General features: G+C 62.4%; 48 protein-coding genes and 3 pseudogenes (1 of these 51 running past the window's edge). 30 read left to right on the top strand and 21 right to left on the bottom strand.

Annotated features, from left to right (window positions below):
- The 7 genes from M3I54_RS29720 to M3I54_RS29690 form a co-directional block, all read right to left on the bottom strand.
- On the bottom strand, window positions 1–335 hold the 5' portion of the coding sequence (locus tag M3I54_RS29720) for an aromatic ring-hydroxylating dioxygenase subunit alpha (protein WP_254342273.1). It extends 841 nt beyond the left edge of the window; the window shows 335 of its 1176 coding nt (coding positions 1–335); the start codon lies at window positions 333–335; its stop codon lies off the left edge, out of view.
- A 9-nt stretch (window positions 336–344) separates the two neighbouring features.
- Complete coding sequence (locus M3I54_RS29715) at window positions 345–1118, bottom strand: siderophore ferric iron reductase (RefSeq protein ID WP_254342271.1); 774 nt, start codon at window positions 1116–1118, stop codon at window positions 345–347.
- Between the two features lie 2 nt (window positions 1119–1120).
- Window positions 1121–3013 (bottom strand): IucA/IucC family protein, encoded by a 1893-nt coding sequence (locus tag M3I54_RS29710; RefSeq protein WP_375542231.1) that lies wholly within the window; start codon window positions 3011–3013, stop codon window positions 1121–1123.
- A 21-nt stretch (window positions 3014–3034) separates the two neighbouring features.
- Window positions 3035–3634, bottom strand: coding sequence for a GNAT family N-acetyltransferase (locus M3I54_RS29705; protein WP_254342269.1), 600 nt, complete (start codon window positions 3632–3634; stop codon window positions 3035–3037).
- Window positions 3624–4847, bottom strand: a complete 1224-nt coding sequence (locus M3I54_RS29700) for an MFS transporter (protein ID WP_254342267.1) — start codon at window positions 4845–4847, stop codon at window positions 3624–3626. Before M3I54_RS29700 ends, M3I54_RS29705 begins: the two co-directional genes overlap by 11 nt.
- A complete protein-coding gene (locus M3I54_RS29695) occupies window positions 4844–6199 on the bottom strand; it encodes a lysine N(6)-hydroxylase/L-ornithine N(5)-oxygenase family protein (RefSeq protein WP_254342265.1) in 1356 nt (451 codons plus the stop codon). Before M3I54_RS29695 ends, M3I54_RS29700 begins: the two co-directional genes overlap by 4 nt.
- Before the next feature lie 499 nt (window positions 6200–6698).
- Window positions 6699–7166: a YaiI/YqxD family protein gene (locus M3I54_RS29690; protein WP_254342289.1), complete on the bottom strand. Its 468-nt coding sequence runs from the start codon at window positions 7164–7166 to the stop codon at window positions 6699–6701.
- Window positions 7167–7353: 187 nt separating this feature from the next.
- Here M3I54_RS29690 and arcD point away from each other — a divergent pair, with 187 nt between their 5' ends.
- On the top strand, window positions 7354–8817 hold the full coding sequence (gene arcD, locus M3I54_RS29685) for an arginine-ornithine antiporter (protein ID WP_254342256.1): 1464 nt from the start codon (window positions 7354–7356) through the stop codon (window positions 8815–8817).
- Between the two features lie 28 nt (window positions 8818–8845).
- Here the strand turns inward: arcD and M3I54_RS29680 are convergent, their stop codons facing one another.
- Both M3I54_RS29680 and M3I54_RS29675 read right to left on the bottom strand, forming a co-directional pair.
- Entirely contained in the window at window positions 8846–9436 is a 591-nt protein-coding gene (locus M3I54_RS29680) for a dimethylsulfonioproprionate lyase family protein (RefSeq protein ID WP_254342254.1), read from the bottom strand.
- Window positions 9437–9473: 37 nt separating this feature from the next.
- Window positions 9474–9941, bottom strand: a pseudogene (locus M3I54_RS29675) (LysR substrate-binding domain-containing protein); the annotation flags it as partial.
- Window positions 9942–9944: 3 nt separating this feature from the next.
- On the opposite strand from M3I54_RS29675, the pseudogene M3I54_RS29670 reads away from it, so the two are divergent.
- The 11 genes and pseudogenes from M3I54_RS29670 to M3I54_RS29615 form a co-directional block, all read left to right on the top strand.
- Window positions 9945–10385: pseudogene (locus tag M3I54_RS29670) on the top strand (SRPBCC family protein); the annotation flags it as partial.
- Between the two features lie 52 nt (window positions 10386–10437).
- Complete coding sequence (locus M3I54_RS29665) at window positions 10438–11538, top strand: 2Fe-2S iron-sulfur cluster-binding protein (RefSeq protein ID WP_375542232.1); 1101 nt, start codon at window positions 10438–10440, stop codon at window positions 11536–11538.
- 567 nt (window positions 11539–12105) lie between these two features.
- Complete coding sequence (locus M3I54_RS29660) at window positions 12106–13395, top strand: glycine betaine/L-proline ABC transporter ATP-binding protein (RefSeq protein WP_254342250.1); 1290 nt, start codon at window positions 12106–12108, stop codon at window positions 13393–13395.
- Entirely contained in the window at window positions 13392–14273 is an 882-nt protein-coding gene (locus M3I54_RS29655) for a proline/glycine betaine ABC transporter permease (protein WP_254342243.1), read from the top strand. The genes M3I54_RS29660 and M3I54_RS29655 overlap by 4 nt, the downstream gene beginning before the upstream one ends.
- 81 nt (window positions 14274–14354) lie before the next feature.
- Window positions 14355–15236: a glycine betaine ABC transporter substrate-binding protein gene (locus tag M3I54_RS29650; RefSeq protein WP_254342242.1), complete on the top strand. Its 882-nt coding sequence runs from the start codon at window positions 14355–14357 to the stop codon at window positions 15234–15236.
- A 101-nt stretch (window positions 15237–15337) separates the two neighbouring features.
- Window positions 15338–16633 (top strand): serine hydroxymethyltransferase, encoded by a 1296-nt coding sequence (gene glyA / locus M3I54_RS29645; RefSeq protein WP_309249650.1) that lies wholly within the window; start codon window positions 15338–15340, stop codon window positions 16631–16633.
- A 73-nt stretch (window positions 16634–16706) separates the two neighbouring features.
- Window positions 16707–17594 carry a dihydrodipicolinate synthase family protein gene (locus M3I54_RS29640; RefSeq protein ID WP_254342240.1) on the top strand — a complete coding sequence of 296 codons (888 nt, stop codon included), beginning with the start codon at window positions 16707–16709 and terminating at the stop codon, window positions 17592–17594.
- Window positions 17595–17603: 9 nt separating this feature from the next.
- Window positions 17604–18935 carry an FAD-binding oxidoreductase gene (locus M3I54_RS29635; protein ID WP_254342238.1) on the top strand — a complete coding sequence of 444 codons (1332 nt, stop codon included), beginning with the start codon at window positions 17604–17606 and terminating at the stop codon, window positions 18933–18935.
- A 17-nt stretch (window positions 18936–18952) separates the two neighbouring features.
- Window positions 18953–20446: an aldehyde dehydrogenase gene (locus M3I54_RS29630; RefSeq protein WP_254342286.1), complete on the top strand. Its 1494-nt coding sequence runs from the start codon at window positions 18953–18955 to the stop codon at window positions 20444–20446.
- A gap of 522 nt (window positions 20447–20968) precedes the next feature.
- Window positions 20969–21970, top strand: a complete 1002-nt coding sequence (locus tag M3I54_RS29620) for a LysR substrate-binding domain-containing protein (protein ID WP_254342236.1) — start codon at window positions 20969–20971, stop codon at window positions 21968–21970.
- A gap of 112 nt (window positions 21971–22082) precedes the next feature.
- Window positions 22083–23156 (top strand): GlxA family transcriptional regulator, encoded by a 1074-nt coding sequence (locus tag M3I54_RS29615; RefSeq protein WP_254342234.1) that lies wholly within the window; start codon window positions 22083–22085, stop codon window positions 23154–23156.
- 17 nt (window positions 23157–23173) lie between these two features.
- Here M3I54_RS29615 and M3I54_RS29610 read toward each other — a convergent pair whose 3' ends face one another.
- The 5 genes from M3I54_RS29610 to frmR all read right to left on the bottom strand — a co-directional run bounded on the left by M3I54_RS29610 (window position 23174) and on the right by frmR (window position 26916).
- Window positions 23174–23617 carry a Xaa-Pro peptidase family protein gene (locus M3I54_RS29610; RefSeq protein ID WP_254342232.1) on the bottom strand — a complete coding sequence of 148 codons (444 nt, stop codon included), beginning with the start codon at window positions 23615–23617 and terminating at the stop codon, window positions 23174–23176.
- A 423-nt stretch (window positions 23618–24040) separates the two neighbouring features.
- A complete protein-coding gene (fghA, locus tag M3I54_RS29605; protein WP_254342230.1) occupies window positions 24041–24871 on the bottom strand; it encodes an S-formylglutathione hydrolase in 831 nt (276 codons plus the stop codon).
- Between the two features lie 7 nt (window positions 24872–24878).
- Window positions 24879–25454, bottom strand: coding sequence for an S-(hydroxymethyl)glutathione synthase (gene gfa, locus M3I54_RS29600; RefSeq protein ID WP_254342227.1), 576 nt, complete (start codon window positions 25452–25454; stop codon window positions 24879–24881).
- 22 nt (window positions 25455–25476) lie between these two features.
- Window positions 25477–26586 carry an S-(hydroxymethyl)glutathione dehydrogenase/class III alcohol dehydrogenase gene (locus tag M3I54_RS29595; protein ID WP_254342225.1) on the bottom strand — a complete coding sequence of 370 codons (1110 nt, stop codon included), beginning with the start codon at window positions 26584–26586 and terminating at the stop codon, window positions 25477–25479.
- Window positions 26587–26643: 57 nt separating this feature from the next.
- Window positions 26644–26916, bottom strand: a complete 273-nt coding sequence (gene frmR, locus M3I54_RS29590) for a formaldehyde-responsive transcriptional repressor FrmR (RefSeq protein ID WP_028203886.1) — start codon at window positions 26914–26916, stop codon at window positions 26644–26646.
- 167 nt (window positions 26917–27083) lie between these two features.
- On the opposite strand from frmR, the gene M3I54_RS29585 reads away from it, so the two are divergent.
- From M3I54_RS29585 to M3I54_RS29570, 4 genes are all read left to right on the top strand, one after another.
- Entirely contained in the window at window positions 27084–30491 is a 3408-nt protein-coding gene (locus M3I54_RS29585) for an adenylate/guanylate cyclase domain-containing protein (protein ID WP_254342222.1), read from the top strand.
- Window positions 30492–30539: 48 nt separating this feature from the next.
- Complete coding sequence (locus M3I54_RS29580) at window positions 30540–31601, top strand: patatin-like phospholipase family protein (protein ID WP_254342220.1); 1062 nt, start codon at window positions 30540–30542, stop codon at window positions 31599–31601.
- Between the two features lie 28 nt (window positions 31602–31629).
- Window positions 31630–32253, top strand: coding sequence for a hypothetical protein (locus M3I54_RS29575; protein WP_254342218.1), 624 nt, complete (start codon window positions 31630–31632; stop codon window positions 32251–32253).
- A 173-nt stretch (window positions 32254–32426) separates the two neighbouring features.
- Window positions 32427–32723 (top strand): hypothetical protein, encoded by a 297-nt coding sequence (locus M3I54_RS29570; RefSeq protein ID WP_254342216.1) that lies wholly within the window; start codon window positions 32427–32429, stop codon window positions 32721–32723.
- On the opposite strand, the gene M3I54_RS29565 is transcribed toward M3I54_RS29570, so the two are convergent.
- Together M3I54_RS29565 and M3I54_RS29560 are read right to left on the bottom strand one after the other, a co-directional pair.
- Window positions 32724–34586, bottom strand: coding sequence for a PAS domain S-box protein (locus tag M3I54_RS29565; RefSeq protein WP_254342214.1), 1863 nt, complete (start codon window positions 34584–34586; stop codon window positions 32724–32726). It lies immediately after the preceding gene.
- Window positions 34586–35578: an ABC transporter substrate-binding protein gene (locus tag M3I54_RS29560; RefSeq protein WP_254342212.1), complete on the bottom strand. Its 993-nt coding sequence runs from the start codon at window positions 35576–35578 to the stop codon at window positions 34586–34588. Before M3I54_RS29560 ends, M3I54_RS29565 begins: the two co-directional genes overlap by 1 nt.
- A 417-nt stretch (window positions 35579–35995) precedes the next feature.
- Between M3I54_RS29560 and M3I54_RS29555 the strand changes: the two genes are divergently transcribed.
- From M3I54_RS29555 to M3I54_RS29540, 4 genes are all read left to right on the top strand, one after another.
- Window positions 35996–36304, top strand: coding sequence for a hypothetical protein (locus M3I54_RS29555; protein WP_254342210.1), 309 nt, complete (start codon window positions 35996–35998; stop codon window positions 36302–36304).
- Window positions 36305–36428: 124 nt separating this feature from the next.
- Window positions 36429–37928, top strand: a complete 1500-nt coding sequence (locus M3I54_RS29550) for an ATP-binding protein (protein WP_309249649.1) — start codon at window positions 36429–36431, stop codon at window positions 37926–37928.
- Window positions 37925–38557: a response regulator transcription factor gene (locus tag M3I54_RS29545; RefSeq protein ID WP_254342208.1), complete on the top strand. Its 633-nt coding sequence runs from the start codon at window positions 37925–37927 to the stop codon at window positions 38555–38557. Before M3I54_RS29550 ends, M3I54_RS29545 begins: the two co-directional genes overlap by 4 nt.
- A gap of 417 nt (window positions 38558–38974) precedes the next feature.
- Window positions 38975–39187, top strand: coding sequence for a hypothetical protein (locus M3I54_RS29540; RefSeq protein WP_254342206.1), 213 nt, complete (start codon window positions 38975–38977; stop codon window positions 39185–39187).
- Window positions 39188–39213: 26 nt separating this feature from the next.
- Here the strand turns inward: M3I54_RS29540 and M3I54_RS29535 are convergent, their stop codons facing one another.
- The 3 genes from M3I54_RS29535 to M3I54_RS29525 all read right to left on the bottom strand — a co-directional run bounded on the left by M3I54_RS29535 (window position 39214) and on the right by M3I54_RS29525 (window position 43276).
- Window positions 39214–39450: a hypothetical protein gene (locus tag M3I54_RS29535; RefSeq protein ID WP_254342204.1), complete on the bottom strand. Its 237-nt coding sequence runs from the start codon at window positions 39448–39450 to the stop codon at window positions 39214–39216.
- A 340-nt stretch (window positions 39451–39790) separates the two neighbouring features.
- Window positions 39791–42103, bottom strand: a complete 2313-nt coding sequence (locus M3I54_RS29530; protein WP_254342202.1) for a sigma 54-interacting transcriptional regulator — start codon at window positions 42101–42103, stop codon at window positions 39791–39793.
- 141 nt (window positions 42104–42244) lie between these two features.
- A complete protein-coding gene (locus M3I54_RS29525) occupies window positions 42245–43276 on the bottom strand; it encodes an AraC family transcriptional regulator (RefSeq protein ID WP_254342200.1) in 1032 nt (343 codons plus the stop codon).
- A 375-nt stretch (window positions 43277–43651) separates the two neighbouring features.
- Between M3I54_RS29525 and M3I54_RS29520 the strand changes: the two genes are divergently transcribed.
- The 4 genes from M3I54_RS29520 (at window position 43652) to M3I54_RS29505 (ending at window position 49441) form a co-directional block, all read left to right on the top strand.
- Window positions 43652–45976, top strand: coding sequence for a glycoside hydrolase family 3 C-terminal domain-containing protein (locus M3I54_RS29520; RefSeq protein WP_254342198.1), 2325 nt, complete (start codon window positions 43652–43654; stop codon window positions 45974–45976).
- 277 nt (window positions 45977–46253) lie between these two features.
- Complete coding sequence (locus M3I54_RS29515; RefSeq protein ID WP_254342193.1) at window positions 46254–47372, top strand: acyl-CoA dehydrogenase family protein; 1119 nt, start codon at window positions 46254–46256, stop codon at window positions 47370–47372.
- A gap of 16 nt (window positions 47373–47388) precedes the next feature.
- Window positions 47389–48264 (top strand): phosphate/phosphite/phosphonate ABC transporter substrate-binding protein, encoded by an 876-nt coding sequence (locus M3I54_RS29510; RefSeq protein ID WP_254342192.1) that lies wholly within the window; start codon window positions 47389–47391, stop codon window positions 48262–48264.
- Window positions 48221–49441: a ferritin-like domain-containing protein gene (locus M3I54_RS29505; protein ID WP_254342191.1), complete on the top strand. Its 1221-nt coding sequence runs from the start codon at window positions 48221–48223 to the stop codon at window positions 49439–49441. The genes M3I54_RS29510 and M3I54_RS29505 overlap by 44 nt, the downstream gene beginning before the upstream one ends.
- A 7-nt stretch (window positions 49442–49448) precedes the next feature.
- Here M3I54_RS29505 and M3I54_RS29500 read toward each other — a convergent pair whose 3' ends face one another.
- Window positions 49449–49886: an N-acetyltransferase gene (locus M3I54_RS29500; RefSeq protein ID WP_254342190.1), complete on the bottom strand. Its 438-nt coding sequence runs from the start codon at window positions 49884–49886 to the stop codon at window positions 49449–49451.
- A gap of 277 nt (window positions 49887–50163) precedes the next feature.
- On the opposite strand from M3I54_RS29500, the gene M3I54_RS29495 reads away from it, so the two are divergent.
- The 6 genes from M3I54_RS29495 (at window position 50164) to M3I54_RS29470 (ending at window position 56963) form a co-directional block, all read left to right on the top strand.
- Complete coding sequence (locus tag M3I54_RS29495) at window positions 50164–50964, top strand: ATP-binding cassette domain-containing protein (protein ID WP_254342189.1); 801 nt, start codon at window positions 50164–50166, stop codon at window positions 50962–50964.
- The gene (locus tag M3I54_RS29490) at window positions 50961–52001 is read left to right on the top strand and encodes an ABC transporter permease (protein WP_254342188.1); all 1041 of its coding nucleotides are present in this window, start codon (window positions 50961–50963) and stop codon (window positions 51999–52001) included. Before M3I54_RS29495 ends, M3I54_RS29490 begins: the two co-directional genes overlap by 4 nt.
- A 29-nt stretch (window positions 52002–52030) precedes the next feature.
- Window positions 52031–53035 carry a substrate-binding domain-containing protein gene (locus M3I54_RS29485; RefSeq protein WP_254342187.1) on the top strand — a complete coding sequence of 335 codons (1005 nt, stop codon included), beginning with the start codon at window positions 52031–52033 and terminating at the stop codon, window positions 53033–53035.
- A 363-nt stretch (window positions 53036–53398) separates the two neighbouring features.
- Complete coding sequence (locus M3I54_RS29480; RefSeq protein WP_254342186.1) at window positions 53399–54037, top strand: 2Fe-2S iron-sulfur cluster-binding protein; 639 nt, start codon at window positions 53399–53401, stop codon at window positions 54035–54037.
- 15 nt (window positions 54038–54052) lie between these two features.
- Entirely contained in the window at window positions 54053–55702 is a 1650-nt protein-coding gene (locus M3I54_RS29475; RefSeq protein ID WP_254342185.1) for an FAD-binding protein, read from the top strand.
- A 19-nt stretch (window positions 55703–55721) separates the two neighbouring features.
- On the top strand, window positions 55722–56963 hold the full coding sequence (locus M3I54_RS29470) for an NADH-quinone oxidoreductase subunit F (RefSeq protein ID WP_254342184.1): 1242 nt from the start codon (window positions 55722–55724) through the stop codon (window positions 56961–56963).
- Window positions 56964–57493: 530 nt separating this feature from the next.
- On the opposite strand, the pseudogene M3I54_RS29465 reads toward M3I54_RS29470, so the two are convergent.
- Window positions 57494–57671, bottom strand: a pseudogene (locus M3I54_RS29465) (IS256 family transposase); the annotation flags it as partial.

Genomic DNA, 57671 nt, shown 5'->3' with positions numbered 1-57671 from the left:
CCTTGCGCGGGGGCACCGCCGGTCGCAGCGACGTTGCCAGCCATGCCGCCCAGCATGAGCGCCTGGCGATGGCGGCAGACGTTCGAGAGCAATTGCACGCCGCTCTCGCCGCGCACCAGCACGCGGCCGCCTTCATCCTGCGGCAGGTGCCGCCAGTCGCCGCGCTCGGGCACCGACTGTTCGTGGCCCACGTATAGCGCCGAGTGCGCGAAGATACGCGCCATCTCGCGCTCGAACAGCGCCTCGTCGAAATAGGCGCTCGCGGGCAATTGCCCGTGCGCTTCCTCCGTATCGGGCGGCAGCGCGAGATGCGCGAGGTCACTGATATCGTTCATCGGTCGGGTTCATCCTGTTTCGTGTTGCGCGTTCAGGCGCACGATGCGTTCATGCTTTGCGAGCCGCGGGCAGGTGCTGCAGAGTCCGCCGTCGCGGCGGCGATAGTGGTAGCAGCAGGTGCGACGCTCCAGCGCGAGCGCGCTTGCGCCGTTCGTGCGCGAGAACGGGAAATAGCCTGAGTAGCCTTGCAGGCCGAGCGCCGCGAGCCATTGCCGGCCGTGCGCCTCGACCTGTGCGTCACTCCATGCGGGCTGCGCCTTGCGCGCCGCAAGCAGTGCGGCGAGCACCACGTCGGCTTGCGTGCCGCGCGCCGATGCTGGATTCAGACGGATCACCGGCATCAACTCGTCGTCCATCTGCTCGCAACACGAGAGGATTTCGCGTGCGGCGTGCGTGATCAGCGCGTGCGTGTCGCCCTGCGCCGGTTCGTGATCGCGTATGCGGACCTCGCGGGTCCAGCCCTCGGCAATGGGCTGCGCGATGTCCGCCAGCGACAGGGACACGCCAGCCGCATGCACCCCGATCACGCTCAAGTAGAGCGGTTGCCAGATCAGGATGCCCCAGCAGCGCGACGACCAGTAGGGGCGGCCCGCTTCGGGGTAGGTGCGCGACCAGAAGGTAAAGAGCGCATCGAGCGCAGCGCGATTGGTTTCGCTGTTGGGCGGTGCAGGGCGCGTATGCACGATGCCTTGTGCGGGTCGCGCGGCTACCACGCCCTGCAACCCCGGTACGAGCCGCGCGGCGAGATGCAGCATGTCGTCGAGCGCGCGGTTTGCGGCCATGCTTATGCCGCGACCGCTTCGGCGCTCATGCCATTCGCCTGCGCGGCATCTCGCGGCGCGCCGCGCCTGCCCGCCAGCGGATTGCGCAGATTGCCCGCCATCTTCAGATTGCCCGCGGGATCGGCGAGATTGACCATCTGCAGGTTGTTTCCCAGCTGCAGACGGTTCAGGCACGAGTGCAGGAACACGGGCGCGAAGAGGTCGTAATCGGCGTATTTGCGCGCGAGTTGCGGGTGCTCGTCCTGATAGCGCGCGACGCAGCGCGCCACCGAGTCCCAGAACTGGTCTTCCGTGCAGCAACCGTGCTCGACGAGTACCTGATTCATGTAGCGGAAAAAGCCGTCGAACACGTCGATGAAGATCGCGAGCAGCTTGACGCGCTCGGGCACGTCCACGGCGAGGCGCTTGACGTTTTCCGGAAGCTGCGCGTCCTTGTTAAGGATTGCAGATTCTTCCGCGATGTCCTTCATGATCGCGCGCACAGGCACATGATTTTCGAGCACCAGGATGAGATTCTCGCCGTGCGGCATGAACACGAGATCGTGCGCGTAAAAGCAATGGACGAGGGGAGCCAGGTACGCCTCCATGTAGCGCTCGAGCCAGGCTTGCGCCGTGAGCCCCGAAGCCTCGATCAGCGCGGGCAGCAGCGCCTCGCCATGGCGGTCCGTATGCAGCAGCGCGGCCATGGTCATGAGCCGCTGGCCTTGTGCCGCGAGCCTGAGCGGATTCTCGCGCCAGAGTGCCGAAAACATCTTCTTGTAGGGGCTATCCACCTGGACGGCCGCTTCGTAATAGCGATTGCGAAAACCGATGGACGCGACTTCGCGCAGCATGGTGAACCCTTTGTCCTGCAGATAAGGATCGCTCGCCACGAGGCCTTTGATGAAGTCGTTGATGGCGGGCGTGCCCGACATGTAGTACGGCGAGAGCCCCCGCATGAAGCCCATGTTGAGAATCGAGAGTGACGTCTTCACATAGCGTTTCGAACGGTCAGAGAGATTGAAGAACGTGCGGATCGACTGCTGGGCCAGATAGCGGTCCTCGCCGAAGCCGAGGCAAATGATGCGGTTGGTCGCGACATAGCTCGCAAACGCGATCGAAAGCTTGTTGAACCACTGCCACGGGTGCGCCGGCATCAGCCGATAGTCCGCAAAGTCCACGCCACGTGCTTCGACCATCGAGCGAAAGCGCGCGATGGTCTGCACGCCCAGTTCTTCTTCCATGAGCTGTTCGTAGTCGAGGTCGGCGGCGCTGTGGAACGCTGCATTCTCCTTGTGCACGGCGAGCCAGACGATCTGGACCGGCGAGCCCGCCTCGGGCGCGAACGCGTGATAGTCGCCCGCGTCGAAGCCGAGCCTGCCGTTGTTGGCGACGAAGCCCGGATGGCCCTCGCTCATCGCGGATTCGATCGCCTGAAAATCGGCATCGAGGAGTTCGGACGTGTTCGGACCATCTTTCACAGCTTTGTAGGCCGCGCCATACAGCGTGCTGCTGATTTCATCGAGGTAAATGGGCAGCATTTCCTCCTTGATGCCAAGCCGCGCTTTCACGTCGAGAATGAAGGCGAGCGCGTCCAGCGGTTGCGGCGCGCCATCCTGCGAACACACGATGGTTTCGGCGCGAATGCTCCAGTGGCGCAGCGCGAGCAGGCGCGCATCGAAGGTGTAGACGCGTGTGCCGTCGTCGGATTCCAGCGCATAGCGCGCGTAGTGCTCGCCGGGCGCATCGCCTGCACGCTGTGGCTCGACGATCAGCTCGTGTGCGTACTCGGCAATGGCCTTGCGCACCAGCATGCGGTTCGCGCGCTGCCACACCTCGGGAGTAAGGTGGGCGGTAGCCTCGTGGGGCGTGAGGAGAACATGTTGCATGGAAGCCTGGGTTGCGACGTGATTCATGATGCGATGTCCTTATTGAATTTAGTGATCCTGCGTAATGCAAGCGTAAAAAGCGGTTCGTGTGCAGAACGCGAGCGACGCGGTCTTCTCGCGAAACGCGACGTCCTTCGTATATACGAAGCCCACCGCGCGATTCAGAGCATGTATACGTGTGTTACGCGCATCCGGCTCGACGACGACACGTTGTGCGCCAAGGCGCTCGAACAGGAACGCCATGAGCGTTTCGAACACGTGGCGCGTATAGCCCGATGTACGCCTGGCAGCAGGTCCGACGAACAGATGCATGCCGAGGTCGCCTGCGCACACGTCGTAGTGCTCGCCGATCTCTTCGTGAACCGGGTCGTAGCTTTCGAACAGGAAGGCGGGTGTGTCATCCTGCAACCCGAGCCAGGCTCGCGCGTGCCCCGCGTCCTCGATAGCCTGATAAAACGCGGCCACGTCCGCCACGCTCTTGTCGCGCATGTTCCAGAACGCGGCGCGTTCTTCGATGAACCAGCGGTGCAGCGTGGGCGCGTCGCGTTGCGCGTCGAGCGGGCGGATGTGAAAGGCCTCGAGCCTGGCCATGCGTGCAGCCGGGACATGACGCAGCGCAATTTCGTCAGCGGCGATTTCAGTTCGCACGGGCGGTGACTCCTGTTTCGGCAATCGGGTTGGAAAGGGCGGCCTCCTTGGCGCGCGGCTGGGCGAGCAGCCAGACGCTCGCGAGCGCCGTGAAAACGAGGCCCACGGACGCAACGAAGAACGGCGCACGCATGCCCGCATCGTCGACAATGGCGCCGGCCGCGAACGAGGCCAGCAGCACGCCAAGGTTCTGGAAGAAGTTGATGACGCTGTAATCGGCGGCATACGAGGCGGGCGTGCTCAATGCGAACATCGTCACGTCGAGCTTCACGACGATCTGGAACAGCGCCCAGCCGAACATCACGCGACCCGCGACGATCCACAGCGGCGCCTCCACGCCTTGCAGCAGCATGCCGGCGGTACACAGCAACAGGTTCGCGAGCATGTGGTCGGGCACGCGCTTGCCCTGCGAGGCGAGGCGCTTGTTCAGGCGCAGCGCGACGAGCGCGACCATGCCCGGAATGGCGAACACGAGCCCCGAAACCAGCTCGCCGGGCGCGTGGGTGACCGCTTGCCAATACGACGCCATGAACGGCCGGATGAGATACACGCAGAATTCGAACGCGAGCATGAGCAGAGCGAGGCGCAGGATCGGCATGCGCGCACGCAGACCCGGCTTGACCTGCGTTTCATCGGCCACGCCCGCAAACCGGCAGCGCCGCGCGATGCCATGGGTGCGGATCAGCGCAAGGCAGATCGCCATCTGCACGAAGTCGCCGGCGGCCATGGCGAAGATGCAGTGATGCGCGTCCCAGACCTGCATGACGAAGCCGCCTGCCACCGCGCCCGCAATCGCGCCGAAGTGCACCACCACCGAAAGCACGCCGATGGTATGCGCATGCGATTCCTTCGCTTCGAGCCGCATCATGTACGGGTACATCAGCAGATAGCTGCTTTTGCACGCGAACATCGCGAGCGAGAGCATCCAGAAGAGCGGCACCGTCGCCGCGAAGTAGCTCGCTACCGAAAGCACGCCCGCGGCACACTGCGTGTAGACGAGCAGATGCATGGCGTCGAGGCGCTTCGCAATGCGCGCCCACAGCGGTAGCGTGAGCATGACGACAATGGAGATGAACGCCACGTAAGCGCCCGCATGCACAGGGCTCGTCACGCCATAGCGCGCGGCGAAGAATTGCGGGTAGAACGGAATCAGGATCGCGTCGCTGACGACGGCGAAGATCGTCATCAGGATAATCGTGCTGCGCAGCTTCATTGCGCCTCCAGCGGCGTCTTCACAAACGCTTCGGTGTCGGGCACCGAGAAGTCCTGGAGTGCGATACGCCGTTCAATCTTGTAGTGCTCCACGCCGGTCAGCTCGCGCAGAATGCAGGAGTTGCGATAGCAGCTCATGCCAAGATCGGGGTTGGTCAGGCCGTGGCTGTAGAGCCCCGCGTTTTGCACGAAGATCTCGCGCCCGCTCACGTCGATCGCATAGTTGCGCGAGAGACGGTAGCGCCCCTTGTCGTCCCAGCGGATGCGAGCGCGAATGCCGTCGATGAAGCCGGGCACGTTCTGCCCATAGCCGGTCGCGAAGATCGCGCCGTCCGTGACATGGGTATATTGCACGCCCTCGTCGCGCTGCACGAAGCGCAGGTGAAAGCGGTCGTCGATGCGGTCGTGATGGCAGGCGCTCAGCTCGGAATTGGTGATGAGGCGCGCGCTGTTGCTGCCGCGGCTGCGGCGGTCGTCGAGCAGGTCGTAAATCTGGTTGATGAGCGAGGCGTTCACGCCTTTGTAGAGACTGTCCTGCTTGGCGATGATGTTTTCGCGCACGCCGTCCGGCAGGTTGTAGAAGTAGTCGATATAGTCGGGCGAGATCATTTCCAGCGTGAGCTTTGTGTTTTCCATCTGGAAAAAACGCGGCGAACGCGTGATCCATGTGAGCGTGTAGTCGTGCTCGTCGCTTTCCTTGAGCAGGTCGTAGAATATCTCGGCTGCGCTCTGACCGCTGCCAATCACGGCGATCGAGCGCTTTTGCTGCAGCTCGGCTTTGCGCGCCACGTAATGCGCGCTATGGATGCAGCGCGCGCGCAGCTCGCCGCAGCACGGCGGCAACTGCGGGACGGAACCCACGCCGATCACGAGGCGCGCGGCGCGATGCGTGAACGGCTGGCCGGTGCGCACGTGCCGACCGCGCACCACGTAATGGCCTTGCTGGGCGTCGTATTCAACGTGCTCCACACTCGAGCCGAACGCGATGCTCGAAAGCTGCCTGATAGCCCATTTGCAGTAGCGGTTATATTCGGCGCGGCTCAGATAAAAGCGCTCGCGAATGTAATACGCATAGAGTTTGCCTTCCTGCTTGCAGTAGTTGAGGAAGCTGAACTTGCTTTTGGGATCCGCGAGGCTCACGAGGTCGGCGAGAAACGGGTTTTGCAGCGTGGTGTCGTCGATCAGCATGCCCGGGTGCCAGTCGAAGTCCTCGTTGCGTTCGAGGAATAGGCCGCGCAGATCGCGGATCGGATCGGCCAGGCAGGCGAGACTCAGATTGAACGGCCCGAGGCCGATTGCCACGAAGTCGAGCACGGCCAAGGGCGGACCTGGATTGACATTAGTTCTACTCATAATTGAACTTTCACCTGGATCGGAAAGGACCATGTGGAGTTACCATCATCGATGGACGAAGACGGCGAGAAGGCTCACGAGGCGCAACCGCGTAACCGGTTGCGCTGGCGTGTGGCGTTTAGATGCGAATGAGAGTGATTCTCGTCTGATGATAATAGGAAACTCGCCGCCCAATGACAAGGGCAAAACGCACAGCGGTGAGGATGCCGAACTATCGTGCCTGCCCAATACGCATCATGGCCGGCATGCTCGATCGGGGGCAAAGTCCGGCTGCGCCGGGGTGAACGGGCGATTGGCTACGGTAGGGCGACAGTGCGGTTCGTAGCCGCGGCACCGCATTTTGGGCGTCAAATCATCTGACAAAAGACCCTGTGGACTGCAGGGGTTAGATGCGCGCAGGGAACATTTGGGCTCTAATCGCGCGCGATTCGCGTGCGCGGGGCCACGGCTTCTTGGCAATCATGACGCGATGATCACAAACGTGGCTCGCTTTCCGCCATTACTCGGTCTTGCGCGGCGGCGGACTATGCCGTGCGAGAAATCGGTCGAGCTGGCTGGCAAACGCCTTGCTGTCACGCGCGCTGAACGGAGCCGGACCGCCCGTTTCGATGCCTGCATTGCGCAGTTGATCCATCACGTCGCGCATCGTCAGCCGTTCCTGAATATTCTCGCGCGTGAACCAGTTGCCGCGCGGATCGAGCGCCTGCGCGTTCTTTTCGAGTACCGCAGCGGCAAGCGGTATATCGGCGGTGATCACGAGATCGCCCGGCTCGACCAGTTCGACAATACGGGCGTCGGCCGCGTCGAATCCCGCCGGCACCTGAATCGACTTGATGAAGGGCGACGGCGGTGTGCGCAGATATTGGTTTGCCACCAGCGTCACCTGGACTTCGGCACGCCGCGCGGCCCGAAACAACATGTCCTTGATGACGGTGGGGCAGGCGTCAGCGTCGACCAGCACGTGCATGTAGATATTCCCGGCACAGTAAAGCGCGATCATATCGCAATGCCGGCGATGCTCCGCGCATTGCCCGACGTTTCCTGTCGTTGCCGGTTGCACTGCGTTTTCCTTGCATTTGCCTGCATTCCTGCCAACATTGATCTGGCGATGGAGCCGGATGCCCCCGACCTGACACTGCGAAGACGGAGCAGATATGAGCGACGCTACCCACGGGTTTGATGCCGCCGGGGAACACAGGGACACAAACGGGCTGCGGCTGGGCGCGCTCGTTGCCCTCGTCGTCGGCTCGATGATCGGCGGCGGCATCTTTTCATTGCCGCAGAATATGGCCGCTTCCGCCGGCGTAGGCGCCGTTCTGATTGGCTGGGTCATTACGGCCTTCGGCATGCTGGCCCTCGCGCTGGTATTTCAGACGCTCGCCAACCGCAAGCCGAATCTCGATGGCGGCGTCTACGCATACGCCAAGGCCGGATTCGGCAATTACATGGGCTTCGCCTCGGCCTGGGGCTACTGGATCAGCGCGTGGCTTGGCAACGTCGGATACTACGTGCTGCTATTCAGCACGCTCGGGTATTTTTTCCCAGTCTTCGGTGAAGGCAATACGTTACCCGCAATCGCCTGCTCCTCGGTGCTGCTGTGGAGCGTGCATTTTCTGGTGCTGCGCGGCATAAAAGAAGCGAGTTTCATCAATCAGATCACGACGATTGCGAAGATCGTTCCGCTCGTCCTTTTCATCCTCATCTGCCTCCTCGCGTTTCGGCTGGATGTCTTCTCGACCGATGTCTGGGCGCGCTCGAATCCGGCGCTGGGCGGTGTGCTGGATCAGGTCCGGAACATGATGCTCGTCACGGTCTGGGTGTTCGTCGGCATAGAGGGGGCCACCGTCTTCTCGGCGCGCGCCGCTGACCGCAAGAGCGTCGGCAAGGCCACGGTGATCGGATTTTTCATCGTGCTTCTCGTGCTGGTGCTCGTCAACGTGCTGGCGCTCGGCATCATGACGCAGCATCAACTCGCCGGGCTAAAGAACCCCTCGATGGCGGGCGTGCTCGAACACGTTATCGGACATTGGGGCGTGGTGCTGGTGAGCGTGGGGCTCGCCATTTCGCTGGCTGGCGCGCTGCTTTCGTGGGTCATGCTGTGTGCGGAGATTCTGTTCTCGGCCGCGCGCGACTGCACGATGCCCGCGTTCCTGCGCAAGGAAAACGCAAGACAGGTGCCGGCCAACGCGTTATGGCTGACCAACGGCATGGTGCAGGTGTTTCTGCTCATCACGCTGGTGTCGAAAGGCACGTACCTCTCGCTCATCTATCTCGCCACCTCGATGATTCTCGTGCCTTACTTCTGGTCGGCGACCTATGCGTTACTGCTCGCCATTCGCGGCGAGACTTACGAACTGTCAAAAAAGGAGCGCCGTAGGGATTTGATCATTGCTGCGGTTTCCGTGGTCTACGCGGCCTGGCTACTTTATGCCGGTGGCGTGAAATACCTTCTCCTTTCATCACTGCTTTATGCGCCGAGCGTCGTCTTGTTCGCCAAGGCGAGGCTCGAGGCCGGGCAGAACATCTTTACGCATCTGGAGAAAATCGTATTCGCGGCCGTGCTCGTTGCCGCAGTCGTGGCAGGCTACAGTTTGTATCGCGGGTTGCTGAGCCTTTGATTGGGCGGCCGATAGTCGCTATGCGCGCTTATACCAGGAGGCACCATAGCGCGAAGAGCGGGGTGGTTCCCGAGCGCATGGCGTGCATGCTGTTGGGCGTATTGTGCAGGCCGCCGCCGATGCCCGGATCGAACCAGCCTCCGTCGCGCTGGCGGAATTCCCCTGCGCTGAGCAGCACATAGGCTTCTTCAGGGGGATGTTGATGATCGGGGTACCGTGTGTGAGGCGCGAGCAGCGAAAACCCTAGCTGCACGTCGTATCGGCTTTCCATGCCACCGGGGCCGCAAATCATGCCGTTCACGTGCTGCTCGACATAGTCTTTGCTTCCGATCGATCCGGAAGTTCGCCGCTGCCAACCGATAGCGGGTTCAAGCATTTTGATAGCGCGGACCGCGTCGCCGAGACTGGTTGTGTCATCAAGCAGTGGTGCGAGCGATGAATCGAGGAGATCGCAGGCGGGGTAGCGTTCGCGGTTGCGCTTGCCGTCGTCGGACGGTTGTTCGAGACGCTCGAATACCTTCACCGCCAGGTGGCGGCCTGCCTCCGGCAGCGCTGGGGCCTGAAACAGCGCTCGGGCAACGCGAATGAAATGCTCGAGGTTCTCATGTCGTTGATACATGGGGGCTCCGGTAGTTGCGTAGATCGTACTCACGAAGTCAGCGCCGCGTCGGCTCGCCTCGCAGCCACTCAATGAGCTGCGTGATGACTGGAGTGATGGTCCGGCCGTGAGGCACCACGACGAACCAGGCGTCGCTGGGCCGTAACGTCGCGAGGTCGATGCGGACCAGATCTCCAGAACGAAGCAAGTCGTCGACTAGTCTGTTCCAGCCCAAGGCTATCCCCTGTCCGTATCTCACGGCTTGAATGGCGTCGGTGTAGAGGCTGCACCGCAGCACTTTGTTCAGGCGCGCGGGCCGGTACCCGACGGCGCGAAACCATTCGTTCCAGCCCATCCATCCTTCGGACGTGGCATCCGACTCCACGAGCGCCATCTTCGCCAGGTCATCGAGCGAGCGAGGCGTGCCGTATTCCTCCAGGAACGCCGGCGAGCATACGGGAAAGACTTCAACATCGAACAGCAAGGTCGAAGTCCCGTCCGGCCAGTTGCCGTCCACATAGCGCACTACTTCCGGACTCAGCGGCTAGTCATCTCGGGCGCAAACGAATCGCAGACGCTCGACACGAAAGTGGCCTGCACGAAGCTGCTGGGCGGAGTCGAGCGCCGCGATCTCGGCGACGTCCACATGTGGGGCCATCATTCGTGGACTCACGTGATGAGCGACCATGCCGTGGTCGCCTACAGCTTGCCCCTCGCGCCGGACAAGACGCTCGTGCGCACGCTCTGGCTGGTCCATGCAAACGCGATTGAAGGCGTGGACTACGACCTGAAGAGGCTCACTGAAGTGTGGGTCGCGACGACGACCCAGGACGCGGAGCTCGTTGGGAACACGCATGCGGGAACGCAAGATCCGGCCTATATTCCCGGGCCTTTCTCGAACTTCACCGAGGCAGCGTTGGACCAGTGTTCGCGCTGGTACGACGCGAAGCTGAAGGCGCACGGAGTGTGAGGTCGCCATGAACGTAGCCGCAGATTCATGTTTCATCGGGCAGGGCCAGGACATGCTTGATCGCTTTTGCAGTGCGAGCACGTGGGAATGCGCTGACGCGCAGTGGCCGAGTCACGAACAGCGCACGCTGACGTGCATACGCGTGTGCGCCGAGACGCACGACGCGCGGACATTCGTGTTCAGCACGCGGGACGGTCATTTCAGTTTCGAGCCGGGGCAGTTCATTACCGTGTCCGCTGAAATCGACGGTAAAGCGGTCAGCCGTTGCTACACGATCTCTTCGCCGCCCACACGTCCCTATACGCTTTCCATTACGGTCAAGCGCACGCCGGGCGGCGTCATGTCGAACTGGCTGCACGAGAACATGAGGGAGGGCGTCGACTTGAATGCCTTCGGGCCGTCCGGCGTGTTCACGCCGTCTTCGGGACCCGCTGTAAAGAGTCTCTATCTTTCGGCGGGATCGGGCGTGACGCCGTTGATGTCCATGACGCGCGCGGCGCTCGACCTGGGGCTGAATCGCGACATCGTGTTCATTCATAGCGCGCGGACGCCGGAAGACATTGTCTTTCGCAACGAGCTTTCCGGCTTGTGCGCGCTCTCGGACAAATTGCGCGTGGTTCACGTCTGCGAAGCGCTCGGGAGCGAGCCGGACTGGTCGGGGCCCGTGGGGCGCCTCAGCCTGGATCTGTTGATGGAGCATGTGCCGGACTACCGCGACCGCGAAGTGTTCATCTGCGGACCGGGCGGTTATATGGACGCTGCCAGAATGATGCTGGCGCAAGGTGGGCATGACACCTCCCGCTATCATCAAGAGAGCTTCAACTTCGCGGAGACCGTGGAGCGCGCCGAAGCACCAGTTACTGAGTCCAGCGCCGAGCCGGCCGCGCAGGTCGCCTTTACGGTGCAACTGGCGCGCTCGGGCCGCTCGTTCACGATGGACGCCTCGCAGACCGTGCTCGTCGCGGCGCGTAAGGCCGGTGTGCCCTTGCCATCGTCATGCAGCCAGGGCATATGCGGGACCTGCAAGACGAAGGTGCTCGAAGGCTCCGTGGACATGAAGCACAACGGCGGCATTCGTCCGCGCGAAATCGAGAAGGGTATGCGGTTAATGTGCTGCAGCCGCCCAACTTCAAACCTCGTTCTCGATATGTAGCAGCGGGACTGCAGTCTGAATGGCTTCGACCGTTGTTCAGCTTGAATTGAAATGCTCCAATGCCCTGTCGTGTCCCGCAATGCGCTGCGTGGCGCGCCGGGGCAATTCCTTTTTGTTGTCTGAGCTTTCGCAAAATCGCTCGCATTTTCCTGGTAGTTTCCCTGACTAAATCCCCCCCAGGACTTTCCCTTGTTCTGCGCGGCGTGCGCTGCTTCTCGATCATTGGCCAAACGCGGCCATTCCCAACACTCAATTGCCCGCAAAGCCCCTACCTATATAGGGTCTTCGCGTCATTCGCCGATTCGCTAAACGTTTCATCGCTCACTTGGCGCCTCGCACGCATTACCAAAGGTATGGGAAAGGGCCGAAAAAATGTAGCGGGAGGGCGCGATTTGGATTGCTACGCTGCACTCACTGCATCAACGGTCGCACCAGAAGCGAATCCATCGAAGTAACGGATTCGAAGCCGGGCAAGCGCTGATGCTAGCTGAATCGCCACGCTAGAACGCCGGGTCGTACCGGAGTTCGCCAGCGTCAATTTTTTGAACCAGCCAGTTGGGATGACAAATGGCCCCTCATCTGACGTTCGCACCGGGCGACGCATTGCCGCCAGGCGCAATCAACACAGCGGGTACGCCTTCAGTGGCCCGGCCCATCGCCATATCGGGAACCGACATTCTGACGGTCAAGAACCTGTCGAAGATTTTCGGCCCGAAGCCCGAGGTTGCCGCGCAACTGGTCAAGCAAGGCCTGGGCCGCGATGAAGTCTTCAAGCGCACCGGCAACATGGTGGCGGTCAACGACGTCAGCCTCAACGTGAAGGCCGGTGAAATCTTCGTCATCATGGGCCTCTCGGGTTCCGGCAAATCGACGCTCGTGCGGCTGCTCAATCGCCTGATCGAGCCGACGTCTGGTCAAGTCGTTCTTGAAGGCCGCGACATTGCGCCGATGTCCACGCCCGAACTGCGTGAAGTGCGCCGCAAGAAGATGGCGATGGTGTTCCAGTCGTTTGCGTTGCTGCCTAACCGCACGGTGCTCGACAACATCTCGTATGGCCTGGAAGTCGCGGGCATGAAGAAGGCTGAGCGCTATGAAATCGCCCGGGCTGCGCTCAAGCGCGTGGGACTCGGGTCATACGAAAAGCTTCTGCCCGGCGAACTTTCGGGTGGCATGCAGCAGCGAGTCGGTCTGGCTCGCGCCCTGGCGGTCAATCCTGCGGTGCTGCTGATGGATGAAGCCTTCTCCGCGCTCGATCCGCTGATCCGCTTCGAAATGCAAAGCGAATTGCTGCGGCTCCAGAAGGAGGAGCAGCGAACCATCGTTTTCATTTCGCACGATATCGACGAGGCCATCAAGATCGGCGGCCGTATCGGCATCATGAAGGACGGCTGCCTGATTCAGGTCGGCACGCCGGCCGAACTCATCCAGTCTCCGGCGGACGACTACGTGCGGGACTTCTTCCGTCACGTCGACGTGTCGCGTTTCCTCAAGGCTGACAGCCTGCTGACCCGCGTCGATCGCGGTCTGATTTCCGGCGATGTTGGCGCGCCCGCTGAGCGTTACCTCAATCAACTGATCGATAGCGGCGCGGAGTGTGGCTATGTGTGCGATCAAGCTGGCCGCTATCAGGGCTGCGTCACGCCCGCTTCGCTGCACAAGGCGGGTGCCCAACCCCTGCGAGAAGCGTTGCTCAAGGACTTGAGCACGGTGTCGCTGGACACCGACCTGCACGAACTCTCCGCGATCGCACTGAGCCAGCAACACGACGTGCCGGTGACGGACGCGGCAGGCAAGCTCGCGGGCGTCGTGTCGTGCCGAACGATACTCAAACAGGTTATGGAGCGGAGGGCAGCATGAATTCGTCAGTCATCGGCAAGTTTGCAGAGAACGCCGTCAATTTTCTTTTCAATCACTTCCAGGGCGGATTCAACGCCTTTTCCGCGGCGCTGGGCGCAGTCGTCAAACTGCTCGAAGACGGCCTTGGGGCGATTCCCTTCGTCGCGATGCTCGTCTTTCTCGTGGCGTTCGCATTGTGGCGCCGCGGTATCGCCTTCGCGGTGTTCGTCGGTATCGCGCTGCTGCTTATTCACTACATGGGGCTGTGGCCGCAAACGGTCGCTACGTTGGCCCTTGTCGTTGCCGCGACGGTTTTCAGCCTCATCGTCGGCGTGCCGCTCGGCATCTGGGGGGCGCGAAACAAGCGGGTCGAAATGATTCTGCGCTCGCTGCTCGATTTCATGCAGACCATGCCGGCATTCGTTTATCTGATTCCCGCCGTGATCCTGTTTGGCCTCGGCCGTGTGCCAGCCGTAATCGCAACCGTCGTGTTCGCCATGCCGCCTGTGGTGCGGCTCACGACGCTCGGCATCCGCCAGGTCCGCGAGGAATTGCTGGAAGCGGGCCGCTCGTTCGGCAGCACCGACGCGCAACTGCTCTGGAAGATCCAGCTGCCGAATGCATTGCCGTCCATCATGGCCGGCGTGAACCAGACCATCATGATGTCGCTTTCGATGGTCGTGATTGCCTCGATGATCGGCGCAGGCGGCCTCGGCGAGTATGTGTTGAGCGGCATCCAGCGCCTCGACATCGGCATCGGCTTCGAAGGTGGTCTCGGCGTCGTGCTGCTGGCCATCGTGCTGGACCGCCTGACGGAGACGTTTGGTGTGAAGTCGAAGAAGAGGAGACCCGTCACGAAAGTGGGCAAAGCTGGCACCACCGAAGCGGCGCATAGCTGACCAGCCGGATGCCTGCCTGAAATCATGGGCAGGTCATCCATGACGGAATGAGTAGTTTCAATATAAATACGGAGTACTAAGATGATTAGCGATATGTTCAAGTCAGTCATGACGAAGGTCGCGCTATCGACGGTCGTCGCCATGAGTGTCGGCGTCGGGTCTGCCGTGGCGGCGGAACCGATCAAGCTGGCGATCACCGACTGGGCCGACGTTCTCGCCACGGCCAACGTCGCCAAATACGTGCTCGAAACGAAACTGAATCAGCCGGTCAAGTTCGTCAATGCGGACATCGGCATTCAGTTCCAGGGCGTGGCGCGCGGCGACCTCGACATCATGGTGGGCGGCTGGCTGCCGGTGACGCACGCCGTGTACTACGCGAAGTACAAGAACGATCTGGATGATGTCGGCGTTATCTACACGGGCGGCCGAAACGGCTGGGCCGTGCCCGCCTACGTGCCGGAGTCCCAGGTTTCATCGATTTCGGACCTGAACAAGCCGGACGTCAAGAGCAAGCTCGACGGCACGATTCAGGGCATTGGTCCGGGTTCCGGCCTGATGCAGGCGTCCGAGAAGTCGGTTCAGGCTTACAGCCTGAACGGCTACAACCTGCAGTCGTCGAGTGAAGCCGGAATGCTTGCTGCCGTGTCGAGGGCGTACCAAACGAAGCAGTGGGTCGTTGCCACGGTCTGGAGCCCGCACTGGCTCTGGCAGAAATGGCAGATGCGCTATTTGAAGGACCCCAAGGGCACGCTGGGCGGGGAAGAACAGGTCCACGCGTTCGCGTCCAGGCAGTTCGCCACCAAGTTTCCCCGCGCCGATGTGTTTTTCAAGCACTTCAAGCTGACGCTGGCTGATGTCGAAGCCATCGAACTCGAAGGCAACAGCACGAACGACTATGCAACCGCCGCGAAGAAGTTCGTCGACGCGCATCCAGAGAAGCTGAAAGCCTGGCTGCAGCAGTAACCAGAAGGTTCGTATTCACGGGGGCAGGAAAGGCCCGCTGCCCCAACGATTTTCATGTTCTAGCAGGGCCTGCTTGACACGATTACTTCCTGGAGTGACCTGTGAGCGAAAACTCGTGCTTCTTTTCTGAAACGCTCCAGAGCCGTGACCCGGTCATTGCATCGGAGATCGCGCTCGAATTGCGCCGGCAACAAACGCAGATCGAATTGATCGCTTCCGAAAACATTGTTTCGGCGGCGGTGATGGAAGCGCAAGGGACGGTGCTGACCAACAAGTACGCCGAGGGTTATCCGTCGAAGCGCTACTACGGCGGCTGCGAGCACGTCGACCGCATCGAGGCGCTCGCGATCGACCGCGTGAAGGCGCTGTTCGACGCCGGGTATGCCAATGTGCAGCCGCATTCGGGCGCGCAGGCAAACGGCGCAGTCATGCTCGCGCTGGTCAAGCCGGGCGACACGGTGATGGGCATGTCGCTGGACGCTGGCGGCCACCTCACGCATGGCGCGCGACCGGCGCTTTCCGGCAAGTGGTTCAACGCCGTGCAGTATGGTGTGAGCCCGCAAACGTATCGTATCGATTACGACGCAGTGCGGCGGCTCGCGCAAGAGCACCGGCCGAAGCTCATCATTGCGGGCTACTCGGCTTATCCGCGCGCGCTCGACTTTGCAGCTTTCCGTGAAATCGCGGATAGCGTTGGCGCCCTGCTGATGGTCGATATGGCCCATATCGCGGGCATTGTCGCAGCCGGTCGCCATGAAAACCCGATCAAGTACGCGGACGTGGTGACGTCGACCACGCACAAAACGCTTCGCGGTCCGCGTGGCGGCTTCATCCTGACCAACAACGGCGACATCGCCAAGAAGATCAATTCCGCCGTGTTCCCCGGCTTGCAGGGCGGTCCGCTCATGCATGTCATCGCGGCCAAGGCGGTGGCGTTCGGCGAGGCACTGCGTCCGGAGTTCGCGGGCTATATCGACCGCGTGCTGCGTAATGCCGAGGCGCTGGGCAACGTACTGCAATCCGGCGGCCTCTCGCTCGTTACGGGCGGGACCGACAACCATCTGCTGCTCGTCGATCTTCGTGCCAAACGCATTACGGGCACGCAGGCCGAGAAAGCCCTCGAGCGCGCGGGCATTACGTGCAACAAGAACGGCATTCCGTTCGACACGGAAAGCCCGACCGTGACTTCCGGCATCCGGCTTGGCACGCCAGCCGGTACGACCCGCGGATTCGGCACCGCTCAATTCGAGCAGATCGGCGAAATGATTCTCGAAGTGCTGGCAGGCCTCGCGCGCGAGCCGGGCGGCGACGACCACGTCGAGCGCGCCGTGCGTAGCCGCGTGCGGGATCTGTGCAACCAGTTTCCGATTTATTCGCACGCCGACGCGCTGGCATAAGCAAGACGAGCAGCGTGCGAATGCAGTGAAGACCCGTTTATCTGTTTGAAGATTACTGAAGAGAGGAATCGAAATGAGCTTCGAGGGCGTACATACTCCGCTGGTCACACCGTTCAAGGAAGACGGTGAAATCGACCATGCCTTGCTCGGCAAGCACGCAGCGAATCTCGCGGGCCGCGTATCGGGACTCGGGATCGGCGGCACGACGGGCGAATACTACGCGTTGAGCTTCGAGGAACGCGTCAAGACTTTCAACACTGTCGCCGAGGCGGCGGGTGGAAAAACGTATCTGACCGCCGGCATCAACGCGACCACGACGAAGGAAGTGATTCGCCTGGGCCTCGAGGCCAAGCATGCAGGATTATCGTCGCTGCTGGTTGCCGCGCCGTACTACGCGCAGCCGACGCAGGAAGAACTGCTCACCCACATGCTGAAGGTGGACGACGCGCTCGACATGCCGATCATGCTGTACAACTTTCCGGCCCGCACCGGAACGGAGATCAGCGATGGCGTGCTGGCAACGCTGCTCGAGCGTCCGAACTTTATCGCCATGAAGGAGAGCACTGGCGATATTTCGCATCTGCATCATCTCGTCACGCACTTCAACGACCGGCTGGTGCTCAGTTGCGGCATGGACGACCAGGCGCTCGAATTCTTTGCGTGGGGCGCGAAGAGCTGGGTAGGCGGCGCATCCAACTTCCTGCCGGAAGCGCACACGGCGCTTTTCGATGCGTGCGTCAAACAGAACGATTTCGTTCTGGGGCGCAAGCTGATGACGCAATTGCTGCCGGTGCTCGAACTGCTCGAGCGCAGCGGCAAATTCATTCAGTACGTGCGCTACGGCTGCGAACTGGTGGGGCTGCCGGTTGGCGAGGCGCGTGCACCGCTCGGCTCGCTCACGCAAGAGGAGCGCAGTGCGTTTGCGCAGCTTCTGAAACCGCTTATTCGCAACGCCCAGTAATAACAGAAAATGGTCTCGAACCTGGAATTCGCGCGGTTTCCTGCGCCAGATGGCGTCAACGGGTGGTGGGAGAGTCTCCCGCCAGCGGGGCCTGCCAAAATCGTGTCGTCGGAGCATCGATACGACTGGGTCGTTGTGGGCGGCGGCATCACCGGGCTTTGCGCGGCTCGTCGGCTTGGCGAACTGGCGCCCGATGCGTCGATCGCGCTTGTCGAGGCCGATCGCATTGGGCGCACGACGGCCGGACGCAATTCCGGATTCTTCGTCGATTTACCGCACGACATCAGCAGTGAAAGCTATTCGCGCAGCGTGGCAGAGGACAAGGCCGACGTGCGGTTTCAACGGCATGGGATCGACTACGTGCGCTCGATCGTACGCCAGCACAACATCGACTGCGATTGGCGCGACGACGGCAAATTCCACGCCTCGGTCAACAAGAAGGGACTCGACGCGCTCTCGCACTTTGCGCAGGGCCTGACGCGCATTGACGAAACATTCGAGTGGCTCGATCAAGCGGCCATTCGCGCGGTAACTGGCACGGACTTTTATCAGGGTGCGCTATTTACGCCGGGCTGCAGCACGGTGCAGCCGGCTGCGCTCATGCGCGGCCTGGCGGCCACGCAGCCGGAAAACGTCACGGTCTTCGAGTCGAGTGCCGTGACGGAAATAGAACATCGCGGCAACGAGAAGGTCCTGCATTTCGCCAGAGGAAAGATCGTCGCCAAACAGGTGGTTCTTTGCACGAACGCCTACGCGGCGACGTTCGGCATCCACCCCAATGGCTTGCTGCCTGTGTACACGTTTGCATCGATGACTCGCGTCATGAACGCCGGCGAGGTTGAAAGGCTGGGCGGAACGCGTTCGTGGTCGCTGATTCCCGCGGACCCTATGGGCACGACCGTGCGCCGTCTGGCCACGGACCGTATTTGCGTGCGCAATCATTTCGCGTTCAGGCCGGCACTGCAGGTGTCCGATGCGGATCTCGCGAAAGCGAAAACGCTGCATCAGCGCTCGTTCGACCGTCGATTCCCCATGCTCAAGGGCGTCGAGCTCGAATACACGTGGGGTGGTCCACTGTGTCTCTCCGCGAACAACGGCGCGCTGTTCGGCCGCCGCGACGACGGAATTCTGGAAGCGGTGGGATGCAACGGGCTCGGGCTGAGCAGAGGATCTTCGTCGGGCAAGCTGATCGCCGAATTCGCGCTTGGCCAGACCAACGAGCTTGTACAACAGCTTCTGAACCAGCCACACCCGCGCTCGCTGCCGGTTCGGCCCATTGTGGACATGGCGGTGTCGGCCACGATCTGGGCAAAGGAAATGTCGGCTGGAGCCGAGCTTTAATTAATCAAGGACACGAGATGACGACGCATCAGGAGTGGAAGCAGAAAGCCGCGGAATTGCCGCTCGACGGGCGGGCCTTCATCGCCGGAGAGCGGTGTGGATCGGCGTCGGGAGAAACATTCGCCACGCTCAATCCCGCATCGGGCAAGGTGCTGGCGGACGTGGCGAAATGCGGTGAAAAGGATGTGGATCACGCTGTCGCCGCTGCCCGCCATGCATTCGACTCCGGCGTGTGGTCGAAGGCCGCGCCGGCGCATCGCAAGGCGGTTCTGCTTCGCCTCGCGCAACTGATCGACGAGCATGCGGACGAACTGGCGCTTCTCGAAGCGCTGGAGGCGGGCAAGCCGATCGGCGAATGCCTCGCGCTGGATATTCCCGAGTCGGCGGCCTGCATTCGTTGGCATGCCGAAGTGACGGACAAGCGTTACGACGCGCTGTCGCCTTCGGGTGCGGATGTCGTCAGCATGATTACGCGTGAACCGATTGGCGTGGTTGGCGCGGTCCTGCCCTGGAATTTCCCCGCGCTAATGCTGGCCTGGAAGATCGGTCCGGCATTGTCGGTCGGTAATAGCGTGGTCGTGAAGCCTGCGGAGCAAACGTCACTCTCGACATTGCGCATTGCGGATCTCGCTCTCAAAGCGGGCGTGCCCGCGGGCGTGTTCAGCGTCGTCACGGGCTTCGGCGATAGCACGGGACAGGCGCTGGGCCGCCATCCCGATGTCGATCTCGTCGCGTTCACCGGTTCGACCGCTACCGGCAAGCGCTTTTTGCACTATTCCGCGGATACCAACCTCAAGCGTGTGGTGCTCGAATGCGGCGGGAAGAATCCACAGGTGATTCTTCCCGATGTCGCGAATCTCGATGCGGTCGCCGAACAGGCCGTCGCCGCTGCATTCTGGAACATGGGAGAAAACTGTAGCGCAGGCTCGCGGATTCTCGTTCCTTCGAACAAGCGGGCGGAGCTGGTCGAGAAAGTTCAGGCGGTTCTTGCGGGTTGGAGGACGGGGGATCCGCTCGACCCGGACGCAAAGCTTGGCGCGCTGATCGAGCAGAAACACTACGAGAAGGTCCTGGCGCACATCGAGAAAGCGAAGGAGCAGGGCGCGCGCGTGATTTGCGGCGGGCGCGCCGCGCTGACCGAGACCGGCGGATGGTTCGTCGAACCCACGATCTTCGATCAGGTCACGCCGGATATGGCCATCGCGCGGGAAGAAGTGTTCGGGCCGGTCGTGTGCTTGATCGAATACGAGGACGTGGAAGACGCTATCCGGATCGCCAACGACACCTGTTACGGACTGGCGGCTTCGTTGTGGACGGACAATGTGAACAGTGCGCATAAGGTTGCGGCGCGTATCCGCGCGGGCACGGTCACGGTAAACTGCTTCGGCGAGGGCGACCTTTCGACGCCGTTCGGCGGCTTCAAACAATCGGGCTTTGGCGGCCGCGACAAGTCTGTCTACGCACACGACCAGTATTGCGAGCTAAAGACCACCTGGTTGAAGCTCGCTTGAAGTGGCAGCGGTGAGGCCGTCGAAGTCGAAGACGAGCAGAAGTTCAACGCGATATCCGCGGTGACTGCGACCATGGCGAGCTTCTATGCAGTGCTGGAAAGCCAGGCGGCATGGCTCGTTCGGCAAGGGCTTCGATATGACGACGCAAGGGCGTTCCTGTCGGCTATTGCGTGGGGCTTGCGCACGACACGACGCGTACGACGCAATCCTTCTCGTCGCTGGCTGAGAACTGCATGACGCCCGGCGGCCTCAACGCGCAATTGCACGCCGAGCTAACGGAGCGCGACACCTACGCGCACTATGGAGAGGCGCTTGACAGAGTGTTGAAACGCGTCGTCGGCGGGACGTAACCCAAGCGACACAGGGGAAGGGCGGCGCTGCATCATTTATAAGGCCCTTATTATGGAATACTGCACTTGCCACTGGGAAAACGGACTCGCACACTATTCTCATCCGAATCCCTTTATGGTTCGTGGCGCACCTGATCGCGCCATGCGAGCACCCGTTTAAAGAGCGCAAGCCATGTTAAAGAAGCAGCTATTCGCAGACAGACTCCTCGCCCAGATGCCGTCGCTTCGGGCGCTTCGATGCTTCGTGACGGCGGCGCGATATGAAAGCTTCACCCAGGCGGCTGAGGTTCTGTGCGTAACGCAGGCCGCAATCAGCAGACAAATAAAAGAGCTTGAAGATTCGCTCGATGTCGCGCTGTTCGAGCGCACCGGCCGGCATATCGCGCTGACTGATGCTGGACGCATTCTGTACAACGCGTCGTATCTCTCCATTATGAATATCGCCGAAGCGGCGGAGGCGGTGCGACGCACGGATCGGCACGCATTGACGATTTGCGTCTCGCATACGTTCTCGGCCCTGTGGCTGTCGCAGCGCCTGCCGGCGTTTTGCGCGCGCTTTCCGGATATCCGGTTGCATGTGATGGTTACCGAGCACTTCATGGAGTTGGACGAACTCATGGAGCCCGACATCATCATCACGAAGAATCCGCCTCGCGAGCCGGAATACGAAGTCGAGCCGCTGTTTCATGATGTCGTGTATCCGGTTTGCAGCCCGACGTTTTACGACCGGTATTTTCGCGGCAAGAAGCTCAAGCCGCTCGACCTGCTTTCGCAACCCACGTTGAATCTCTCGTTGCTCGGCCGCGCCCAGGTGTGTGAACACGTGGATTGGCGAGTGTGGCGCAACTGGTTTCAGCAGGGCGACGGCACGGACATTCTGGCTGAAAACCGCAGCCTGGAGAGCAACGACTATCGGCTCCTCGTCGCGCAGGCGGAGGCCGGCGAAGGGACGCTGCTCGGCTGGCATCATCTGCTCCATCTTCAGGTCGAGCAGGGACGCCTGATACGGCCTGTTCCGGATGCGCTTGTCTTTAAAGACCGCTACCACTATTTGATTACGCACCGGAATGCGCGGCCTCGTACCGAGTATCTGCAGTTTCGGAACTGGCTCAGCGAAGAAGCCGGTGCGATGATGCGCGACTGGCTCGACGCCGGTGTTGCGGTCACGGGCTAACTAACCGGACTAACTAACCAGGCTAACAAACGGGCTAACAAACGGGCTAACAAACGGGCAACGGATTTCGACCGTATCGATTGTTTGGAATGCATTGACAGAGGCGGTCCCCATGGTTCACCACGCGATTGACAGCGAAGCCACGGCTGCGAGGCGGCTGCGTTTCGGGATCGTGCTTTTGCCCAACTTCACGTTGACCGCGTTCTCCGGCTTCGTCGACCTGCTCAGGCTCGCAAGCGACGAAGGCGACATGAGCCGACCGGTGCGGTGCTCGTGGACCATCGTCGGAGAAAATCTCGTTCCGGTTCGCGCCAGTTGCGGAATCCAGATCACACCGTGGAAGACGTTCGACGAGGCCGAGCCGTTCGACTATGTCGTGATCGTCGGCGGACTGCTGCATTCGGGACCGCCGGCCAGCGACGCAACACTCGCCTTCATTCGCGCGATGGCTGAAACGCCGGCCACGCTCGTGGGACTCTGCACGGGCGCGTTCGCACTCGCAAGGGCCGGCGTGATGAACGGATATCGAATTTGCGTGAGCTGGTTTCACTACTGGGATTTCGTCGAGCGTTTTCCGCAAGCCGATGAGCGCGACCTTGTTGCCGACCGGCTCTTTGTGATCGACAGAAGGCGCATTACGTGTTCCGGTGGCCGTGCGTCGATCGACGTTGCCGCGGCGATTCTGTTGCGCCATGTCGAGGCCACGATCGTGCGCAAGGCGCTGCGTATTCTGCTCGTGGACGATGCGCAAAAAGGCAACGCGCCGCAACCGCATCCTCCGGGCCTCGAGCCGGCCACGCATCCCAAGGTTCGGCGCGCGATTCTGCTGATGGAGCAACACGTTGGCCAGCCGCTCAGTCTGCCGGATCTGGCGCATCGGCTCGATGTTTCGGTTCGCCAGCTCGAACGCCTTTTCACGACGGAAACCGGCAAATCTCCGGGTGCGTACGCAAGGCAGATTCGTATCCGCATGGCGTCGTGGCTCTTGACCAGTTCGGACCGCACCGTTGCGGATATCGCTTCGTCATGCGGTTTTTCCGACGCCTCGCATCTCGGCCGCGAGTTCCGCAAGGAGTTTGGGGAGTCGCCCAACGAATATCGCACGACGCGGCTGTCGAATGTTCATGAGACGCTACTAGGCACGCCAGAGGCGGATACGCTGTTGCCTGATGTCGTGCGGCCCTGAATCCCGCACGCCACGGGTCACAGCCAATCGGTCTCGAAGGCGCAACCCGTCAAAGAGGCACAGCCGTTCTCGGTGAGCACGACTTGTTGCTCGAGCTTGACGCCCTGCGTACCGCCTTGCGCACCGATGTAGCTTTCGACGCACACCGTCATGCCAACTTCGAAGCGGCCGTCGTAGCCCGAGCTGTCCCAATCGATCTGGTGGGCAATCGAGGGATATTCGTCGACCATGCCGATGCCGTGGGCCAGGCCGCAATAACGGTTCTTGACGAACGGCTCCGGAATCTTCCACGCTTTTTCCGAGAACTCGCGAAACGTCATGTCTGGCCGCAGGAGTTCCACATTGAAATGGACCTGCGCATACGCATACTCGTAGAGCTTGCGCTGCTCGTCCGAAGGACGACCGTCTCCAACGAGCCACGTGCGGGAGATGTCCGAACAATAGCCGTTGGGTCCGACCATATCCGTGTCGAAGGCAAGAAGGTCGCCTTGCGGCCGGCCCACACCTGCATGTTGGAAGTGTCGGTCGCATAGCGAATGTTCACCGGATCATATAGCAGGATGGCGGGCACGTTGTGGTTGCGCAGTTGCTCCTGCACGCGCGCGAGCCGCCAGGCCCGGATGTCACGCAAAACCGCGTCTTTGCCGTTCGGCTCGATTGTGTTGCGTGCCTCATCGAAAACCGGGGCGCTCGTCATCCTCTTTCTCCTGGCATAGCTTTTATGGTGTGTTGCCATTGAGTATTGGAGGGTGGGGAGCACAGCGTCAATGCGCTTTATTTTCCTGGTCGCATTACATTGGGTTATGCGTAGACGCGGCGTCGGCGCCTCGCGTATGAATCGCGGGCTCGCCCGCTGAAACAAGCGGGCGGGCGCCGGGCGCGCCTCAAGCCAACGCTTTGGCGTGAAAGGCCATATGCTCGCCGATAAAGCTGGCGATGAAGTAATAGCTGTGGTCGTAGCCTTCGCGAACGTTGAGCGCCAGCGGTTGCCCCGCCTTTTCGCAGGCCGCCTGCAGCAGTTCCGGCCGTAGCTGCGTATTCAGGAATTCGTCGCCGCCGCCTTGATCCACGAGTAGCGGCAAGCGTTCGCTCGCGTTGCCGACCAGCTCCACGGCGTCATACAGTTTCCACGCCGCGCGGTCATCGCCGAGGTAGGCGGCGAGCGCCTTCTCGCCCCACGGCACCTGGCTCGGTGCGACGATCGGCGAGAACGCGGATACGCTGCGATAACGGCCCGGATTGCGCAGCGCGACGACCAGCGCGCCGTGGCCGCCCATCGAGTGCCCGCTGATCGAGCGCGCGTCGCTCGCTGCAAACCCGGCTTCGACGACGGCGGGCAATTCGGAGACCACGTAGTCGTACATGCGGAAATGCTTCGCCCAGGGTTCGCGCGTGGCGTTCACGTAGAAGCCCGCGCCCTGGCCGAGATCATAGTCGGGCGAATCGGGCACATCGCTGCCACGCGGACTGGTGTCCGGCGCGACGACGATGATCCCGTGTTCCGCCGCGTAGCGTTGCACGCCGGCCTTGGTGATGAAATTCTGCTCGGTGCAGGTCAGGCCCGAAAGCCAGTACAACACGGGACATTTCTCCCCGCGCAACGCGGCCTCGGGGAGATAGATGCCAAACTTCATTTCGCCGCCAACGGTGGAAGAGGCGTGCTTCCAGACCTCCTGGCTTCCGCCGTGGCTGGCGTGTCGTTCAATGCGCTCCATAAGCGTTTCAGGCCTCCCGGTAAGTGCCTTTGGCCTTGGCAGCCTGGGTGGAGAGAAGATCCATGAGCGCGGGGCTCAGGCAGTCGTACGGCTCAAGCCCCTTGTCGCGCAGCGTCTGGCGCACGTCGGCCATGGCCGAAGGCGGCGTGCCGCTCTCGATGATCGAGGAGACGAACGCCGCGAAGCCGGGGCCGTCCCAGCCGGCATCTTTCGACAACTCGGTATGAATGAAGTCGAGACCGTAGAACGCGTGATCCTTCTTCTCGATGCGGCCATACAGGTGCGTACCGCAGGCCGTGCAGGCGTGACGCAGGATCGTGGCTTTATCGTCCACGACCTTCAGCTTTTCACCGTGCGCCGTGACCGTCAGCTTGTCGCGCGGCACGACGCCCACGACGGAGAACACCGCACCGGCGGGCTTCCAGCACTGGGTGCATCCACAGGCGTGGTTGAACAGGACCTGCGAGTCGATGCGCACTTCGACCGGATCTTGCGCGCACTGGCAGCGCAGCGTGCCGCCCGCGAAGTTCCCGGCGCCTTTCTGGATGCCGCGGTCAACGGTGGGGTGAATGGCTGAGGCCATGGTCTCTCTTCTTCCTTGCGTGTCAGTAGTGAACGACGGTCCGGATCGATTTGCCCTCGTGCATCAAGTCAAAGGCTTCGTTGATGCCCGAGAGCGGCTTCGTGTGGGTGACGAACGGCGCGAGCTGGATCTTGCCCTCCATCGCGTCTTCGACCATGCCCGGCAATTGCGAGCGGCCCTTCACGCCGCCGAAGGCCGTGCCCAGCCAGCGGCGGCCGGTCACGAGCTGGAACGGGCGCGTGGAGATTTCCTGTCCCGCGCCGGCCACGCCGATGACGACCGACTGGCCCCAGCCACGGTGCGCGCATTCGAGCGCCGCACGCATCACGTTGACGTTGCCGATACATTCGAAGCTGTGATCCACGCCCCAGCCCGTCATGTCGACGATCACCTGTTGAATGGGCTTCTCATGATCCTTGGGGTTCACGCAGTCGGTGGCGCCGAAGGCGCGCGCCAGATCGAACTTGCCCGGATTGGTGTCGACGGCGATGATGCGGCCGGCCTTGGCGAGCTTCGCGCCCTGGATCACGGCGAGACCGATGCCGCCCAGGCCGAACACGGCGACGGTATCGCCTTCCTGGACCTTGGCGGTGTTCTTCACCGCGCCCAGACCCGTGGTGACGCCACAGCCCAACAGACACACCTGCTCAGGATTGGCTTGCGGGTTGATCTTCGCGAGCGAGACTTCGGCCACCACGGTGTACTCGCTGAACGTGGAGCAGCCCATGTAGTGATAGAGCGGCTGGCCGTTGTAGCTGAAGCGGCTCGTGCCGTCCGGCATCACGCCCTTGCCCTGGGTCGCGCGCACGGACACGCACAGATTGGTCTTGCCGCTCTTGCAGAACAGACACTCGCCGCATTCGGCGGTGTAGAGCGGGATCACATGATCGCCGGGCTTCACGCTGGTCACGCCTTCACCCACTTCCACGACGATCCCGGCGCCCTCGTGGCCGAGCACGACGGGGAAGAGGCCTTCGGGGTCGTCGCCGGAGAGCGTGAAGGCATCGGTATGGCAAACGCCGGTATGCGTAATCTTGACCAGCACCTCGCCCTTGCGGGGCGGTTCGACGTCGATCTCGACGATCTCGAGAGGCTTGCCCGGCGCAAACGCAACTGCAGCACGCGATTTCATAGTAGTCCTGTAAAAAAAGGGGTTCGGCCAAATCGGCGCGGGAAATCCCGCGGTGAGCTAGCGTAAATAGGTCCGAACGAGGGTCACGACATCGTCGATCGATCCTGGGGACTCTGCTGATCCCGCAAGGTGTGTGAATTCTTCGCGCAGGTGGCTTTCGAGCACACCGGCCATCACGCCGTTGATCGCGCCGCGAATCGCCGCCAGTTGCTGGAGCACCGGCGCGCAGTCCGCGCCTTCCTCCAGTGCGCGCTCGAGCGCGTCCAGCTGGCCGCGAACCTTGCGCACGCGCGTGAGCACGCGCTTCTTTTCTTCGGGGGAATGAGGCATGACAGCGTCGATTGAGGATACTGTGGGGCAGTATAGGTGAATACTGGCAGGGAGTATACGTTTGCATCGATGTTGCCTACGCCATGCAAGGTGAATATCGGGGCTGTTCCCTCAGGACATGCGGCGCATAATGAGCCCATGTTGGTCCCTGGCCGCGACGAGGTTGTATGCGCTGCACAAACTGCGGATTCGAGAATCCCAACCAGGCCAGATTCTGCGAAGCATGCGGGACCATGCTCACGCGCGCGTGCCCCCGCTGCGGGCATGAGGCCGCCGCAGCCGCCCGATTCTGCAACGAGTGCGGGGCGCAACTCACCGCGACGCAGGAGTCTGCGCAATCCACTGCGGAACCGCCGCCTGCGCCAGTTCACTACACCCCCCATCACCTGGCCGAGCGTATCCGTGCCGAGCACGTCGCCATGGAGGCAAGAGGCGAGACGGCGGGGGAACGCAAGACCGTCACGGCACTGTTCGCGGACATGGCCGGCTCCACGGCCTTGATCCACGGCCTCGACCCGGAAGAGGCCCACCACCTGATCGAACCCGTCGTCGCATTGATGATGGAAGCCGTCCACTATTACGAGGGCTACGTCGCCAAGTCGCTGGGTGACGGCATCCTCGCACTGTTTGGCGCGCCGATCGCCCACGAAGACCATCCGCAACGCGCGCTTTTCGCGGCCTTACGGATGCAGCAGGCCATGCGCCGGCATGGCGACCGCATTCGCCTGGAAAAAGGCATTCCGCTGCAGATCCGTGTAGGCGTGCACACCGGCGAGGTCGTCGTGCGCTCGATCCGCACCGACGATCTGCACACCGATTACGACCCGGTTGGCCACACGATTCACATTGCGGCGCGCATGGAGGGCATCGCCACGCCCACGTCGATCCTGGTGAGCGAATCGACTCACAAGCTCGCCGAAGGCTACTTTGAGTTCAAGGCGCTGGGGGCAGCCCAGGTCAAGGGCGTTCCCGAGCCGCTTCCTGTGTACGAGGTGCTGGGCCCGGGTGCGCTGCGAACGCGACTGCAACTGGCTGCACATCGCGGCCTCGCGCGCTTCGTCGGGCGCGAGACGGAAATGGCGCACCTGAACCAGGCGCTGGAAACGGCGCGGTCGGGGCGGGGACAGGTCGTTGGCGTGGTCGGCGAAGCCGGCGTCGGGAAGTCGCGGCTCTTTCACGAATTCAAGGAGCGCTCCCGGCGAGGGTGCCTGGTGCTGGAAACGTTTTCGGTCTCGCACGGCAAGGCATTTGCCAATTTGCCGCTGATCGAGCTCTTGAAGAGCTATTTTCAAATCACTGCGCGAGACGATGAGCGGCGTTGCCGTGAAAAGGTCGTCGGCAAGGTGTTGACCCTCGAGCGTAGTTTCGAGGACCTCGTGCCTTACCTGCTGTATCTGCTCGGCACGGGAGAATCCGCTCCGGCGCTGGCGGATATGGACCCAAAGGTTCGCCGCGACCGGACCTTCGACGCCATCACGCAGCTTCTCTCGCGCGAGAGCCAAAGCCAGCCTGTCGAATTGCTGTTCGAAGACCTGCAATGGCTAGACCGTGAAACCGAGGCGTTCCTCGTCTATCTTGTCGAGCGCGTGCCGGGCACCCGTATCCTGCTGCTCGTGAACTTTCGGCCGGAGTATCGGCCGGCGTGGGAATGCAGCCAGCTCCGGCTCGAAGCGCTCGGACCGGGCGAAGCCCAGGGACTCCTGACGGTCCTGCTCGGCGAGGATGCCTCGCTCCTGCCCCTCAAGCAGCGCATCCTCGAAAAGACGGAGGGCAATCCGTTCTTCATGGAGGAAGTGGTGCAGACGCTCGCGGAGGAGCGCTCGCTGCTCGGCGAGCCGGGGCGCTACCGGATCGAGCGGACACCGGCCGCGCTGCACATCCCGACTACGGTGCAGGGGGTGCTCGCCGCACGTATCGACCGGCTTCCGCTCGCGCAGAAGGAGCTGCTGCAAACGCTCGCCGTGATCGGCAAGGAGTTTCCGTTCAGTCTGATGCAGCGCATTTGCGGTGGACACCTCGCGCGCACCGACGACGATCTGCGCGAGCTGCTCGCGCACCTTGAAGCCGCGGAGTTCATTTACGAGCGGCCGGCTTACCCGGAGGTCGAGTACTCGTTCAAGCACGCGCTGACGCAGGAAGTGGCGGGCCATTCGCTGCTCACGGAACGTCGCAGCGCGTTGCACGAGCGCACCGCGAAGGCAATCGAAACGCTGTTTCCCACACGTATCGCGGACTACTGCAGCGAACTCGCGCATCACTACAGCCTGAGCGGCAATATTCCGAAGGCGGTGGAATATCTGCACCGCGCGGGGCAGCAGGCGCTCAGGCATGCCGCCGATCCTGACGCGATGCATCACCTCGGCGCCGCCCTGGGGCTGCTCGAGCGATTGCCCGATACGCCCGCGCGCGCGTCCCACGAGCTGACGTTGCTGCTGGCGCTGGGGCCGGCCTTGATGAACGTGCGCGGCTATGGCGCGCCCGAAGTCGCGGCGACCTACACGCGCGCACGGCAGTTGGGCGAGCAGCTCGGCGAGACGCCGCAGCTATTTGCGGCGCTGCTTGGGTTGAGAATCCACAACATGACGCGCGCGCAGTACGCGGTTGCGCGTGAACTGGGCGAGCGCATGCTGCGCATGGCGGAGCATGCAAAGGATCTGGACTGGCTGCTGGAGGCCCACGGCGCACTCGGTGCGTGCCTCTTCCTGCAGGGGGAACTGGACGCGGCCGCTGCGCACCTGGAACAGGCGCTCGCTCTCTATGATCCCGAGCGCCATCAGGCCCATGTGTTCGCGCATGGCGTGGATCCCGGCAGCCGGGCGCTGAATTTTCTGGCCTTGATCCGTTGGCTGCAAGGCTATCCCGATCAGGCGCGCAAGCGCAGCATGGAGGCGCTTGCGCTCGCGCAGAAGCTTGCCTACGGCCCGACGCTCGCATTCACGCTCGCTTACGTGGCCGAGCTACATCAGTTGCGGCGCGAGGCGCCGCTGGTTCGGGAACGCGCCGAAGCGGCCCTCACCGTCGCGAACGAACACGGCTTGCCGTACTGGCTCGCCTGGGGAACCATCTTGTCGGGCTGGGCGCGCATCGAGCCGGGCTGCCTGCAGGAAGGCATCGCCCAGTTGCGCAAAGGCTTGCACGCCGAGCAGTCCGCTGGCGGCGAGGAACATCGCTCGTACTTTCTCGCCTTGCTGGCCGACTGCCAGGGCAGAGCCGGCGACGTGGAAGGCGGCCTGCGCACGCTGGAGCAAGCCATGGCGATCGTGGACGCAACCGGCGAGCGTTTCTACGAGGCCGAATTGCATCGGCTCAAGGGCACCATGCTGCCCGGTGCGTCGAGCGACGAGGCGCAAGCGTGCTTTCTCAAGGCGATTGCCGTGGCCCGCGCGCAGGGCGCCAGGTCGCTGGCGTTACGCGCAGCTTCGAGTCTGGCCCGGCTATGGCAGCGCGCAGGTCGAGCCGACGAGGCGCGGCAAGTGCTCTTCGAAGGCCTCGACACGTTCACGGAGGGTTTCGACACCGCCGACCTGCGAGAAGCCAGGACATTGCTGGACGCGCTCGTATCGAGCGATGCATAAGCGATCGATGACGGACGTGGATGAGCGTACCGCCCGAGGAGGCGACCCATGGCGACGAAGCGAACAAGAAGCCAGAAAAGAGATCACGACCCCGCGGCGCCCAGGCAGATCGCGCTGGCATTGCAGGGCGGGGGGATGCACGGCGCGTTCACATGGGGCGTGCTCGACCGCCTGCTGGAGGACGAAAGGCTCGCGATCGAAGGCGTGAGCGCGACCAGCGCCGGCGCGATGAACGGCGCGGTGCTCGCGTACGGGCTGTTAAAGGGAGGCGTGGGCGGCGCGCGCCAGGCGCTGCACGACTTCTGGCAGGCAGTTTCCGAGTCGGCCGAGCGCTACAACCCGCTGCGCTGGGTGCCGTGGATCAAGGGCTCGCACAGCTTTGGGCTCGATCATTCGCCGCTCTACGCGATTGCCGACATGATGCTGCGCGTGTTCTCGCCTTACCAGTTCAATCCGGGCAACCTGAACCCGCTGCGCCAGGTGCTCGAAAGCCAGGTCGACTTTGCCGCGCTGCGCAAGGCGTGCCCCATTCTGCTGTACCTGTGTGCGACCAACGTGGAGACGGGCAAAATACGCCTCTTCACCGGTGAGGACATCTGCGCGGACGCCGTGCTCGCCTCCGCATGCGTGCCGACGCTGTTCCATGCGGTCACGATCGCAGGCGAGCACTACTGGGACGGCGGTTATATGGGCAATCCGGCCATTTATCCGCTGATCTATCACTGCAAGGCGCGCGACGTGGTGATCGTCCACATCAACCCGCTCGTGCGTCCCGGCGTACCGGTCACGGCGGCGGACATTCTCAATCGCATCAACGAGATCAGTTTCAACTCGTCGCTCATGCGCGAAATGCGCGCGATTGCGTTCGTCACCGAGTTGATCCAGCAAGGCAAGCTCGCTCGCGACGAGATGAAGGAAATGCTGATTCATTCGATCCGCTCCGATACCGCAATGTGCGCGCTCAGCGTGTCGAGCAAGTACAACGCCGATTGGGATTTCCTGTGCGAGCTGCGCGACAACGGCCGCAAGGAAGCGGATGCCTGGCTCGCGCAGCACTACGCGGATATCGGTCAGCGCTCGAGCATCGATATCCGCGAGGAATTTCTCTGAGCATCGCGCAGTGCGCAAAGGAGCAGGGGTGAACCGCACGCAGGGACGTTTCGTCGAGTTATGGTCGCGCAGCGGGGGGGCGCGCGCCGAGGCCGTCTTTGCCGATCTCGCGCGCCGTTATGGCGAACCGGGGCGGCACTACCACACGTTGCGCCACGTGCGCCGCTGCCTGCGCGATTTTGACCGGGCGCGCGAGGCCATTGCGCATGGCGATCTCGTGGAGCTTGCGCTGTGGTGCCACGATGTGATCTATGTTCCGGGCGCTCAGGACAATGAACAGCGCAGCGCGGAGTGGCTGCGGCGCTGCGCAGACGATCGTATCGCGACATGCGAGCGTATTTGCGAAGCGATTCTCGCGACCCGGCATACCCGCGCTCCGGATGAGCTGGATGCGCGCTTCGCGTGCGACATCGATCTCGCGTCACTCGGCGCACCGCGCCGCCAGTTTCAGGACAACGGCGTGCGCCTGAGGGCCGAACGTCCGGACCTCGACGACCACGCGTACGCCTTGCAGGAGCGGCGGATTCTGGAAGCCTTGCTCGCGCGGCCGCGCATCTACCTGACCGATTACTTTCATTCGCATTGCGAGGCGGGGGCACGCGCCAATCTCGCGTGGCGGCTCGCGCAGCCGACGCCGGGCGCCGGGACATGAGGCCAGGTATGCCATTCAGGATTTCCTGACCGAATATTCAGCAAACCCGCGCGCCAATTTACGGCTTAATCGCATGTGGCCGTGTGATCCCCGTGCCGTTATGCCAGTCATGATGCAAACGAGCGAGAGCGGCGAATGCATACCTATCCAATGAACCCGGAACACGCGCGAACATGACCGATAGCAAAGACGCGCTGAGCGTGCTCAAGTCACAAGTGGCAGCAACGACCATCAAGATTTCGCATCTCGCGGCAAGGTCGCTCGTCATGCAGAAGTTCATCGAGTTGGCGTTGCCGAAACTCACGCCGGCGCAATGCGGCGAGATCCATGGCTCGCTCAGGCAAGTGCTGGAAGACGTCATGACGGTCATGGACGACGTCACGCTGCCAGGCGCCTATCACGCCGCGTTTCTCGACAAAACCAACGAGATGCTGCGTGCGCTCGAAAAGCGCCAGGCGGATGAAGAATAACTACCCGAGTTCGTTGTCGGCGGGGAGGGCCCGATTGGCGCTTTCCGGCGTCTCGACGAACACGATGCGAACCGTCGATCCAGGGCCGTCCCGGCTTTCGATCTGAAACTGCGCGCCAATCATCCGTGCGCGCTCCTGCATGCCCTGTAGCCCATACGAATCGCCACGGATCGCTTTCGCCACGTCGAATCCGTTCCCATCGTCATGGACCTCGAGTTCGAAATGGTTGTGGATGCAACGCAGGACGACCTCCGCATGCGAGGCGTGCGCGTGCCGGCTGACGTTGGTGAGCGCCTCCTGGACGATGCGGAACACAGCCGTCGCGCGGTCGTCGCTCAATGAAGGTTCACGACCTTCGAACCGGAACGTGCAGACCGTTGCGTTGTGTCGTGTGAAGTCCTGAACGAGCCATTCGAGCGCCGAAAGAAGGCCGAAATTCAGCGCGGCCGGCCGCAAGTGACTCGCGACGTTGCGCACGATGTCGATGGTGCGTTCAGCCAGCCCGCCGATGTCGCCCACCTTTTGTTTCCACTCGGCCCCCTGGCTCAGAGCGAGCTTGAGCAAGGACACATTGATCTTGATTGCGGTGAGCAACTGGCCCAGTTCGTCGTGGATCGTCATGGCGATCTGCCGCCGCTCTTCTTCGCGGATCGATTCCTGATGGGACGAAAGCTGGCGCAACTGTTCGCGTGAATGCCGCAGCAACTGCTCGGTTCGCGTGCGTTCGCGAACTTCCTCCTCGAGTTGATCGCGATGGCGTGTGAGTATCTCCATCGCCTGCTTGCGGCCCGAGATATCGGTCAACTGTCCTTCGAGGCATTGGGGTCCCGCGCCGTCGTAGCGTATGCCGCGGGCGTTGAGCTGACACCATACCGCGGTGCCGTCGGCGCGAGTCAGTTCGATTTCCAGCCCCGCGATCTTGCCGGCCAATTGCAGCATCGCGAAGAGCTGGGCGATTTTCCCGTTAGAGAAGGGTTGTGGCGGAGCAAGAACCGCGGTCGCGTTATCGCCAGGTACCGTCATCATGCCCGGGACGTCGCGATAGCCAAGCAGCTGAGCCATCGCGGGATTGGCGTCGCAGAGTTTGCCGTTGCGATCGAGTACGAAGAATCCCTCGAGTGAATTCTCGATGATGCTGCGGTACTTGCGCTCGCTCTCCCTGAGCGATGCCGTCGAGTCGCGCAGCCGCTCCGCCATCACGTTGACGCGCGCGCCGAGCCGCCCGAGCTCGACACTGGACTCGATGGCGCACCGGCTGTCCAGATCGCCGGATGCGATGCGGTCGACCATTTCCTCGAGGCGTCGGATGGGCTCGCGCACCAGGTGTTTGATGAGCAGAAAGGTCGTGACGTACACCACGGCGAGCACGAGCGCCAGGGTTCCCAGCACCGCTGCGCGCGCGGCCTTGAAACCCCGATCGGCAGCGGCCCTTGTCAATACCACGCGGACCTCACCGATCTTTTCGGGCGGCGCGTCGCCGGGCGGCGTGAATTCTATCGGCCGCACGCGAACCACGCGCGCCTGCGGATCAGGCATCGGCGCGTTGCTCGCGTCGGCCAGCACACCATAATTTGTCGCGGTAACGGTGAAGCTAACCACCTCCGGATTCGGTTTCAGCACATTCAGCTGCCGCGCAATCGCCTCGCGATCGACATTCCAGAGCGGCTGCGCAAGCGACTGACTCAGGAGATCGGCAATGCGGTTCGCGCGTTCGTCGAGTTCCGCGATCCGGCGTTCGCGCGCATGCTCCAGCAGGAAAAAGGCCGACGTGCCCGCCACCAGCGTACAGAGCACCACCAGCGAGAGCATGAGCTGCGCGTGCAGGCTGCGTGGGAAGCGCGCACGCGAAAGAGTTCGCTGCATCACGCGGCCTTTGAAGCGGAATTGAGCAGGGTGTCGAGATCGAATGTGTACGCGCCTGCACGCCGGCTTTGAATGCGTGAGAAGCCGCTGAAGTCGGGCGACGTGCGGCCTTGGAAGACAATCTCGGCGTAACGCCCGGCGTCGCTGCTGTCGAGCACCTTCAGATAGTCGAGCCGCTGACGCGGGCCGCCAACCTGCGCAAAATCCGCGCCGTAGTGGTAGTCGTGAATGAGGACCATCGCGCAGGCGCCGATGAACTGGTCGCCGGCAACGATCGCGGCCAGCTCGCCGCGCATGACCGAAGCCACGGCTTCGGGCAGCGCACCCAGGCCGCCAACGATGGTGGACAGATGCCGCTCTTGCACCGCACTCAATGCGCCGAGCGTCATCGAATCGTTGGCAGCCCAAAGGATATTGGCATCCGGATAGCGTGAGAGCAGCACGCGTGCTTTGTCGCGGCCGTCGGAAAAGCTCCAGTCGCCGTAGACGATCTGATCGATACGGTCCTGCGGCCGGCGCGCCAGCGCGGCCTGCACTCCGGCGGCGCGTTCCGCCGAAACAGGCGTGGCAGGGTCGCCAGTAATGCCGATCACGCGTGCGGGCCCACTGCCGTTCAAACGGCGCAGGTAGTCCATGAGCCGGAAGCTTCCGCGCTCGGCATCGGCGGTGACGGTGCCGATCCAGTTCGCGATCCGGCCGCGCTCGTTGCCCGTTTGCGCGCGCTGGGCTTCGGTCAGATCGTTGTGGATCAACAGGACTTTGGCCGGCGAGCGCGCCAGCGTTTGCAGCATCTGGGGCGCGGCCATCTTTTCGTTGACGATCACCACATAGTCGGGCGCTGCTGAACGCGCAGCCACAGAATCGGCCTGGCGGAGCATCAGCAGATGATCGCGCTCCGCGTAAAGCACTTCTAGCTGCATGCCGAAGCGTCTTGCAGTCGCGGCCATGAAGCGCGACACGAGTTGCCAGTGTTGGCCCGTATCGTGTTCCACGCTTTCGCCGGGATTCAAAAATACGACGCGTGCTGGCGGGCGGCTGACCGGCAACGCCATGGTCGCCCGCATCGTTACCAGGCTCGCGCCTATACCGACGCATTGCGCGATCATCTGTCTTCTGTTCATACGAAATCAGCGTATGCCATGCGGGGCATTGTGTGGAACCGAAGGGGCAGTCGCGCGCAGCATAACGCGACGTAATCTCGCCGACAATCCGCTTTACTTCGGGCGAGGCGGGCAATTCGAGGCGGACGTTCAAGGGTGCGATTGCCGATCGAAGTCCGATATTCAGGATTTCCTGACACGAAATTCAGGATTCCCCTTTACCGTTTGCAGTCGAAGACGACTGCACGCGATCATTGGCGGGACCATCATGACGTCAGCAAAATTTCGAAGCTGCAGAGGCGACGCGCGATGATTTCCGAGTGGGGCGACTGTAAGCCGCGCGTTCAGGACGTGAACACGATCTGCATGCGCCTGTTCGATAGATGGTGCGAATCCCGCAATCTCACGCCGCTGGCTTATTTGATGCACTGCTGGCCGCTGCTGGACAGCCGCGCGGGCACGATACGGCGTTTGCAGGAAAGCATGAAAGACTTGCGCCGCAACCATGCGGACAAACTCGATCTGTATGCGTTATCGGCGCTTGGGGAACTCGCTCGCAGTCTCGATGAACTGATCGACCGTGCGGAAACCTCCGCCAGGCATTCGTTCGCCACGTAGCGCATGGAGGGCTACGGGGGCGCGCAATCCGTATTACCTGCATACGTGATAAAGGGTTGCCGAGGGGCCATGGCTTCGGCAACGAGGACAAAACAAAGTAACCAGGGCCGGAGCAACCGTGGGCATGATGACTGACTCGCAGGCCACGACAACGAAAGCCTGCACGATACTCGTCGCAGGCGGTACGCCGAACGAGACCCGTTTGATTGCGGACCACCTCGTATGGGAGGGCTTTGAGGTGCTCGCCGCAAACAACGGCGTCGAAGTGCTCGAGCGCTCGTGCCTCTCTCAGCCCGAGCTGATTCTGCTCGATTCAGAGGCCTCAAGCGTGGGCGCCCTCGCCACCTGCCGTAGCCTGAAGTCAGACGCGCGCACGCGCGATATTCCGGTGGTGCTCATGATGCCGGCAGGCAATCATCGAGACCTGGCCGATGGTTTCAGCGCCGGCGCAGCCGACCATGTGCGCAAGCCCGTGCACGTCGAGGAACTGATGGCCAGAATCCGCACGCACATCGCGTTGCGTTCGGCCTGCCGGCAGCTCGCCATGCAGCAGCGCGGCCTGAAAGCTTGCGAAACGCGCTTTCGCGCGATCGTCGAATCGGGCCCGGTGGCGATGGGCATTACCTCGATGCCCGACGGCCATCTGCTCTATGCCAACGCGCGGTTTCGCGAACTGCTTCGCCTCGATGAAGCGGCGTGCGCGAACGTCAATATTGTCGATTTTTATGTCGATCCGATGGAGCGCGAAAGACTGGTGCGTTGTCTCGCTGCGCAAGGCAGCTTCGGCGACGCTGAGGTGAAACTGCGCCGGCCAGACGGGACGCAGTTCTGGGCCATGGCGACAGCACGGCTGTCGAACTATGACGGCGCACCGGCCATTTACGTGGGCCTCCATGATATTTCCTGCCGCAAGCACGTGGAGGACGAACTCTTGCGCTCTCGCGAACAGCAGCGGGCACTGTCGGCCTATCTGGAGGGGATTCGCGAAGACGAACGCAAGCGCAGCGCGCTGGAGATTCAGGAAGAACTGGGGCAGTTGCTGACCGCGCTGAAAATGGATGTCTCGCTGCTGAGGATGCGGCTCACCGACGATCCCGAGGCCGTCGGCCGGGCAGACGACATGCGCGAACTGGTCGAAGGCACGATCTGGATGGTCCGCAACGTGGCAAGCCATCTGCGGCCCGCTGCGCTGAACTTCGGCCTCGTTTCGGCGCTCGAATGGCTCACCAGTCAATGGAGCCGGCACAACGCCATCGCGTGCGAACTGCACATGGCAAGCGGCGAGCCTGCCTTGTCGGACATGCAGGCCACGGCGCTCTTTCGGATCGTGGAGGCTGCGTTGACGAACGTCGTGCGCCACGCGGCGGCGCAGCGCGTCGAGGTCACGCTCACGACAGGGCCCGGTTCGCTCGACTTGCGTGTTCGCGACGACGGCCGCGGATTCGACGTGGCCGCCGCGTATGCAAGGTACGCATACGGTTTGCTCGGCATGACAGAGCGCGCCAGGGTGATTGGTGGTACGTTGCGAATCGACAGTCAGCCTTGCAAAGACCCCACCATTGGCATTATGTCTGGCACCACGATTTCGATTCATGTTCCGCTTGAAGGCGGTTACAGCCCATGATCAAGATACTCATCGCCGATGACCATGCCATCGTGCGTGGCGGACTCAAGCAGATCCTCGCGACGACTGCCGACATGGTCGTGACGGCGGAGGCCGGGCAGGGATCGGAGGTGATCGAAAAGCTGAGGACCTGCGAAGTCGACCTCTTGCTGCTGGACATGACGATGCCGGGCATCAGCGGCGTCGATCTCATCCGCCGCGTGCGCGCCGAGGAACCTGCGTTGCCGGTGCTCGTGCTCAGCATCCACAACGAAGCACAGGTGGCGTCGCGAGCGCTGCGGGCCGGCGCGACTGGCTATGTGACGAAGGACAGCGATCCTGAAGTGTTGCTGGCCGCGATTCGCAAGCTCGCGGACGGTGGGCGCTTTATCGACCCGAAACTCGTCGACGCCATGGTGTTCGAGAAGCATTCGGGCGACGTTCCCCCGCACGAGGTGCTCTCGGACCGCGAGTTCCAGGTGCTGCAGATGCTGGCTTCAGGCAAGAGCATCAACGATATCGCCGACGCGTGTGCGCTTAGCGCCAAAACGATCAGCACGCACAAGATGCGGTTGATGCAAAAGCTCGGGCTGGGCAATAACGCGGAGGTGATCCGCTATGCGATCCGGCATGGTCTGGTCGGCGAGTAACGGGTGGTCATGCGCGGCGAGAAGGAAATCCTGACAAACGAACCAGCCATTCCCGAGGGAACTATCTACCCGTCCCGATGGCGGCCGGTTTAACGGCTGTCTACGATGCTTTCACGTGAAGCGTGGGGGGCGGCGATGGCGGTGCGGCAGTCGTTAGGGGCAGCAGTCGTAAAGTGGCTGAACCCCACCAGCAGGCAGACAGTGCGGGTCGTGACGGTGCATCGTTCTCCGTCCGGGCGGATCGCGAGCGTGTTCATCGAGGCGCAGACAGCGGACGGATTGCGCGCGCTGTTCTTCTTCCGCCATCCCGACCGTGGATGGCAAGTGTTTCCACCGGATATCCTGCGTCCTTCGATGGGCGTAGCACGTGTAGCGACAAGAATATAGCGGCAGGCAGGCCGCGAGCGGAGATTGCGCATGGAAGAGATCGCGCCAGACGAATTGCCGTCCCCCTATGAAACGAAGCTACGCGAGTGGATGTGCCGGTGGTACGACCACGCCGTTGCGCAAGGGCTCGTGCGTCCGCCGTTTTTGCTCGACGATGCCAAGGCCGAGCGCCTTGAAGGCTATTTCGCCGCCGGTTTGACGCCATCGGAAGGTGCGCAGGCTTTCTTTGGACCTGCGCACTGACGCCTTCGCCGCACGATACCGGGCGCTCATGCGTCCTTGAGCTGGCCCAGCAAATGCCCAAGTCGCCGCGCCTGGGCGGGCATGATCTCCGGAGTTGACGCAATTCGCTGGACGCGATCGAGCCAATAGCGTCGGCCGAACACGGCGATGTTGTCATCGAAGGCGATGGCGAGTTCGAGGTGCGTGATGGCGCCGTCGAGATTTTTCGCCGTATAGGGACTTTCTCCCCGAGCCCCGGTTTTCGCGTCCTGGCGTGCCGTCATGCGCTTCGCAGTTGATTGGCGGACTGCGGACGCTGGGATGCTTCTTGTTCAATTGCAATTATCATTATTTTGCCTTGCCGTCGAATATATTCGCCATACACGCGTATTGCACTTTGCATCGCGACCCCGTCGTGATTTCAGTGCGCGTGTTGGCCTTCTTTTCGGTCCCGAATATTGAACAGCAAGCAATGATCGCGCCAGCGTTGCGCAGCCCCATGGCGACGTGCTACGGCAGCGCGCCAGAGGGCGGCACAGGACGATTTCGACCGGGGAAATCGCCGGGAGTGGACGATTTCGTCCAATTCACGGCGTGGCTTGTCGGCGTGAGAATTGGCGTAACTCAACGGCCTGCGGCGCATCCCTGATCGCTGGGTCGGTGAGATGCTTCGTGGCGCAGTTCGGCCAGTAACGCGATAGCGTCCGCAATGCGGCGGGTGGAATCGGCCGATTGCTCCCGCAACGCGCGAGCGAGCGTGTCGATCGCTTCGCTGCTGCGACCCGTGGCGCGCAAGAGGTCGGCGAGATAGCGCGCGGCCTCCACGCGCGCGGGCACCGAGCCGAACGCGAGCGCCGTTGAAAGGGCCGTGCGCAATCCCTGCTCGGCAGACGTCAGATCGCCGAGCGCCCACTGCGCCCGCGCGCGGGTGACCAGCAGTTCGCCAAGGTGGGCGCGCTCCTGGCGGGCGAGGGTTTCGTCGACCGCGGCGGCCAGCATCGCTTCGCATTGTTTCGCGCTGCCGGATCGCAGCAGCAGTTCGCCGTGCTGCCACATCTTGAAGGAATGGAACAGCGCGCCGCCGTTGCAGACCATGTGGTTGTCGTAGCCGTCGAGCATCACGGCTTCGGCTTCCGCGTTCAAGCCTTGCGCGCTGAGATCGACGCCGCGGAAGATCTGGCCTATGCCGCGATAGAAAGGGAAGCCGTTGGCGATCGACACCGATTCGAGTTCGCTCGCGAGCGGTCCGCGCCGCTGGTCGTCGAAAAGGCAAGCCAGCCACGCGGCGCCCTGCAGATTGACAACGTGCGCCAAAGCGTGTGGACCCGGCTCGCCGGCGCGCAGGATCAGCATGTCCATCGCGCGCCGGGCTTGCCCGAACTCGCCGATCTGGTAGGCGGCCAGCCCCTCGAATGTCAACGCGAGGCTCGCCAGATCGATGCCCTGCGAACCCGTGCGCGCATCGTCTCGCGTCACGCCGAGCAGACTGCCTCGCGCGAGGCAGGCGAGTGCTTCTTCGCTGTCGCCAAGCCAATAGAGGGTGTTGGTCATGGCGACGTGCGCTTCGTCGAGCGACACGCGGTCCCCGCTGTTCTGGGCGCGCTGCAGCATCTCCTGCGCGCTCGCGCGCGCCTGCTTGAGCTGGAGCGTCGTCAACTGGGTGGTCCAGACGCCGAACCGGATCGCCGCGATTTCGCCGGGCTCGCAGATCCCTTCTCCGACCTCGAGTGCCGCCGCGTAGCAGGCCGTGGCTTCTGCGTACAACCATCCGTACACACTGCGCAGGCTCATGCCGAGCAGCCGGTAGGCGTCGAACTGGGCGCGGCGCGTGCTGGGCTCGTCACGGCTTGTCTGCAGCACGTCGAGGCAACGCCGCAAATGGGGAATGGCCTCAGCGAAGCGCGCTGCATCGATCAGCGCGCTCGCATGTTCGAGACTGTTGTGCGCTTCGCGATGATGTTCCTCGCGCGACTTCAGGCGGCGTTCGACCGTCTTGCGACCGACACCGAGCAAGGTCGCGGCGGCGCTCTTGTTCCCCGCGGTGCGCTCCAGCGCGCGGTCGATGAGGAGGTCTTCGGCGGCGGCGAGTTTGTCGCGTCCCTCGAGTTGCAGCAGCATGTCCGCGAGCGCTGCGCGCGAAGCCGAGCCGGCCGTTTCGCTGAGGAGAAACGGTTCGAGCGTGTCTTCCTCGATCAGCGGCTTTTCGGCAAGCACGCTCAACTGGCTGATCAGGTTGCGCAATTGCCGGATGTGGCCCGGCCAGGCATGCCGGCCGAGCCGCCGCAGGGCGGCCGGCGAAAACTCGATGCGGCGCTCTTGTTGCGAGGCGAAATGGGCGGCGAGCGCAGGAATGTCCTCGACGCGCTGGTCGAGCCCGGGCACGGCCAGCACGAACACCGCGAGGCGGTAAAACAGGTCCTCGCGAAACAGCCCCTGGCGCGCCAGTTCGCGCAGATCCCGGTGCGTCGAGGCGACCACGCGCCCCTCGAAACGCACGCTCGACGAGGAGCCGACTGGGCGGAACGTCCGTGTTTCCAGTGCGCGCAGGAGCTTGGGCTGCAGCGCGAGCGGCAACTCGCCGATTTCGTCGAGCAGCAGCGTGCCTTTGCCGACCTGCTGCAAGAGCCCGGAACGACTTTCGCCGGCGCCGGTGAAAGCGCCTTTGACGTGCCCGAACAGTTCCGCTTCGACAAGGTGCTCGGGAATCGCACCGCAGTTGACGTCAACGAAGGGTTGATCGTGGCGCAGGCTGCGCGTGTGTACGCGGCGCGCGACCAGTTCCTTGCCCGACCCGGTCGGCCCGATGATGAGCAAGGCGTGATCGGTGGGCGCGACGCGATCGATCATCCTGACCAGCTGACGAAACGCCGGCGCCTCGCCAATGAACGCGTCGTCGTCCGCTTTTTCTCCGGAAAGGGGAAAGGGGAAAGTACTCATTGCCTCGTGGGCTCCAGATAAACGCGTTGCATGCTTTTACGATTGTCCTGGAGACTGCGATCGGAGACCGCGCATCGATCCCGCCCTTCGACTTTCGGTTCGAGGGCGGACAGCGCGAGCGCAGTCTGTCCAAAAAGCTTACTAGAACCTGCAGTTTTCGAACTTGTAGCGCGAAGGGGACTTGCCGCTGTTCTCGAGAAAGAAACGCGAGAACGCGGAGGGAGAAGAAAAGCCGAGAAGATCGCTCACCGCGGCAACCGAATAATCGGCCAGCGGCAGCAACCGCCTTGCCTCCTCCAGCCGCGCATGGGCCAGGATCGCCTGGAAGTTCGTCCCTTCCCCCTGCAAGCGCCGGTGCAGGGTCGAGCGAGAAATGCCCAGACGGCCGCAGACTTCCTCCATGGGGTTCGAAAACGGCAGACCGGCATGCGCCTCACGAATCATCTTCGTCACGAAATCTTCGATTCTCGAAGAAAAGGAATGGCCGAGAACAAAGCGTCTGATATCGGCATCGGCCTGCCCGCAGAGAATATTTTCGGTGATCTCGTTGTACTTGCGATACGGCAGGTCCGCCGACCCGGTTTTCATCAGCATTCGGTTGCGGATTTGCCTGAACTTTACCGTTGCGCCACACAGGTGCGAGAGCTGGGAGACGGGCGCAAACGCATCTCCAGTCAGCTCGATCTGGGTGGGATAGGGCTCATCGTCGTTGTACTGTTCGGCGAGGCGGATAAGCAGCAGAAAATTATAGAAGGCGCTCGATGAACTTCTGCGCGCGCCGTCCAGAACGTATTCGAATTCGAATGTCTGGCCTGCTCGCTTGACCTTCACGGTATCGACATTGCCGATCAACACCCGGTAGCGCAGAAACTGGTCAAAAGCCATCGTCAACGTCGGGCTATTCGTGACGATGGCCAATAACGTGCTAATGGGTGCGCGAAAGGAATAACTGGAAAATATTTCGAGCCGCTCCGAAGCCTGGTAGCCGGGCTCCAGCAGATTGAGCATCGCAATGTGCTTGTGAGCGGGTATGCGCCCGTCCGGATGGGCGAGTTCGGCCTCCGTTATTCCGGTGAGGCGCGTGAAGTCGTGCGGCGACATGCCGTGTTCCACTGCGGATTTGAGCGAAAGTTGGGCAAGGACGTTTGAAACGGTCTTTTGATCGGTCGTCATGGGAGACACCATGGAACGGAGAAACGTCGCCTCGGCTAACCGCTGGTAGCTGGTGACTTTAGCATCCTTGCTCCAATCCTCAAACGGCCCGATGGGTTCGAATATCGAATCCGCATGAATCGATACCGACGCCGTAAACTGCCTGCAAGGTAGCGACAAAATGGCAGACGGCTCAGGGTTAAGGCAAACCCTGATGGCGCGACGTAAGGTTAAGTTCCGCGACGCCCCGATAAGCGCAAACGTTTCGCTGGGTGCTATCGTCATCTCGCTACGTAGGGCAATTCAACATAAAACTAGAAGAAAAATGTAGTCCGATTACGGTCCCGCAATCCTGCGGGTCATCGCTCAAGCAATCGGCAAAACAGGAGAGACACTGTGAGGAATACGAAACAAATAGCGGTTGCGGTCGCCGGCGCGTTGTGTGCCGGCTCCGTGGCGTACGCGGATCAAGCCGCCACCAGCAATACATGGGGCGCCAGCCCATTTTCGATTGTGTCGCAGTTCTTTTCCCATGCTTCGGGTGCATCACAGCCGGCCGTTGACTGGAAAGCGAAGGGCGACCAGGCCGATAGGCGCGCGGCAGTCCTGGTATCGCAACTGACGCTCGACGAAAAGATCCAGTTGGTACACGGAACGGGCATTCCCACCGTCGGGCTGGGCGGCCCGTTTCCTTCGTGGGTGCAGGGCGCCGGTTACATCCCCGGCGTCAGCCGTCTGGGCATTCCCCCGTTGGCCACAGCGGATTCGGCTGGCGGCGTGAATGTGCAGAACGCGCATACCACGGCCTTTCCCGCACCGATTGGGCTCGCCTCGAGCTGGGACGTGGCGCTCGCGGGGGCCTACGGGGCGCGTATTGCACGTGAGCTACGCGTGCTCGGTTACGCGGAAGGACTGGGCGGCGGCGTCAATCTTGCTCGTGAACCGCGCGACGGCCGCACGTTCGAGTACATGGGCGAGGACCCCGTCCTGACCGGCACGATGAGCGCCGCGCGCACCATGGGAACGCAGTCGCAGGATGTCATCGCAACGGTGAAGCACTACGCGATGAACGACCAGGAAACGAACCGGATGACGAGCAATTCGGTGGTTGACGAAAGGACGATGCGGGAAACGGAGTTGCTCGCATTCGAGATTGCCGTGCGCGAGGGGCATCCAGGCAACGTGATGTGCTCGTACAACCTGATCAATGGCGTGTATGCCTGCCAGAACCCGGAACTCCTCACGACCATCCTGAAGAAAGAGTGGGGGTTCAAGGGCAAAGTTCAGTCGGACTGGACCGCCAACCATAGTACTGTCGCATCTGCGATGGCGGGTCTCGATGAGGAGCAGCCAGGCGATCTCGGAGCGGCAGGGGCGGGCTTTGGCATTCAGTCTTATTTCAGCAGCGCGCTCAAGGCCGCGGTCCAGGCCGGTAGCGTTCCGGTTGCCCGTCTGAATGACATGGTCTTTCGCAAGCTTCGCACCATGATCGCCCTTGGCGTCGTGGACAACCCGCCAACTCCCGGCGGCGCGGTCGACCAGACAGCAGGCAATCGTGACGCTCTGGCTGTGGCGCACGAGTCGATAGTTCTGCTGAAGAATGGAGCGGCATCTGGCAGCAACCAGCCCGTCCTTCCGCTCGCCGCTGGCGGCCTGCACTCGATCGTCGTGATCGGAGGACATGCCGATGTCGGTGTGCTGTCCGGAGGCGGGTCGGGAGGCGTGCCCGCGGCAGACGGCAATGCGGTATCGGGATGCCAGTCCGGTAATCCGCTGCTTTCGAGTTGCGCGACCTGGTACAAGTCCTCGGCGTACAACGCCATCAAGGCCAAGGCACCTCAAGCCACGGTGACGTACTTCGACGGCACGAACGCCGCATCGGCAGCGAGTGCGGCCGCTAGCGCCGATGTCGCGATCGTGTTCGCCACGCAATGGGAAAGCGAGGGCACGGATCTGGCGAACTTGTCCTTGCCGGACAACAAGGCGGACCCGAGCAATCAGCTTTACGACCAGAATGCGCTGATCAACGCGGTGGCCGCCAAGGCCAAGCGGATCATCGTCGTGCTGGAGAACGGGAGTCCGGTCACGATGCCGTGGCTCGACAGCGTTCACGGCGTAGTGGAAGCGTGGTATCCGGGTGTGCAAGGCGGGCAGGCGATCGCGGACATTCTGTTCGGCGACGTGAATCCGTCTGCCAAGCTGCCGGTCACTTTCCCTCGGCAGGAAGCCGATCTGCCGCAGCCGACCATCGACCCCAACAACCTGAATGTCGTCTATAGCGAAGGACTCCTGATGGGATACCGCTGGTACGATGCGAAAAACATCGATCCGTTATTCCCGTTTGGCTATGGTCTTTCCTATACGACTTTCTCGTACTCGGGGCTCAGGACGCATACCGATCAGGGAGGCAACGTGATTGCCACCTTCACCGTCGCCAACACGGGCTCGCGTGCCGGTGCCGAAGTCGCCCAGGTGTACGCCACGCTGCCGCCGGGTCTGGGCGAGCCGCCGCAGCGCCTCGTGGGATGGGCAAAGGTCGCTTTGCGGCCTGGACAGTCGCAACAGGTGAACGTCGTCATCCCGGCGCGGCGCCTCGCGACGTGGAACGTCTCGACGCACTCGTGGCAGGTTCATGGCGGAAGCTACGGGATCCGGGCCGCGTCGTCGTCACGTGATACGAATGCGTTGTCTGCACGGGTTGCCGTTGGCGATATGCACTGAGGTGTGTGCGGCCTGGGCGGACTGAGCGCCCAGGCCTTGTGGACGAGCCGGCACTCCCAGCATCCAGAAAAAACCGGCAGGTGCAATAATGAGCGGGCCTGCGGCACTGCCGATGCGCCGCGGGTTCCTTCAAGTGCGAGAGTCGTTGTTGCAGGTCTGCATGCGACAGATGCACCGGAGCGGCGCACGCGCGCTCCATTTTCGGCTGCGCGACACCCGCGCGGCTTCAGCACAGACCGGACGACCGTCTCCGCCAACGCAGCCCGGGAGACATTCAATGTCCTTGATCGACTTGCTGGAACCGCTCGTTCGCACCACTATTTCCCCCGCAGCACCCCAAACGGATCAGCTCGCGCGCTTTCCTCGCGCGGCCCTCGACGCATTAGGCGAGGCACGGCTGCTCGGGCTCGTCAGTGCCGAGGAAGTCGGCGGCATGGGGCTGGGCGTCGCGCAGGCGTGTCAGGTGGTCGAGCGCATAGCGCGGGATTGCCCGTCCACCGCGATGGTCGTCACCATGCATTACGCTGGCGCGATCCTCATCGAAAAATACGGCCCCGTCGAAGTGAGGCGCGCCATCGCCCAAGGCGACCACCTCACCACGCTGGCGTGGTCCGAGACCGGCACGCGGAGCCACTTCTGGGCGCCGGTCGGCACCGCGCAACCCGATGGTGACGATTTCGTGCTCAACGGCAGCAAGAGCATGGTGACGTCCGCCGTTGAAGCCGACTCCTACGTCTGGTCGTCGCGACCGGCGCTGGCCGCGGAAGGCGCCAGTACGCTATGGCTCGTGGACAGCCGCGCGCAAGGGCTGCACTGTCCGAAACCCTTCGACGGCCTCGGCTTGCGCGGCAACGCGTCCGCGCCGATCCAGGCCGAAGGCGTGCGCGTGCCGGCCAGCGCGATGCTCGGCCCTGACGGGGGCGGCGGCGACATCATGAATGGCGAAGCATTGCCGGTGTTTGCAAACCTCGTTGCGTCGACATCGATTGGTATCGCCGATGGCGCGCTGGAGCGCGCGATTCCGCACATTACCGGCAGCCGCTTCGCGGAGAGCGGCAGTGCCCTTGCCGACCTGCCGACTATCCGCGCCTATCTCGCCCGCGCGCGGCTTCGCGTCGATCAGGCGCGCGCGCTGCGCGACGATACGCTTGCCGCGATGGCGGCGGGCCGGCCCGACGCGATGCTGCGCGTACTCGAAGTGAAGGCGGTGGCCGCGGAAGCCGCGCTCGCCGTGACCGATACGGCGATGCGCATTTGCGGCGGCGCGGCCTTTCGCAAGGAGGTGGGCATCGAGCGTCTGTTCCGCGACGCGCGCGCTGCCTCCATCATGGGACCGACATCGGACGTCCTTTACGACTTCATTGGCCGCGTGCTGTGCGGCCTGCCGCTCGCCTGATCAGGAGAAGCACATCATGTTCCCTGGTGCACGAAAAGCATCCCTGATGCTCGGCGCCGTTGCCTACGCGCCCAAGGTCGTCACGATCTGGGAGGGCTTCAAGGCATGGTTTGCCGAACGCGGACTCGCGATCGACTATCTGCTTTACTCGAACTATGAAACGCAGGTCGAGGCCCAGTTCGCAGGCGATATTGCGTTCGCGTGGAATTCACCGCTTGCCTGGATACGCGCGAGCCGCATCGCGCAGGCGCGGGGCGAAGCGGTGCTGCCGCTCGCCATGCGCGACACGGATATCGATCTGCATTCGGTGCTGGTCGTCCGCCGTGACAGTCGCGTCCAGACACTCGCCGACCTGCGCGGCGGCACGATCGGCTTCGGCGCGATCGACTCGCCTCAGGCCACGCTGATTCCGCTGGATCATCTGCGCCATGAGGGCGGCCTCGTCGCGGGCAAGGACTACCAGGCGCGCCGCTTCGACGTGCTGGGCGGCAAGCACGGCGACCACATTGGCGGCGAACGCGATGCGGCGAGCGCCCTCGTGCGCGGCGAAATCGACGCAACGTGGATGATCGCAGGCAACTACCGGGCGTTTGCCGACGAAGGTACGCTGCCAGCGGGTGAGTCGCGCATCGTCGCCACAACGGGCGCATTCGATCACTGCAACATGACGGTCAGCCCTGGCGTGCCGCAGGAAGCGACACAGCGCTTTGGCGACTTGCTGCTCTCGATGGACTGGAATGACGCGCGGGTGCGTCCGTTGCTCGAACTGGAAGGTCTCAAGGCGTGGCTGCCCGGCCGCTCCAGCGGCTACGCATTGCTCGAGCGCGCGGTAACGGAAGAGGCTTTTTATGACGACCATGGCCGGATCGCCGAGCCCGCTTATCGATATTGAGTCGCTCGGTTTTGACGCCGGCGCTCATCTTCTGGTCAGACATGCACTGGACGCGCTGATGCCGGGCCAGACGTTGCGCGTGGTGGGCGCAGCGCCTGGCTGGGAGGTCATGCTCGAGCACTGGTGCCGCAGTCAGGGCCATCTCGTGCAGTGGCAATCGGCCGAAGGACGGCGCTTCGCCGTTATCGAGCGCGACCGCAGGTACGGCCGCTGGCGCGACGCGCAGCAGACCGGGCGCAGCGACTCCCGCGTGGCAGAGGCGGTCGTATCACGCGCATCGCCCGCCTGGGGGCTGGCTGCCAGAGGCGCGCAGGTGGAAGCGGGCTCGCCTGAATTCGTCTTTCGGCTGGACCGGAAAGCGGAGGTCTGGTCCGAAAACGCCGCCGATCTTTACGCCCAGGCGGTCGCCGCGCAATGGGATCCTGACGAGGCGATCGACTGGCTGGTGCCATTCGAATTGCCTTCCCCGGTGGAAGCCGCCATCGTGCAGATCATGACCTACCTGGTCGAGAACGAGAACGCCGCGCTCATCGTGCCCGCGCGCTTTCTCGGGCAACTGCATCCCCACTACCGCGAACTGCAGGCCGCGCTTGCGATCCAGCTGGCCGACGAGGCGCGGCACATCGAAGTCTTCACCCGGCGCATTCGCCATAAGGGCCACGAGCCGGCGTTATCGACGGCAGGCGGGCAGGCATCGCTCAAAACGCTGCTCGACGAACCCGACTTCTCCGTCGCGAGCTTTTTGCTTTCTGTCATGGGCGAAGGCACCTTCGTCACGCTGCTGCAATTCCTCCAGAGTCACGCGCCCGATCCCCTGACGCGCCAGATCGCACGCCTTGCCGCCCGTGACGAGGCCCGCCACGTCGCGCTGGGAATGTCCCATCTCCTTTACCGGCTGAAGAGCGAGCCGCGCCTGCGTTCGCGTCTTGCCCACGCGGTCGAACAACGACATGACGCACTGGAGGGCACCGCGGGTCTCAATGAAGAGGTATTCGACGCGCTGATCCTGATCGCCGCGGCCGAACTGACACCGGCAGCCGTGGCGCGAGGCTACGCACAGGTTCAAACCTTGATGCGCGAGATGGCTGATGGCCGATACACGAGGCTTGTGCGCCTTGGCTTCGAGCAGACTCAGGCGAAGCAACTTGCGGCACTGCATACGCGCAATTTCATGTAGCAGCTGGTTACGGCCGCCTCATTTGCAACGACGTGTCAGTAGTATTTATCACCTGAAACCCAAAGCGCTGGTAAAGGCTTATCGCCCGATTTCCCTTCAGAACGCTGAGTTTGACGGGTACACGAGCGTCGTCTGCCTGGCGTAGAAAATCACCGAGCAGGTGGGCCGCGATACCGCGACCCTGATGTTCAGGCAGGATCTGGATTTGTACGATGGTCCATTCATGCGGGTCTCGAAAGAATTTGAAGAGTCCGAGTTTTTCCGCCCCGCAACAGATTACATAAGCGTCGTCGTCGCGATAGCGAAGACGCTTCCAATGAGCGTGCTCGTCGGTCGATTCGCGAGCGCGTTCCAGGTGCTCATCCATCGTTGCTCTGCGCAAATCGAACAGAAATGGCTCGTCGGCAGCAGTCGCTGCGCGAAGCGTGAACTCAGGTTTATTCATTCGTGGTGGACTGTGTCAGATCACATGCGCGAAGTTTGCTATCAATCGCGGGCGTGCTTCGATCCCTTACGTTCCGTTATTCAGATGCACAGGATTAGTGGTTTCCCGATGAAATAAGCGGTCTCGTCAGTCGATTCTTGAACTAGACTTTAAATCTTGACTGAATTCCAGAGACTTTCCAATGTAAGTTGATGCGGCGATCGATAAGCAAAGGGGAAAGTTTAATGGCTATCGTCGTACACAACATCACTGTGGGTCATTCGCGCTGGAGCGTAGCGTGACGGCGAGCGACTGGCGGCATATCGTGCGCGCGCAGGGCATCAGTCTGTCCTACGGCAAGATACGCGCGCTTTCCGGCATCGACCTCGCCATTGGCCGCAACGAGATCGTCGGTCTGATCGGCGATAACGGCGCGGGCAAATCGACGCTCATCAAGGTGCTTACGGGAGTCGTGCGGCCGAGCGCGGGCAAGCTGTTCATCCGGGACGAAGAGGTCGACTGGAGCCGCTTTTCCGTGCGCGAGGCGCACCGATTGCGCTTCGAGACGGTCTATCAGGAGAAATCGCTGGGCGAGAAACAGCCGCTGTGGCGTAATTTTTTTGTCGGCCGGCAGATCACCAACCGATTCGGTTTTATCAATGTCGCCGAAGAACGGCGCATCGCCAACGATATCCTGAAGCAACAGCTCGGTTTTCGTGGCGTGGGGATCGACGCGGATTCGTTGATTGCGAAACTTTCCGGTGGCGAGCGCCAGGGCATCGCGATCGGACGAGCGATGTATTTCGACAGCGATCTGATCATTCTCGATGAACCAACGGTGGCGCTTGCCATCAGCGAGGTGCGCAAGGTTCTCGACTTTGTGCGCTCGATCAAGGAGTCCGGGCGCGCCTGCATCTATATCGAACACAACCTCGCCCATGTGCACGAACTCGCCGATCGACTGGTCGTGCTCGATCGCGGCCGGATCGTCGCGGATATCAAGTCTGGTGAGATGAGCCTCGAGGACCTCACCCGGTTTTTGATTTCGCTACAGCAGAGCGGGCACGGGCCGGCGCCGGTTGCGGGGACAAGGACGTGAGCGATCCGATAAAAGAAAAACGGCCGGCGCGCTTAGTTTTTTTTCGACTGCCGGGTTTTGCTCGCATGGAGGGATTGCCGAGCCTGGTCGTGTTTGCGTTGGTGGTCGGCCTGTTCATGGCAACCGCACCGCGCGTCTTCTTGGGCTGGCCAATCTACTTCTCCTTCCTGACCACCGTGCCACCGCTGGCGGTGTTGGCGATCGGTCTGACTCTGGTGATTGCGGCGGGGGAGATCGATCTGTCTTTCCCCTCGGTGATGGCATTCTCGGGCTTCCTGTTCGCCTGGTGCGTGAACACCACCGGATCCGCCTGGCTAGCCATTGTTGCGGCGTTGGCTGGCGGCGCGCTGGTCGGCGTGGTGAACGGGGTGTTGGTCGCGGTGGTCGGTGTGCCGTCAATCATCGTGACAATTGGCACGCAGTTCCTCTGGGCCGGTGTTGCCTCGATCCTTTCCGGCGGGCTCTCCAATGCGCTACAGCAACTCGCCAGCGGTTCAGCCTATGCCGTATTCGCGGGCACGCTGTTCGGCGTGATTCCGATGCAAGCGATCTGGGCGCTCGGGCTCGCAATATGCATGTGGTTCATCCTCAATCGCCACCGTTTTGGCGAACACGTGCTGTTCATCGGCGACAACCGCAACGTCGCGAAGGTCGTGGGCATCAATGTGCTGCGCGAGACGGTGAAACTGTTCACGCTGATGGGTGTGCTGGCCGGTTTCGCCACGGTCCTGCTCACGCTCGAGAATCTGAACTATTTCTCGACCCAGGGACAAGGCTACCTGCTGCCGGCGCTGGCGGGCGTGTTCATCGGCGGAACTTCGGTGTTCGGTGGCACGGCGACGATCGTGGGGACTTTCTTCGGCACTTTCGTGATTGGCATGCTGGAAGCCGGAATCGTTGCGACAGGCATCGCTGGCTTCTGGGTACAGGCGATCGAAGGGGTGGTGTTCATCGTCGCCGTGATCCTGCATCTGTTGGTCGAGAATCCCGCCAGGCTGCGCGCATTGCGCGGAAGATTCAGGCTTGGGCGGAGATAAAGCCGTTAAATCAGGAGATAGGAGCAGAGATGAACAAGATCATGACGGGATTCCTCCTGGGGGCGAGCGTTCTTGCGTTCGGCCTCGCGCCGACTGCCGGTGCCACTGAGCCCACCTCATCGGGGCAGCTCGGCGCCGGTATGACGATGTATATGCAGATGGGCGGAAACCCCGGCGACGGCGCGACGCTGCCACGTCAGACCGGGGCTGCCGACGCGGGGCATGCCTTCGGCATCAAGGTAATCGAGCAGTTCTCGGCCTGGAGCCCGGAGACGATGCTTGCCCAGTTTCGCCAGGCGATGGCGGCAAAGCCGACGTGTATTGGCATCATGGGCCATCCGGGCGATCCAGCCTTCGCACCACTGATCAAGCAGGCGGTAGACCAGGGCATCATCGTGACCGTCGGCAATACGCCGCTACCCGACAACCAGAAGCTCTACGACGCGAAGGGCTTCGGCTACGCCGGCGTCGAACTCTATGTGGGCGGGCAGATCACCGCTCAGGCGATGCTCAACGCCGGGCTCAAGAAGGGCGACGAGGCGCTCGAATACGGTGTCTTCAACGAGAGTGTGCGCAGTCAGTCTGACCGTGGCCTTGCCGAGACGCTGGAAAAGGCCGGCGTGAAGGTGACCCGGCTCAATATCTCGCCTCAGGTGGATTCCGATTCATCGCTCGCCGTGCCGATCCTGGTCGCCTTTATCCAGGCGCACCCTGATCTGAAGGCGATTGGCACCCAGCACGGCGGCGTAACCGGGTTCATTCCGCAGGCGCTCCAGCAGGCTGGCAAGAAGCCGGGGCAAATCATCGTGGGTGGGATCGACCTGGCACCCGCCACGATTGCCGGGCTGCAGAGCAAATACCTCACCGCGACGCTCGACCAGCAACTTTATCTGCAGGGCTTTCTGCCGGTCACGCAATGCGTGCTCTCGGCTGCTTATCATTTCGCGGGACTGACCATCAACACCGGCGCAGGTGTCCAGACGCCCGCGACGATCGACTCGCTCATTCCGCTGATCAAGCGCGGGATCCGCTAAGGACGAACGATGCGAGATGGAATGGCCTGGGTGCTGCCGTCACATCGAACAGATCTGGCGCATGTATCCCGGCCATATGAGCGTATCAGGCTGTATTCACATGAACCCGCAAATGCAGCCGTCGGAATGCATTCGGCGTCATGCCTTTACGCTTCTTGAACAGCCTCCGGAAATAGAGGCGGCAAATTGCGGATTACGGGGAAGATGGTTCCGCCGCTACGCGCGGTATTGGAGGGGGCGAGCGCCTTCCACGACGCTTTCGTGCGACCGCCCCTTCGCAATAACCTTCATTGTGCTAAGGTTTGTAAGACGTTTTCTGCGAGTTTTCCAGTGCGGCGCCGGCGCCCAGCAAGGAGATCGAAAATGGTTAGCCTGAGCATTGAGGGGCGCGAGCTCGAGGCGCCGGCCAACTGCTCGATCCTGCAGGCCGTCGTGCATGCTGGCCAGACGCTCGTGGAAGGTGTCGGGTGCATGGGGCAGGGGGTGTGCGGCTCTTGCCGCGTCATGGTCCGGCGTAGCGGCGAGCAGGAGGTGAAGATCGTACTCGCGTGCGAGACCCTGGTCGAAGACGGCATGCAGGTCGCATTCCTCGATTACTTGACGACCCCGGCGCGCCACGTGTATCGCATGGAAGATCTCGGCGATAGCTGGCAGACGCTGCGCACCATTTCTGAAATATTCCCGGAGGCGTCGCACTGCCGCCACTGCAGCGGCTGTGACCGCGCCTGCCCGAAGGGCCTCGAGGTCCAGCGCGGCGTGAACCTTGCCGTGGAGGGCCGGCTCGACGCGTCCAGCCAGGTCTTCGACGAATGCGTCATGTGCAACCTCTGCACGCTCGCTTGCCCGGAACACATCCGGCCCAATCATCTCGGCCTGTTCGTACGGCGGATGATCGCGGCTCACTCGCTGCGTCCGGCCAATCTGATCCGGCGGCTGCAGCAGATCGAAAGCGGCGAAATGAAGATCGATTTCGACGCGCCGGCCGCGCAGCCGCCGCGCTGACCGGGGCGCAAGATCATGGCGACCGCGGTTCCCTACGAAAACGCGCGACAGCGCTACCGGCGAGGCGCAGCACCCACGCTGCGCGCCGACGACAGTTCCGTCGACGAACTCCTCAAGGGCTATCACCCCGACCATGGGCCCAATGCGCGCGTGCCTCTCGCGGTTGGCGTCAATCGCGGGGAGCCGTGTCAGCCGGATCTCGCGCGGCAGCTGCACGCAAACGCATTGATCGACGACGTCGACCTGGCCGGCGCCCAGCTCGTCTTCACCGACGTGCTGGTCGTGGGCGGCGGCGGCGCGGGGTGTGCCGCGGCGCTCACGGCGGCGAAGCAGGGCGCACAGGTTATCCTCGCCGGCAAATTGCGCCTCGGCGACAGCAACACCGTCATGGCCGAAGGCGGCATTCAGGCGGCAGTCGGGGAGGACGACAGCCCGCAACTGCACTTCGAGGACACGATGCGCGCCGGGCATTTCTGCAGCGACCCCGGCCTCGTCGCGCAAATGGTGATGGACGGCCCCGATGTGATTCGCTGGCTGATCCAGCTCGGCATGATGTTCGATCTGGAGGACGACCGGCCGATCGGCGGCAACCTTTTGCGCAAGAAGGCCGGCGGCGCGTCGGCGGCGCGCATTCTTTCGTATCGGGACTACACCGGGCTGGAGATGATGCGCGTGCTGCGCGAGGCCGTCGATCTCGATCCCGGCATCGATGTATGGAACCGCTGCCCCGTCGTCGAACTGCTATCGGACGAGCGTGGAGGCTGCGCCGGCGCCGTGCTCTACAACCTCGAATGGCGGACCTTCGTGCTGGTGCGAGCCCGCGTCGTGATCCTCGCCACGGGCGGCGCAGGGCGGTTGCACCTCAATGCCTTTCCCACCTCCAACCACTATGGCGCAACTGCCGATGGCCTCGTGCTGGCCTATCGTCTCGGCGCGCGGCTGCGCGAGCTCGACTCGTTCCAGTACCATCCCACGGGCCTTGCATGGCCGCCTCATCTGGCGGGCGGATTGATCTCGGAAGCCGCGCGCTCCGCGGGCGCGAGATTGATCAACGGCGAAGGAGAGCGTTTCGTCGATGAGCTTCAACCCCGGGACGTGGTGGCGTCGGCCATTCTGCGCGAATGCGCGCAAGGGCGCGGAATCTCGCGCGACGCCCAGATCGGCGTGTTCCTCGACACGCCCTCGCTCGAAATGGCAAACCCCGGCATTCTGGCGCAACGCCTCGTTACGCTGCGCCATCTCGCGCGCAAGTGCGGAATCGATCCGGCACAGGAGCCCTTTCTTGTGTATCCCACGTTGCACTACCAGAACGGCGGCGTTGCGGTCGACAAGGACGGTGCGACGAATGTGCCCGGCCTGTACTGCGCAGGAGAGGTAACGGGCGGCATCCACGGACGCAACCGGCTGATGGGCAATGCGTTGCTCGACATCCTGAGCATGGGGCGCCGGGCGGGGGCGAGAGCTGCGGAATCGAAAGGCCGCGTCATGGCGAGCCGTGCCGGCATCGGCCACGTTCACGAGTGGCAGCGGGAACTCACCTTGGCGGGATTGCCCTTGCACGTGAAGGCACCCCAGCTTTTTCCCGGCTACGCTCATTTCGATCTGCGAAACGATGCCAGCCTGCGCCCGGCCGCTCGCGCGCGGGCGGTCGGAAGCATCCGCTGATGCAGCACATGGAGCGGCAATGGACAAGCCGAATCAGGTTCTTTTGCGTGATGAGATCCGTGTAGGCGCGAACCTCGACGCCTGGTTCGCGCACGGTGGCGGCGAGGGGCTCGCCCGCGCGCTGGAAGATCCGGCCGCGATCATTGCGCAAATCGCCCAGGCGGATTTGCGCGGCATGGGCGGCGCGGGATTCCCCGCGCATCGTAAATGGATGCCTGTCGCCGCCGCACCGGAAGGAAACAAGTACATCATCTGCAATGGCAACGAAGACGAACCCGGCACGTTCAAGGACCGTTTTCTGCTGGAACATACACCTCATCAAGTGATTGAAGGCGCGCTCATCGCGGCGCTCGCGAGCCGCGCCAACCACGTCATTCTCTACGTCAACCCGCATCAGCAGCAGGCGCTCGCGGTCACTCGCGAGGCGGTGCGGCAGTGGCGCGAGCATCCTCTTTTCACGGCGATCGAACAGTGGCTCGGAAAGACCGTTGCGCTTTGCGTTTTCCCCAGTTCGGGTCTGTATATCGGAGGGGAGGAAACGGCGGTCATTGCAAGCGTGGAAGGCGGGTTTCCGTTTCCAAGGCGCAAGCCGCCTTTTCCTGCGGAGCAGGGCGTGCATGGTGCTCCGACCGTCGTCAATAACACGGAAACGCTGGCTCACGTACCCGGAATCCTGCGCCATGGCGCACAGTGGTATCGCGACCTGGGTATTGGCGATGCCGCGGGAACCAAGCTCTATTCGCTCTCGGGCGACGTCTTGCGTCCCGGCCTGTACGAACTGCCCATGGGCACGAGCCTCGCGACGCTCGTCTTCGAGCACGGCGGCGGAATGCTGCAGGACAAGGAATTCAAGGCGGTCTTCACGGGCGGCCCTTCCAACACCTTGCTGACGAAACGCGAGCTGGATGTCGCACTGGACTTCGACTCGGTCCGGCAACGCCGCTCGCGTCTGGGTACGGGCGCAATGATCGTCGTTTCGGAGGGCACCAGCATCGTGCGCAAGGTCGCAGAGTATGTGAGCTTCTTCGCCCAGGGCTCGTGCGGGCAATGCCCGCCATGCAAGGGCGGAACGTTTCAGCTGATGCGGCTTCTCAACCGGCTCGACACCGGCCGCGGAGTCCGTGCCGATCTGGATGCATTGGAGAACCTGTGCCGCATTCTTCCCGGCAGCGGACGTTGCGGTCTCATCGACGGGGCAGTGACCGTCGTCGAAAGTTCGATCAACCAGTTTCGGGGCGAATACGAAGCACTTCTGGCGTAGACAGGAACGTAAGCGACCCGATATCGTGATCGGTGAAATTTTTCCGGAGATCACGCGATGCCTTACTTGCAACTCGATGTAAACGAACACTACCCGGACACAGGAGACGAGATGTATCACCCAGCTCCAGGTGGCTACAGTCCGCAATGGGAGCCGGGTCAGCAATGAGAAGTCACGTATAGGCATCGATGCAGCGATCTGCGAAAAATGGAATCAGGCGATTACGAGCGACAAGGCGACTCTGCCAGCAGGCCGGTATCAATGCGACCGGCTCGCCGACTGCCAGGCTGGGAGTGATTCAATGGAAAAAATGTACGCGTACAAAGGCTTTGAGGTCACCGTGAAGCTTGTGGATGTGCGGGCTGTGTCGAGCGAATTCACATATGGGCCCCCGGTGGGGTACGTCGCAGAGGTGAGTATCTGCACGACGGAACCGAGAAGACCAATAGGCGTGCCGATTCGGGAGTGTCTGAATTTTTGTGTGCAAGGCAGATAAAAGCCTGCCGTCTGGCAGGCTCATCAATTGCATTCTACAAATGATTTCTGGTGAAGCGATCCTCGTAGAGGATCGCGAACTGGTTCATCGCGGCTTTCCAGTCATGCGCGGCACGGCTCCAGTCAGCCGTGATATTGCGCAAGGCCAGCCAGAGCAGTTTGGTCGCGGCCTCGTCCGTCGGGAAGTGCCCACGCGTCTTGACGATCTTGCGT

It is taken from the genome of Paraburkholderia sp. CNPSo 3274, from assembly GCF_024206475.1.
GTDB lineage: Bacteria > Pseudomonadota > Gammaproteobacteria > Burkholderiales > Burkholderiaceae > Paraburkholderia.
The sequence above is the reverse complement of the archived record's forward strand: the minus strand, read 5'-3'. Positions and strand labels throughout refer to the sequence as shown.

Bases quoted from the DNA above. Each gene is read 5' to 3' on its own strand.
- M3I54_RS29535 (WP_254342204.1), bottom strand. From the start codon at position 39,450: ATGACGGCACGCCAGGACGCGAAAACCGGGGCTCGGGGAGAAAGTCCC.
- fghA (WP_254342230.1), bottom strand. From the start codon at position 24,871: ATGGAGCGCATTGAACGACACGCCAGCCACGGCGGAAGCCAGGAGGTC.
- M3I54_RS29655 (WP_254342243.1), top strand. From the start codon at position 13,392: ATGAATTCGTCAGTCATCGGCAAGTTTGCAGAGAACGCCGTCAATTTT.
- M3I54_RS29525 (WP_254342200.1), bottom strand. From the start codon at position 43,276: ATGACGACCGATCAAAAGACCGTTTCAAACGTCCTTGCCCAACTTTCG.
- M3I54_RS29470 (WP_254342184.1), top strand. From the start codon at position 55,722: ATGGACAAGCCGAATCAGGTTCTTTTGCGTGATGAGATCCGTGTAGGC.
- M3I54_RS29515 (WP_254342193.1), top strand. From the start codon at position 46,254: ATGTCCTTGATCGACTTGCTGGAACCGCTCGTTCGCACCACTATTTCC.
- M3I54_RS29650 (WP_254342242.1), top strand. From the start codon at position 14,355: ATGATTAGCGATATGTTCAAGTCAGTCATGACGAAGGTCGCGCTATCG.
- M3I54_RS29630 (WP_254342286.1), top strand. From the start codon at position 18,953: ATGACGACGCATCAGGAGTGGAAGCAGAAAGCCGCGGAATTGCCGCTC.
- M3I54_RS29715 (WP_254342271.1), bottom strand. From the start codon at position 1,118: ATGGCCGCAAACCGCGCGCTCGACGACATGCTGCATCTCGCCGCGCGG.
- M3I54_RS29510 (WP_254342192.1), top strand. From the start codon at position 47,389: ATGTTCCCTGGTGCACGAAAAGCATCCCTGATGCTCGGCGCCGTTGCC.
- M3I54_RS29580 (WP_254342220.1), top strand. From the start codon at position 30,540: ATGGCGACGAAGCGAACAAGAAGCCAGAAAAGAGATCACGACCCCGCG.
- M3I54_RS29695 (WP_254342265.1), bottom strand. From the start codon at position 6,199: ATGAGTAGAACTAATGTCAATCCAGGTCCGCCCTTGGCCGTGCTCGAC.
- M3I54_RS29620 (WP_254342236.1), top strand. From the start codon at position 20,969: ATGTTAAAGAAGCAGCTATTCGCAGACAGACTCCTCGCCCAGATGCCG.
- M3I54_RS29615 (WP_254342234.1), top strand. From the start codon at position 22,083: ATGGTTCACCACGCGATTGACAGCGAAGCCACGGCTGCGAGGCGGCTG.
- M3I54_RS29530 (WP_254342202.1), bottom strand. From the start codon at position 42,103: ATGAGTACTTTCCCCTTTCCCCTTTCCGGAGAAAAAGCGGACGACGAC.
- M3I54_RS29700 (WP_254342267.1), bottom strand. From the start codon at position 4,847: ATGAAGCTGCGCAGCACGATTATCCTGATGACGATCTTCGCCGTCGTC.
- M3I54_RS29485 (WP_254342187.1), top strand. From the start codon at position 52,031: ATGAACAAGATCATGACGGGATTCCTCCTGGGGGCGAGCGTTCTTGCG.
- M3I54_RS29595 (WP_254342225.1), bottom strand. From the start codon at position 26,586: ATGAAATCGCGTGCTGCAGTTGCGTTTGCGCCGGGCAAGCCTCTCGAG.
- M3I54_RS29610 (WP_254342232.1), bottom strand. From the start codon at position 23,617: ATGGTCGGACCCAACGGCTATTGTTCGGACATCTCCCGCACGTGGCTC.
- M3I54_RS29545 (WP_254342208.1), top strand. From the start codon at position 37,925: ATGATCAAGATACTCATCGCCGATGACCATGCCATCGTGCGTGGCGGA.
- M3I54_RS29555 (WP_254342210.1), top strand. From the start codon at position 35,996: ATGATTTCCGAGTGGGGCGACTGTAAGCCGCGCGTTCAGGACGTGAAC.
- M3I54_RS29680 (WP_254342254.1), bottom strand. From the start codon at position 9,436: ATGTATCAACGACATGAGAACCTCGAGCATTTCATTCGCGTTGCCCGA.
- gfa (WP_254342227.1), bottom strand. From the start codon at position 25,454: ATGGCCTCAGCCATTCACCCCACCGTTGACCGCGGCATCCAGAAAGGC.
- M3I54_RS29640 (WP_254342240.1), top strand. From the start codon at position 16,707: ATGAGCTTCGAGGGCGTACATACTCCGCTGGTCACACCGTTCAAGGAA.
- M3I54_RS29570 (WP_254342216.1), top strand. From the start codon at position 32,427: ATGACCGATAGCAAAGACGCGCTGAGCGTGCTCAAGTCACAAGTGGCA.
- M3I54_RS29480 (WP_254342186.1), top strand. From the start codon at position 53,399: ATGGTTAGCCTGAGCATTGAGGGGCGCGAGCTCGAGGCGCCGGCCAAC.
- M3I54_RS29505 (WP_254342191.1), top strand. From the start codon at position 48,221: ATGACGACCATGGCCGGATCGCCGAGCCCGCTTATCGATATTGAGTCG.
- M3I54_RS29550 (WP_309249649.1), top strand. From the start codon at position 36,429: ATGATGACTGACTCGCAGGCCACGACAACGAAAGCCTGCACGATACTC.
- M3I54_RS29660 (WP_254342250.1), top strand. From the start codon at position 12,106: ATGGCCCCTCATCTGACGTTCGCACCGGGCGACGCATTGCCGCCAGGC.
- M3I54_RS29585 (WP_254342222.1), top strand. From the start codon at position 27,084: ATGCGCTGCACAAACTGCGGATTCGAGAATCCCAACCAGGCCAGATTC.
- M3I54_RS29565 (WP_254342214.1), bottom strand. From the start codon at position 34,586: ATGCAGCGAACTCTTTCGCGTGCGCGCTTCCCACGCAGCCTGCACGCG.
- M3I54_RS29690 (WP_254342289.1), bottom strand. From the start codon at position 7,166: ATGCACGTGCTGGTCGACGCTGACGCCTGCCCCACCGTCATCAAGGAC.
- arcD (WP_254342256.1), top strand. From the start codon at position 7,354: ATGAGCGACGCTACCCACGGGTTTGATGCCGCCGGGGAACACAGGGAC.
- M3I54_RS29475 (WP_254342185.1), top strand. From the start codon at position 54,053: ATGGCGACCGCGGTTCCCTACGAAAACGCGCGACAGCGCTACCGGCGA.
- M3I54_RS29635 (WP_254342238.1), top strand. From the start codon at position 17,604: ATGGTCTCGAACCTGGAATTCGCGCGGTTTCCTGCGCCAGATGGCGTC.
- M3I54_RS29665 (WP_375542232.1), top strand. From the start codon at position 10,438: ATGCTTGATCGCTTTTGCAGTGCGAGCACGTGGGAATGCGCTGACGCG.
- M3I54_RS29540 (WP_254342206.1), top strand. From the start codon at position 38,975: ATGGAAGAGATCGCGCCAGACGAATTGCCGTCCCCCTATGAAACGAAG.
- M3I54_RS29500 (WP_254342190.1), bottom strand. From the start codon at position 49,886: ATGAATAAACCTGAGTTCACGCTTCGCGCAGCGACTGCTGCCGACGAG.
- frmR (WP_028203886.1), bottom strand. From the start codon at position 26,916: ATGCCTCATTCCCCCGAAGAAAAGAAGCGCGTGCTCACGCGCGTGCGC.
- M3I54_RS29710 (WP_375542231.1), bottom strand. From the start codon at position 3,013: ATGAATCACGTCGCAACCCAGGCTTCCATGCAACATGTTCTCCTCACG.